Here is a 56,296-nt window from a genome sequence, read left to right as displayed (position 1 = left end):
GCATTACGGTGAACCCGTCAGTCCGCGGCAACGTAGTTACCTGGGACGTCACTGGACCGGTGCCCGTGGGACAGGAATTGATGCTGGTGGTATCGGCGCGTACGAACACGCCCGGCGTTTGTGAAGCGAACGAAGCTTCACTCACCCCGCGAGATGACGATCCGACTCCGCAGGGAGACGAACCCCGCGGGGAGGTTGATGAGTGCACGCCGCGTTTCGACGTTCGCAAGCAGGCGGTCTCCTCCTCCTATACGGCACCTACCGAAGACACCAACGGCAGTTTCACTGTCTCCTATGACATCGTGGTGGAAAACAACGGCACCGCTCCGTTGGAATTTGACCCGATTGTTGAAAAGCCGCAAGTTCCGGCAGGACTTACGGTGACCGGGTACTCCGTGACACGGACGGACGAATTCGGTATCCAAAACAGCACTACTCGGTGTTCTTGGAGCGGCGGGGGGGATGACCGTTATCCGGGCCTGCCCGCAGGGGCGGTCGAATTCCGCCTCGATGATTGTCGGAGCCCCGGGTCGGACTGGAGAGGGTACGCTGGACAGCTCCTTAATAATCCCGGCCGAGAGGACGCTGAAAAGGACCGAGCCATCTCCCCGCGAGGTACGCGCGGAGGCCTATTCGATCCAAAGTCCTATAGCACCGCAGGGGAGGTGAGCAACGGTCGCCACGTCTACAACGTCACCTTCAAATACTCAGTGAGCAACGGGTATACAGCACCAAGCTCCGATAAATGTGAGGCTAGTAACGGGTTCATCGTCAACAAGGTTGCGGTTAATGGCAGGGACGATACGGATTGCACTCCGGTGACAAAGGCGGAAGGTACACGTGTGCGAATCATCAAGATGGGACAAAATGGCGATTCGCCGCAGAACCTGTCCAACTTGGGTGTCGAATTCACCGTCTTTGAGGACCAAGCGCTAACCCAGACGGTGACCGGGTTCAAGCCCGCGGACGGTTACCTCCTTTCGGAAGCTTCGTTGGGACTGGGCAAAACCTACTACCTCGCTGAGACCAAGGCAGCGCCCGGATTCTCGTTGCTGCCGACGGCGATCCCGTTCGAGATCACGAACTCGGGTGACGGGCCGATATTTAAACTGCTCGCCGAAGGGGTGTCGGTTACATCAACAGGTGTTACGGACGGGCAGCCGACTATCACGGTTGCGAACATCCGGCAGGGTAATCTTCCGAGAACCGGAGGTGCCGGGCTCCTAGTGTCCACGCTGGTTGGGTTTGCGATCGTCGCTCTCGGTGTTGCGATGGGAACTCGCAGAAAGACCGCCTAAGCGGACACGCGGGTGAGCCCGCTCTGGTAGCGGCCTGCGCCCGCTGCTCCGCCACACCGGCGGCGCGGCGGGCGGTGTGCTTGGGCAATTGAGCGCCGGTAACAAACAGCCCCTTTTTCACCCATCGGTCGATGGCGGGGCGCCCGAGGCGGTCGTAGTGCTCACGGCGCGGAAACGGTAAATACAGAAACCCGATACCCCGGTCGCTGGAAAGCTCCCGCCGTTATCGCGGCGGGCCTCACCCTCATCGTTATGGGCGGCACGTTTGTCGGCGTCGCCTTGCCAACAACCACTGCCGCACTCGTCCTCAGTCTTACCGACGCGCATTGGGTCAACGCGAGTTGCAACGTCATCGTCGCGGCCTGGTTTTTGGTATGGGCCGACGCGGTGATCGCATCAGGCGCCGCACCACCTTCTCAGCCGGTATGATCCTCTTCGTCGGCGGCTCACTGCTCGCAGCGATTGCGACCAGCGCCGGCAGCCTCATCGGTGCCTGCGCGGTTCAAGGTGTTGGAGGCGCATTGGTACTACCGGCCGCACTGTCGTCGGCGAAACCCCTATTGCCCCGGGGCGCGGCAATGTCGCGCACCATCCCCGGCGCGCTGATTTCCGTCGAGGCAGTACCGGCAGATGCCCGCGACAGTCTGGCGCGGGCAACCGAGGCGTCAGCGGGTGCGCTCATCGGGCAGCTTCGCGGCGCGAACAGCGAGGTGGGCGCGCAGCTTGGTAGCGCCCGTGACACCGTCATCTCCAAACTCTCCGAAGCATTCGCCCACTCCGCAGCCTGGTCCATCGGCCTCGGCTCGGTAATGGTGATGCGGGAAATGAAAAGGGGCCGCTCGTTCGCGATAGCTCGACGATAGACGCTGGTTGACTAGGGCGTTCAACGAGATACCCTCGGTTGCTGCTCGGATAACCAGTTCACGGTGCAGTGATGGTGAAGTGCCAACGTTGAACTTTCCTGAGTAACGCCGCTCGCCCAATGGTTCCGGGGTCGCCCTATTATTGGACGACATTTCCTTGACGACCTAGAACAAGTGTTTAGACCAGGTATTTGGTAACGGTGTGGTGGGTTTTCAACTGGCCTCGTGATCAACCGCACCGCGACCCTACGTGCAGAGTGTGGTGTTTTGCGCTGCGAGAGCTTCACGGGCATTTTGAACAGTGAAGTGCGAACACCGCTGGCTCGATCAGATTTGGCGGACAGTCCAGCCTCCCCTCTTGGCGCTGGAGTTGAGGCCGCCCAACAGTCGATCACGACGGGCGTCTCTGACAATGTCGGCGCACTGACGGGGCGCGTCACCGGAATCCTGTTCCGGACTGTTACTGGATGCTCACCAAACCGTTACCCGATACCCACCACGGTGTTGATAGATGCGACCACGCAACAGTGAACGGCACCCCGCTGATCTCCATCAACACGGAGTACTACTCCGACATCGACCGCGAAGGTAAAGAGCCGTTCCAGCGCATCTCTGCTGAACAGCTCAAGTGGCTGGACGAGCGCCTCGCGCACTGGGACGCACAGGGCGTGACCGCGCTGGTGTTCACCCACCCGCTGCTGCCGGGGACCGTGTCCATGAGCCATTCCGCCTGGTACCAGAACGATTTCGAGGATGAGCAGGCCATCTCGGACGTGCTGTCCAAGTACAACGACATCGTCGCGTTTACCAGCCACTCGCACTCCTCGCTGAAGCAGAACAACTGGTGGGGCACCAGGCGTTACGACGGCACCCCGCAAGGCGCCATCGGCTTCCCCGTAGTGAACACGGGCGCGATCCTCAACGAGTACCTGCCGGACGGCGACCACGACGAGGAAATCGTGGACGACAAGGCCGCCACCGGCCTGCGCGTGAAGGTCTACGACGACCGCATCCGCGTCGAGGCCTGGGACTTCAAGGACGGGCACGGACCGGCCAATCCCCAGGGCGAGGCGAAAATGATCAAGTACCAGGACTTTGCAAAGCAGCACCGCCTATCGACGCCTCCGGTGTCATCGGAAACAGACCCCACACCGGAGGCTGATTCTGCTTCGGCAGAGGGTTCGTCTGCTCGCGCGAAGGCTGCCCTGGTCATCGGCATTCTTGCCGGGCTGGGCGGGGCCTTCGGGCTTATCGCCTCGCAGTTTGGCGATCAGCTGCGCGGGTTGCTGCCGGCCCCGTTTTTGGAGCTTGCGCAGCGCTGAGCGAGAAACCAGGCTGCGCGTTAGCGCCGCGTTTGTTAGTGTTTGACCCAACATCAAGGGGGAATGGTGGGGAAACGTAAACGGTTGAAATCGCGCGAAGTGTCTACTCCGCGGCTGTCGTCAGATGCATCGCACTCGGTCGAGTTCTTCATGCGTCCTGACGATGGTGCAGTTCCCTCTCTTGAAACCTTTGCCTCGTGGCCAAACAAAGCTGCGGGGAAGCTCCTACCTGTCCTCGCTGCTGTAGCAGAGGCTCCCCCGACAAAGTTCGCTGGTGGTGGCAAGTGGGAAGCAATGCATGGCACCTGCACTGGGATGTACGAGGTGAGGGCGAGGATCGACGGTGTGCACTACCGCCTGTTCTGCGTGCTCGATGTTTTTGCTGAGAACGGGGACCGGCCACTGCTAACTGTTATCGACGCAGATTCGAAGCCGAATGGCGAGGTATTCGCGGAGAGCCGTTATGTGCAATTAAGTGCACTTCGAGACGAATACTTCAGGCCCGACCAAAACGGTCGGCCAGTTCGGTCTCTTGCCCCGGCAAGACTGGTTGCGCGATATATCTCGCGGACTTAAATCTACGGATTTGTTTCCAAGCGTTCAGTATCTGGCTCGAGCGTGAGACGTAGATTGACAGACGCTGCCAAGTCCGCGAGCGTGCCAATAGTCGGATTCACTTCATGTCCAGACGAGGTAAGCAACCGACGAACGGAAGAGTAGGGGATGTCGGAAATCTGAGCCATGCGCTTCTTGGTGAGCCCGAGATTTTTGCGGTGCTCTTCAATCGCGTTGACGATCCGGTCATAGGTCTGGATTCGTTTCAGCTCACGTTCGTAGGCTTCAGCGAACGCTGGGTCCTTCTCTGCTTGTGCCTGCAGCAGTGTGTTGAATGCATCGCTCACAGGGCACCCCCTTCCTTGTCACAGTTTGTATCATTTATGATACAGAAGTTGAAGGCCTGCGGCAACGGCTTGTGATGCTGTGGACCGGCACTGTCTAGCCCTCGTCCGAACCGCCTGCCGCCGAAACCTTGCGCCGGACCCCCGATTCCGCTGTGAGCGCAGCAGCAGGGACTAGTAAGACGCAGATCAAGCGTTTAAGCTGAGCTCCAGTTGAGCCGAGTGATTCGTCCTCGAGGCCGGGAAGGAGGGTAATGGCGATGAGGGTTACGTTGGAGCAAGCTGCCGACTACTTTCGCGCTGATTTGGATGAGATCGCGCGTGTTGCTGAAAGCGCTTGCGTAGCACTGGATGAGCAGGGGACTGTCAATCTCATGCTCGCCCAAGCATTAGCGCGATACGTGTCCGACGAGTTTGTGGAAATTTTCGGGACGGATCAGGCTTTCGTTGCTCGGGATATTGGCTTTGTTGAAGCGGCGCACTTCAACAGCGCGGATCGGCTGCTCCCGGCTGAAATCGGTCTGCTAGATGCCCGTGCGATGGGGCTTGCCCCAGGGGGGCGGCGCTACGTTCAAGCAGCTGGTTTAGAAGACCTCGCTAACGCAGGAATCTTAGGGCTGAGCGATCGGACGTCGCGCGTAGGTGTCCTCGTCAGAGAACCAGATTGCTCAGAGAAACAAGCACTCGCAGACGCCTACATGCTTGGGGGTACACGTGTGCAGGCAGCGGTCCGGACATACGTCAGGAAGAACGCGGCGAGCGCTGCGTAAGCATGATGGGCGGCGTGTACCCCTGGCTACATCAGGTCGCATCTGCGTTGGATGGGGAGGACTGGTTGCTCGTAGGTGGGGCAATGACCCAGCTGCATTGCGCCTTAAGCCATGTTGGCTACGGAAGAACCACGGAAGACGTGGACATCGTCGTTGATCCAATTAACAATTCGACGCTGGTTGGCGTAGCGGAAGCACTGGAGAGGGCAGGGTACGAGCAAATCACGCCGCTGAGGAGAGAAGGGTTTCTTCACCAGTTCCGTCACGAAGAGGGATCCCAAGTGGACGTGATGGGAATCGACAGCGACCGCACGCCTGACCGATGGCGCGGGTACAACGTTGTGAAATGCCCTGGTTCCAAGTCAGCGCTCGGGAGACTTGCAAGCGGCACGCCGAAGGACGTGCTTGAGGTCCCGGTCAGCGAGGCGCACACGGTCAGATTGCCTAACGCCTGGTCAGCCCTTGCGATGAAGGGCCATGCCCTTCAGCTCCCTGATGCGAACCGGGAGCGCCACGTCTAAGATGCGCTCGCCTTACTCGCGCGCGCGCATCGAACTGAGGTGAAACGAGGGCTGACAAAATCTGAACACTCGGGGGTAAACAAGATCCTCTCGAGCTCGCACCTGTCTGAGGTTGAGAATTGGATGCCCCTTGATCAGACGCATTGGGGCGAGGCGCTGGAAGAGATCCGGAGACTACGACCCCAAGGGGAAATCGGAGTCCCTGAGCCCCTCAAGCCGATGCTCCCGCGGCCGAACCGCTAGAACGCCGAAGATTGTCCTGGCGCCCCGCAGGACTACTATCGCGTCATTGAACTGGGAAGGAGAGCGCCGTGGCATCACATTCTGGGCGGTCCGTGATAGGACCTTTGGTCGTCGTTACGCTGCTGGCCCTCGTCTACCTGTGGTGGACCGGCAACGACCAGCCCACCGACGAACCCGCGCCCGAGCCGCCCGCCGCCGAGGCCCCCGCGCCGGCGCCGCAGCAAGAGGCGCCGTACATCGCGGACAGTCGCCCGCTGGAGATGTACATTCCCGCGATTGGCCTGGTCGCGGACTTCGAGCCGAACGATTGCCGCGCGCACGACGGCACCATCGACCCGGCGACGCTGGACCTCGCGTGCGCGTACACCTCCCCGGACCGCCCGTACGCTCTGCCGGGCTCGCAGGCCGAGGACATTGTGGTCATCGCGGGGCATACGGGCTCCGGGGTGGAGGCAGTCTTCGACAAGCTTTACGACGGCTCCGCCGACCACCACACCGTCCGCGCCGGCGACGTGCTGTACCTGCGCACCGAGGCCTCCGGCGAGGCGTGGCTGAAGTACACGGCGACGGACTTCCACGACCCGGTGAAAGCGTCACTCAGCAGCGACACCTCCATCTGGGGTGACGGCCCCACCCCTGGAAGGTTGCTGACAATCAGTTGCATCCAGCCGCCGTTCTACCAGCAGTCGGTGCGAAATGCGGTTGTGGGCTGGCAGTTTGCAGGTGTCGCCGGGCCTATCGACGGCTCCGCCGAACCCGCCCCAGCCATCCCCCGGGGATAGCTCGCGGCACCCATTGTGCGTGTATTTCGTATCGAACTGACAGGGTGCGTGGAGGGTCCGGTTGTAACGTAACCGCGCCACCTGGCCGATGCATTAGGTGGGTGGGATAAACAACCGAAAGTGAAGGAGCAGACAATGCGTTTGAACAAGACTGCAATCGCACTGACGACCGCCGCCGCACTTGGTGCTGGCGTAATCCCGACTGCGGGTGCTCAGGAGAGCAACGCGCCGAAGCTCGACAACGGCGTGCAGCAGGCCACCGACAGCCCGAACGATGCGGACGCGAGCCTCTTCGGCGACGGCACCGGCGACGGTGCCGCGCAGGTGACCGGCAACGCCCCGGAAAACCCGAACGACCAGCTGCTTCCGGGCGCCCCGGAGGGCTCGGAGCCGGCCTCGTCGAACTCCCTGGGTTCCAATGAGCAGGCTGCGACCGAGACCGAAACCGCCACTGCTACCGCGACGGCCACGGAAACGGCAACGGCAACGGCGGGCGACTCGGGCGCTGCCGCGGGCACTGAGGGCACCGCCACCGGCACCGCGACGGCAACTGCGACGGAGACCGCGACCGGTACCGCCACTGCCACCGCCACGCCGACTACCAAGGACAACACTGCCGCGATCGTGCTCGGCTCCCTGGGTGCACTCGCCGGCCTGGGCCTGATCATCGCCGGTGTGCAGTACTTCGTGAACAAGGACGGCGACCTGGTCAAGGACCCGAACCGCGTCGACCAGCCGGCCTCCCCGGAGGAGAAGGCCGAGTCCGAGCAGGTGAAGAAGGACCACGGCGATGAGATCGCCCAGCAGGTCGAGGCCAACGGCGGCGTCCCGGGCACCGGCAACGCAGGCGCTGGCAACGCTGGCACCGCGGCGAACGGAACCGGCAACGCCGCCGCAGCGAACGGCGAGCGCGGCATGAACGCCTCCACCGGTGTGGCAGAACTGCCCGCCGGCCTGGTGGCGCTGCTGATCCTGTCCATCGTGGGCGCTGCGGGCTACGCCTTCAGCCGCCGCGAGACGGTCTAAGGCTCTATAGCGCCGAAGCGCTCTGAGATCGTCGGCCCCGCTTTGCGATTCGTCGCAAGGCGGGGCCGTCGCTTGCCCAACCAAGTAATCTGTTGCTCATTAGGTTGATTGACCTCGGTGGAAGGAGGTGTGGTTGTGGAACGGCACTATTCGTATCCCAAATTCGCGGACTGGTTGCGCAACGAAATTCAGACCGAGAACGACCCGTCTTTCGCGGTTCGTGTGCTCAAACGGGTGGTCTCTGACATCCGAGATATACCTGAAGACGAAGAGTTTTTGCTCGCGCACTCTGCTCCACAATCGACTGGAGACACCGATTGGGATCGATTAATTAGAGCTGCAGCTGAGATGACGTACTCCGACCGATTCGCGGGATCGAAACTGGAATGGTTTGAGGAGCAGGAGGAACCTCCGCTGCAGTGGTTTTACCCAACAAGCAGGCGTTCGAGGTTTGCTTTTAACCTTGAAAGGACGCCTGCGCCGTTCCGGGATAGGAAAGTATGTCTGGGGGAAGGCAACCTCCGCACAGCCAAGGACCATGACCGGCCATGGAACGTGTACAAACTGTCATACACAGGAGGCAGCGATGGAAGAGAAGCAGTTTCTCCTCTCCGAGGAGGACTTTCGCCAAGTGCAGCGGATTCTGGAGGGGTCAGCTGAGACAACGAAACTTCAGAAGTTGTTCGATGCAGAAAGCCCGTTCGGCAAACCGATGAGTTTCGGGAGCTGAGCGCGGACGAAACCGCGCCGTAAACCCCTACTGCGGCTCCACGGGGTTGCCCTGCCACACGGTCATGGCCGGCACCTCGTCGCCACGCATGACCAGCGAGCCCGGGCCGACCGTCGCGCCGGTGCCGATCGCGGACCCCGGCAGGGACACCGAGTGCGCGGCCAGCGTCGCGGATTCCAGGATCGAGACCGTGTCCAGGGACATCACGCGGTCCTGGAACAGGTGCGTCTGCACCACCGTGCCCGGGCCGACCGACGCGCCGCGGCCCACCACGCACAGGTCCGTCTCCGGGAACCAGTAGGATTCGATCCACGCGCCACGGCCCACGCGCACGCCCAGCGCGCGCAGCGCCAGGTTCATCTCGCCGGAACCGGAGGCCCAGTTGAAGAACCACGGCGCGGCCACGACCTCGACGAACTGGTCCTGCAGCTCGTTGAGCCAGACAAACCAGGAGTACAGCGGGTGCTCGGCAGCCTTATGCCGCCCAACCAACACCCACTTCGCCACCACGGCGGACAGCACGGCCAGCACGCCCACGGCCATCCACACCAGGCCGCCGAGGAGGTACGTCCAGAAGCCGAAGCGCTCCAGAAGCGTCACCACAAAAGCGGCGAACACCGCCGCCAGCACGGCTTGCGTCATGGGCGCGAGCAGGCGCAGCGTCTCCACAAACCCGCGCTTGCGCAACAGCGACGCGGACGGCTTGTAGGTCGCCTCGCCGGCGGCCTCCACCTCGACGCGGCGCATGCGCTCCGGCGGCGAGCCCCACCAGTTCGAGCCCGCCTTGGATTTCTTCGGCGACGCTGACAGCACCGCCACCAGCGACTGTTTCGCCAGCTTGCGGCCGGGCGCGACCATGCCGGAGTTGCCCACGAAGGAGCGTTTGCCCACCACGGTGTGGTCGGTGCGGATCCAGCCGTCGCCGAGTTCGTAGGTGCCGACCATCGTGTCGTCGGCAAGGAATGCCCCGTCGCGCACCTCGGTCAGCTTCGGCACCATCACGGCGGTGGACACCTCGGCGCGCTCGCCGATCTGCGCGCCCAGCGACCGCAGCCACACCGGGGTGGCCAGGCCTGCGTAGATGGGGAAGTAGCGGGTGCGGGCGTCGTCCATAAGCCTGGTCACGGTCCACAGCGCCCAGCCGTGCACGCTGCGCACCGGGAACACGCCGGGCTTTACGCCTATCGACGCCACCCTCACGGCCAGCCACGTCAACAGCAAACCGCAACCGATGTAGACGAGTCCGCCGACTGGGGCGAACACGAGCAGGCCCCACACCGACGAGGTGTGCGCAATGTGTGCCAGCCCCACCGTCGCGGCGGCGCCGGCGACACCGGCAGTAGCCGGCAGCAGCGCGAGGAACAGCGACGTCAGGCCGTAGCCCAGCGCCCACAGTGGGCGGCGCGGCGGGCGCTCGTCGGGGAAGCGGTGCTTGGAGCGGCCCACCTTGCGCGCGGGCGAGCCCGCCCAGCGCGAGCGCTTCTTCACGGGTTTGCGGCCGGTGACGGTGGAGCCCGGCTCCACGTGTGCGCCGTTGCGGATCTCGGTGCCGGGCATGAGCGTGGAACGCGCACCGACGCGCGCCTCCGCGCCAATGGACACCTCGCCGATGTGGAATTCGTCGCCGTCGAGCCACACACCCGACAGGTCCACTTCCGGCTCGATGGCGGAGCCCTCGCCGACCGTGAGCAGGCCCGTCACCGGTGCGAACGCGTGCATGTCCACACCCTTGCCGATTTTTGCGCCCAACATGCGGGCGGTGATTTTCGCGGCGTTGGCGCTGGAGATGTTCAGCGCGCCGGAGGCGACCAGCCAGCGCTCGGCCGCCCACAGCCGCACGTGCTGCGCGCCGCCGCGGTTGTACACGCCGGGCTTCACGCGCCCGCGGATCACCCGGGCGCCCAGCGCGCCGATCGGGATGCGCCCGAACGGGGTGCACAGCACCAAAAACGCCGCGGCCAGCCAGGACCAGCTCAGATCCGTCAGGCCCAGCAGGTTCGCCGCGATGGCCACCCAGGTCACCGCCGTGGCTGCCTTCAACGTCATCACCGGCACCAGGGCCAAACTCTGCGCCACGCGGGTGCCGGCGCCGACGGGCTCTACTTCGCGTTCGCGCTTGGCGGTGCGGTTGGAAAGCGTGAGCTCGTCGATAAGCGAAGCAAGCGTTTCTAGCCTGGGGTGGTCGTAGAGGTCGCGCACCGCGATGGTGGGCACGCGCTCGCGCAGGCGCGTGATTAGCGCGGCGGCCGCGAGCGACGAGCCGCCGAGCTCGAAGAAGTCCGCGTCGCGTCCCGGCACGTCCAGGCCGAGGACCTCGACCCACTGCTCGGCCACCCACGTTTCGGTTTCGGTCAGCCCAACCGCGTCGACGCTGGCGGGCAGCGGCCACGGCAGGGCCTTCTTGTCCACCTTGCCAGAGGTGCGGATCGGCAGCTCGTCCATCACGTGCAGGCGCGGCACCAGCGCCGCGGGCATGGTGTCGGCGAGGCGCTCGCGCATCTGCTGCACGTCCAGCTCGGTGCCGTCGTTGGGGGAGACGTAGCCCACCAGCACCTTGTCGCCCGACGGCAACTCCTGCACCGCCACGGCCGAGTTGTACACGCCCTCGAGCGCGGCGACGTTGGCCTCCACCTCGCCCAGCTCGATGCGGCGCCCGCCGATCTTCACCTGGTCGTCCGCGCGGCCGATAAAGGCAAGGCCGTTGTCCGTGAGCTTGACGTGGTCACCGGTGCGGTACGCGCGCTGCCAGTCGCCCATGGGCGCGTACTTCTCCGCGTCCTTTTCCGGGTCCAGGTAGCGGGCTAGGCCCACGCCGCCGATGATGAGTTCTCCGTCGTCGGCTACTGCCAAATCCCAGCCGTCGAGCGGCCAACCGATGGTCACCGCCTCACCTGGGAACAGCTGCTTCGCGCTGGCCACCACGGTCGCCTCGGTGGGGCCGTAGGTGTTCCACATCTCGCGGCCGTCCGCCAGGCGGTCGGTCAGCTCCTGCGAGCAGGCCTCGCCGCCCACGATGAGCAGGCGGATGTTGTCCAGCGCCTCCTTCGGCCACAGGCCGGCCAGCGTCGGCACCGTGGACACGACCGTGATGTCGCGGCGGATCAGCCACGGGCCTAAGTCCTGGCCGGAGCGCACCAGCGCGCGCGGGGCCGGCACCAGGCAGGCGCCGTGGCCCCACGCGAGCCACATCTCCTCGCACGACGCGTCGAACGCCACGGACAGGCCGGCCAGCACGCGGTCGTCCGGGCCGAGCGGGTTGTCCTGGCAAAACAGGCGTGCCTCCGCATCCACGAACGCGGCCGCCGAGCGGTGCGTCACCGCCACGCCCTTTGGTTTTCCTGTGGAGCCGGACGTGAAGATGATCCAGCAGTCGTGGTCCGGGGTGACCTCGCCCAACTCGCCCGGTTGCACAGGCTTGAGCACGCGCAGCCCGTCGTCGGTCCAGATCGCGTCCACGTCCGCCTCGCCGAAGACGGTTTCCGCGCGCTCGTCCGGGTCGTCCGCGTCCACCGGCACGTACGCGCAGCCCGCGCGCATCGTGGACAGGATCGCAAGGTAGAGCTCCCTGCTTCCCGACGTCATCCGGACCCCCACGCGGCCCCCATCACGCACGCCCATCTTGCGCATGTCGGCGGCGCGGCGCTCGATTTCTTCCACCAGTTCGGCGTAGGTGAGCACGCCGTCGTCGGCGGAGTTCGCGCCGCCGTCATCGATCGCGGCGGCATCGGGGTGCTCGGCGGCGGTGGCCGTGAGGACGTCGATGAGCGTCCGCTCCGGCGGGGCCAGGTGGCTGCGGAGGAGGGGGTTGTCGGGCTGAGACATGCGGATAAGGCTAATAGCGCAACGAAAATCCGCAAATTATGGGAAACGCCAACTATTTGCGCTCGCCCACGTTCTAATCGTCGCCGTCCAGTGCCTGGGAGAGCTTGCGCAGGCTCTTCAGCTGCTTGTTGGAAGACGCCTCCAGCGCGCGGTCCTCCGCTTCCGCCACGTCCGCGGCGAGTTTCGCCAGCACCTTGGTGCCTTTCTTGGTGGCGGCGACGATCTGGCGGCGGCGGTCCTTCGGGTCGCGCTCGCGGGTGACCCAGTTGTTGTTCTCCAGGTTGTCGATGAGGCGGACCATGTCGGACGCGTCGATGGTGAGCAGCTCCGACAGCTGGCGCTGGCTCATCGGCTCCCCGTCCACGCACGTGAGGATCCAGTACTCGCGCATGGTGGAGTCGTGCTTGGCCAGGGTGCGCTCGACCTCGTCTTTGGTGTGCCTGCGCACGCGTTCAACCTGGAAGTGGGGGGACTTGGCCAGTGTGGACGGCAGTTCGGGGAGGGCGGGCATGGCCTTCATCATAACTATGTTTAGGCGCCCAACAATTGGGAACGCCTAAGACTGCCTAATTCTGGTGTGGCAGGCCCTGCTCCACCCAGGCAGTGGTGCCGCCGGCGACGTTGATGACGTTGTCCCAGCCGCGGGCCTGCTCCAGGTATTCGCCGGCTTGCGCGCTGCGGCCGCCGGACTTGCAGATCAGGTAAATGTCGCGCTCCGGGTCGATCTCGTCGGTGCGTGCGACGAACTCGGACAGTGGGATGTTCACGGCGCCCTCGGCGCGGACGGCGGCGTACTCGTCGGGCTCGCGGACGTCGATAAGCTGCGCGCCTGCGGGGACTTTATCTACGGAAACTTCCTTCATGGCTCGTATGATAGCTGCCGTGAAGTACCACGTCCGCCGCATCGTCGCACTGCTGATTCTGTTCCTTCTGGTGCGCGCAGGTTTCAAGGCACTGCTTCACGACGAACCTTCGGACCCCCCAGCGGCAGCACCAGAGACGTCGGTGTCGGCGGAGCCCCGTCGGCAAGCTGCTGCCTCGATCGCGCAGGGGCGCCCGGTGGAGATGGTGGTGCCGGTGCTGGGGCTGCGCGCCGGGTTCGAGCAGGCGGATTGCCGCGTGGTGGACGGCAAGATCGACCCGAAAAGCATGGATAAGGCGTGCGCGCTGACGGGCGAGGGGTACCCGTACGAGCTGCCGGGCACGGACGCCGGCGACATTGTGGTCGTGGCGGGGCATACCGGCGCGGGCGTGGACGCGGTGTTTAACAAGCTTTACGACGGCAAAGCCGAACGCCACACCGTAGCCAAAGGCGACACGCTGTTCCTGCGCACGGAAACCTCGGGCGACGACTGGCTGAAGTACACCGCGACCGACCTGCACGATCCGGACAAGGGCGCGCTGGCGGGCAACGCGGAGATCTGGGGGACGGGGCCGATGCCGGGGCGGCTGCTGACCATTTCCTGCATCCAGCCGGCGAACCTGCTGGCGGACAGCGTGCGCAATGCCGTGGTGGGGTGGCAGCTGGCTGGAACGGCGACCGACGACGAGGTCGAGACGGCCTTCGAGCCGCGGTAGTCAAGATTTTTGCGTCTTTTTTGCGGGGTTTAACCTGCGGTTTTACAGGTGTTGTCCAAAAAGTCTGAAGTTTTAGTTGAGACTTGTGTGAAACGTGTTTACTGTTGTGGCGTAACCTTCGACCTGAGGTTTAGACTTTCCCGATAGGAGCCCCAATGAAGCGCACCATCCGCACGCTGGCCGCAGCCGCAATGGCCGGCGCGATCGCAATTTCCGTGACCCCCGCCGCCGACGCCCAGGCCAACATCAACCCGACCGAGATCGCCACGAAGGCTATCGAGGCTCGTTTCCCGGCCGTCATCGTTGCCCCGAACGGCACGTACTACGAGCTGGTCAACGGCGAATACAAGGAGGCCGCAACCACCCCGGCCGGCGCAGAGAACGCCGCGGAGGTTTCCCTGGCAGACAACGGTGACATTGTCGCCACCCTTGCGGACGGCTCCGGTGAGACGATCGTGCTGGGGAAGGCCGAGCCGGCCGCTGAGTCCACCACCACCACCACCACTCCCCAGGCCCCGGCGCCGAAGGCGACCGGCGCGGCTACCGCTACTGCAACCTCCACCTCCACCGCGACCACGCTTACGGTGCCGGCGGGTACGGACACCACCGTCTCCGCAACTGTGGATGCAAACCTGGGCGGCGCCGGCGCTGGCGCGGGCAGCTCCAACGGTGCAGCTGGCGAGGCCAACGCCGAGCTGTCCCCGGGCGCGATCGCGGGCATCGCTGCCGCTGCGATCGGCATCCCGGTCGTCATCGCTGGCGTGACCTACTTCCTCAACCAGGACGGCGAGACCCTGGTGGGCTCCTCCGAGCGCGTGAACCAGCAGCCGACTCCGGAGGAGAAAGAGAAGTCCGACCAGCTCCGCGCTGAGCATGCCGACGAGATCGCTGCGCAGCAGGTCGCTGCCGCCGCGAACCGTGGCGTCGAGGCTGAGACCGGCTCCAACACGCTCGTGCGCACCCTCTTCGCGCTGGTGATCGCTTCCGTGCTTGGTGCAGCCGCGTTCGTGGCTGGCCGCCGCTTCCTGGTCTAGGCCGACACCCTCTTCGCTTGAGGTCTGGTTACTTTCGCGTAACCAGACCTCAAGCGTTTTGCGTACCTAAAACCCCTGGTCGCGCCCGCCGCTGAGGTCTGGTTTCTTGCTGAGGTCTGGTTTGTCCCAAGCGGGAAGCAAACAGTTGTTACTGGAGTGAAAAATGGGGGCAAAGTGTGTAAACTCTCAACCAACGCTTGAGGTTTGACCCCTCGAGCTTCCCCGAACTTCCTAGGAGTCCGTCATGAACCGCACCACCCGCGCCGCCGCTGTCGCAACTGCTGCCGCCGCAGCTCTGCTCGCAGTGCCGGTCGCCGCAACCGCGCAGGATCTGCCGGCCGAGACCGCCGACGCACGCGGCGAGCAGTACTTCCTCAACGAGGAGGGCTCCCACTACGTGCGCACGCTCCAGGAGGCGGCGCAGCCGTACGCGCAGCTGGACAGCAGCCAGCAGGAGCGCGCGGTCGCTGTGGCGGATGCCGCTGTTGCCGGGCTGATCGGCTCCGGTGTGATCAGGGACCAGCCCTCCGACCAGCCAACGGGCGGGCCGGTGCCGACCGACCCGGAAGTTATGGAAGCCACCGAAACGCCCGCCGAAACGCCGGCCCCGTCCCCGGAAAACGCGCCGGAGGAGCCGCTCGGCGCCGAGGACGTGGATCCCGCCGACGACAACCCCGTCGCCCACGGCCTGGTGAAGTTCCCGCCGGTGCTCACGCTGGACGGCAAGACGTACTTCCTGAACAAGGACGGCCACACCTTCGTCGCCGATGTCACCCGCGTCAACGCGGACGTCACCCCGGAGGAGACTGCGGAATCCGAGGCGATGATCCAGGCCAACGCTGGCGAGATCGGTCGTCAGGGGCTTGAGGCCGCGCGTGCTGCAGGCGAGGCTGTAGAGGCTGCCGTCAACGACGAGATCGCATCCCCGTACGCCGCACCCGCCCGTGGCCTGGAAGCGGAGACTGGTTCCAACACCGTCGCCCGCGCGCTGTTCGCGCTTGCGCTGGCAAGCGCACTGGGCGCAGGCTTCTTCGCGTTCGCCCGCCGCCGCCTGATCTAGCCGCGCAGATTTGCGCCAGCTTGGAGAATGGTGTTCTCTGAGTTGGTGAATTATAGACATCTGCTCGCATCCTGCTGTGCCGCCGCCGTCGCGGCAGGCACGATCGCCACCCCGGCCCAGGCCGCCGTCGACCCGATTGGTCGGGAGTGCCGCGCCGCCACCGCAGCGGCGAACATGGGCCAGCCGATCCCGAACATCGGCAACTACCTACTCAGCGGCAACGAGAACGCCATCGACAACGGCGTCCTGCGCATCTTCGCGCCGACGAAGTACAAGCCGTACATCACCCAGGCCACGGACCAGTGGGTCAGCGCCACCGGCGGCCTGATGCGCTTCGAGTACGTGGACCAGCCCGGCTACAAGGTGGTCACCGTGCGGGAGGCCAACCTGGGCGGCTACGTCGTCGGCCGCGTGCAGGGCAACGTGAACAACATGGAGCTTTTGCTCAACCCGGACATTCTGCGCAGCGGCTACTACGAGAGCCTGGTCATGACCATCGCGCACGAGCTCGGCCACGCCATGGGCCTGGCGCACTCCTGCGACGGCGCGCTGATGAAGGACGGCACCAACCGCGGCAAGGTGGCCAAAACCCCGCAGCCGCTGGATACGCAGGTGCTCATCCAGGCGAACAACTTGCGGGCAGCTCGCCTATCGACGACTACCGCTACCCCCACCCCTAAGCCCACCCCGGCGAACAACGGCAACGTCTACGAATGGGTCGGCGAGCACAACTCCACCGTCGTCGAGGTCGCCCCGACACCGATCCGGACGACGGTGACGTGGGAGCCGAAGACGCAGCCCACGACTAGCGAAACGCCCACCGAGCGACGCACGACCGTCATCGAAACCACAGTCGCGCCGGAGCCCACCCCCGAGCAGCCGAAGCGCGTCTCGCCGCTGGCGATCATTCTGCCGGTGGCCGCGGCCGCGATCTCCGCGATCGGCCTCGGTCTCGCGTTCATGCGCAGCTGGTTCTAGCAGCGCAAAACAAAAGCCGGGCCGACGCGAGAATGCGGGCCCGGCTTTAGCCGTCGATAAGCAAGTTAGTTGACGGTCTTGGCTTCCTTGTCTTCCTCGAGGCTCTCGCGGGAGTTGTCGCCGACGCGCTTGAACTCGTCGAGCGCGGCCTGCAGGATCTTCTCCGCCTCGGCCTTGTCGCCCCAGCCAGAGCCGGTGACTTCCTTGTTCGGCTCGAGGTCCTTGTAGTGCACGAAGAAGTGCTCGATCTCGTCCTTGACAAAGTCGGAGACGTCGGAGATGTCCTGGTAGGACTCGTAGCGCACGTCGTCGATGACGCAGAGCAGCTTGTCGTCGCCGCCGGCCTCGTCGGTCATCTTGAACACGCCGATCGGGCGCGCGATCACGGTGACACCCGGGAAGACGGGCTCCGGGGTGATCACGAGTGCGTCGAGCGGGTCGCCGTCGTCGGCAAGGGTGTTGTCGATGAAGCCGTAGTCCGCCGGGTACGCCATCGGGGTGAACAGGTAGCGGTCGAGGAAGACGCGACCGGTCTCGTGGTCGACCTCGTACTTGTTGCGGGAGCCCTTGGGGATCTCGATGATGACCTCGATAGCCATTACTTCTCCTTTGTTCGGTGCCTGAGTTTGGTGAATGTCCGCACGCCATCATACTTCGGCTACCATTTTGGCCGATGAAGGTATGGACTTGGGTCGCAGGCGCCGTCGCGCTCGCTGCGGTCGGCGGTGTCGCAGGCTTCGGCATCGCGGCGCACGAGCAGCTCTCCGAGATCACGCACGCGCCGCCGTACCAGCTGCAGTCCGCCCCGTCTGTGTTGGAGCCTGCGGTGCCTTCGCCTATCGACGACACTTCGCTGCGAACGACCCTGGCATCGCTTGCCGACAACCCTGACCTGGGCGTGTTCCACGGCCACGTCACGCAGGCGGGCACCGGCGAGGCGGTGTTCGACCGCGCCTCCGACGAGGCGTTGAAGCCGGCGAGCGTGACGAAGGTGCTCACCGCGTCGGCGGCGCTGCTGAGCCTGGGCGCGCAGGACCGCATCACCACGGAGGTGGTGCGCGGTGCGAACCCGGGGGAAGTAGTGATCAAGGCGGCAGGCGACGTGTGGCTGAACAGTGAAGCTCTGGATGAGCTCGCGGCGCAGGTGGGGGAGGCCGGCACGGTGCTCATCGACACCTCCGCCTGGGACGGCATGCCGGAGCTCATGCCGGGCTGGGACCCGTTGGACATCGACGGCGGGTTCGTCGCGCCCCTGCAGCCCGCGATGCTGTCCGGCGGGCGGTTAAACGGCGAGACCTCCGGCGACGTGCCCCGCTCCCACACCCCGGCGCTCGAGGTGGCGCAGGCGCTGGCGGAGCGCGTCGGCGCGCAGAACGTCGGTGAAGGCCAGGGCGACGGCGAGGTTGTCGCCGCGGTGGAGTCGCCGACGCTGGTGGAGCGGCTCGAGCTGATGATGAAAAACTCCGACAACGTCTACGCCGAAGCCATCGGGCGCGAAGTGGCGCTGGCGCGCGGCACCACGGACGCGCCGGGCGCGACCCAGAGCGTGCTGGAGGAGCGCGGCTTCAACACCGCCGGGCTCGTCCTGCACGACAACTCCGGGCTGTCCGCGGACAACCGCATCGCGCCGAAGCTTTTGGACGCGCTGCTGTACGACGCCACCGCCCAGCCCGCGCTGCGTCCTCTGCTGTCCGCGCTGCCCGTGGCCGCCGGCGAGGGCACGCTCCTGGACCGCTACAGCGACCTCGCGGGCCGCGGCTGGGTGCGCGCGAAAACGGGCACACTCGACGGCACCGCGTCGCTGGCCGGCACCGTGACCAGTGTGAACGGCAACGTCTACACGTTCGCCCTGATCTGCAACGACGCCGACGTCCTCGCCGCGCGCCGCGCCATGGACGAGTTCACCTCCGCACTGCGCGAGTTCTGATGGACCCATTCTGGCCGCGCCGCTCGCCGCACTTCCTTGCCTGCCGACGAGCACTCCGCCCCTTCGACGCCCCCGCCATCATCGGCCTGTCCGGCGGGCCCGACTCGCTCGCCTTGGCCGCCGCGGCAGCGGCAGAGAAGAAGGACGTCCGCTGCGTGGTGGTGGACCACGGCCTCCAGGACGGTTCCAACGCGGTGGCGGAACGGGCGGTACAGACAGTCAAAGCTTTCGGCCTCGCAGCCGAAGTCGTCCGCGTCGAGGTGGGCGAGGGCAACCTGGAGGCGGCCGCGCGCAGCGCCAGGTACGAGGCCCTGCTGGCGTACGGGAGTGATGTCTGGGTCGGCCACACCGCCGACGACCAGGCGGAAACGCTCCTGCTTGGCGCGCTGCGCGGCAACCCGTCCGGCATGGCTCCGCGCAATGGGCGCATCGTCCGGCCGTTTCTGGGCATCCGCCGCGCGGACACCGTCGGCGCCTGCGGGGAGCTCGGCCTCGATCCGTGGCACGACCCGATGAACGCGGACCCGGCCTTCCGCCGCGTGGCGATGCGCAACCAGGTGTTGCCCCTGCTCAGCGAGCTTCTCGGCGGCGACGCCGTCCCCGCGCTCGCGGCCACCGCGGACCGGATCGCGGCGGACCAGGCCCTGATCGCGTCGCTGACCGACCTCGCGCCGACTACCTGCTGTGCGGAGTTGAAGGCGGATGCGGAGCCGGTCCGGAGGCGTCGATTAGCAGCATGGCTCTTGGGGGAAGGCGTGCCGGTGCAAGGGGACCAGCTCGACGCGGTGGAAGCCTTGGTCGTCGATTGGCACGGGCAAGGGCCCGTGGCTGTCGCGGGCGGGCGCGCGGTGGTGCGTCGGCAGGGAAAGTTGACCATTGTGGATTAAACCCGCTGTGTATATGGTCTGCATACAAACGGGAGGTGCTGATGGACAAGGAAACAACACGGGATTTTCAGAGTGCACATGTGGTGCGTCGCCTGCGGGAATTTCAAGCTGCGCATGGCATTGAGGGTGGCATCCTTGAAGACTGCGACGGGCTCTTCGATGACGCGGTGCTAAGCCGCGACGAGGCCGAGCTGAACTGATTGAAACGTCGCGGCTGGCCCGAACCCCGCAGATGGTTGTACCTACCGCCTGGCAGGTGGCAAGATGTGGAAGTTACGCGCACGTAAACGCAAACTGAAGCGCTAGAACCGCGAGAGGGAAGGGCCAGCCCATGACCGAGTTGCACGACAAGAAGGACTTCAATGTCCCAGCGAACCGCTACGGCGATGATGTCGAGGCGATCCTGATCCCGGAAGACGTGCTCCAGGAGCGCATCCAGGAGCTGGCGGACATGGTCTCGGAAAAGTACCGCGACTCGGAAGAAGACCTGATCTTGGTCTGCGTGCTCAAAGGGGCGGTGTTCTTCCTCACCGACTTCGCGCGCAAGCTGTCCATCCCGGCGGAGATGGAGTTCATGGCCGTGTCCTCGTATGGCAACTCCACCACCAGCTCCGGCGTGGTGCGCATCCTGAAAGACCTGGACAAGGAGATCGCCGGCCGCGACGTGCTCGTGGTGGAAGACATCATTGACTCCGGGCTGACCCTGTCCTGGCTGCTGCGAAATCTGCGTAACCGGAACCCGAAGAGCCTCGAAGTCGTTACTCTTCTGCGCAAGCCCGATGTGCAGACGGCGAAGATTGATCTGCTGGACATCGGTTTCGACATTCCCAACGAGTTTGTCATCGGCTACGGCCTGGATTACGCCGAGCGTTACAGGGACCTGCCGTATGTGGGCACGCTGCACCCGCGCGTGTACTCAGACGCTGACTAGAACAAAGGTTTATGAGCAAAAATAACAAGGTTTTGCGGTGGGGCATCATCGGCGCCATCGCGTTGATCGTCCTCTACCTGCTCACGCTGATCGGGGACGATTCCCGCGCCTACCAGCGCGTGGACACGTCTGTTGCCATTGAGCAGCTGCAGAACCACAACGCTGAAGAAGTGCAGATCGACGACCGCGAGCAGCGCGTGCGCATCGACCTGCGCGAGCCGATCACCGTGGACGAACGCGAGGGCGTCGAGGCAATCTCCGCGCAGTACCCGGCTCGCACCACCCCGGAGATCTTCGGCGCGGTGCGCGAATCCGGCGCGGACAAGTACGAGACGAACGTGACGCAGGAATCCTTCCTGATGTCCATGCTCGGCTTCATGCTGCCGATGGTCCTGGTGTTCGGCCTGATCTTCTACTTCATGTACCGCATGCAGGCGGGCGGCGGCGGGCCGTTCGGCATCGGCGGCTCGAAGGCGAAGCAGCTGACCAAGGACAACCCGACCAACACGTTCGCGGACGTCGCCGGCGCCGACGAGGCGGTGGACGAGCTGCACGAGGTGGTGGACTTCCTCACCGACCCGACCGTGTACGAGGAACTCGGCGCGAAGATCCCGCGCGGCGTGCTGCTCTACGGCCCGCCCGGCACCGGTAAAACGCTGCTCGCCCGTGCCGTCGCCGGCGAGGCTGGCGTGCCGTTTTACACCATCTCCGGCTCCGACTTCGTGGAAATGTTCGTCGGCGTGGGCGCCTCCCGCGTGCGCGACCTGTTCAAGCAGGCGCGCGAGAACAGCCCGTGCATCATCTTCGTCGACGAGATCGACGCGGTGGGCCGCCAACGTGGCTCCGGCATGGGCGGCGGCCACGACGAGCGCGAGCAGACCCTGAACCAGCTGCTGGTGGAGATGGACGGCTTCTCCGGCCGCGAGGGCGTCATCCTCATCGCGGCGACGAACCGCCCGGACATCCTGGACCCGGCGCTGCTGCGCCCCGGCCGCTTCGACCGCCAGATCCCGGTGACCAACCCGGACCTGGCCGGCCGCGCGCAGATTCTCAAGGTGCACGCCAAGAACAAGCCGCTTGCAGACGACGTCTCGCTCGATGCCCTGGCCAAGCGCACCGCCGGCATGTCCGGCGCCGATCTGGCCAACGTGCTCAACGAAGCCGCGCTGCTGACCGCCCGCATCGGCGGCAACGTCATTACCGCGGACGCGCTGGAGGAGGCGACGGACCGCGTCATCGGCGGCCCGCGCCGCTCCAGCAAGGTCATTTCCGAGCACGAGAAGAAGGTCACCGCCTACCACGAGGGCGGACACACCCTGGCCGCCTGGGCGCTGAAAGACATTGAGCGCGTGTACAAGGTGACTATCCTCGCCCGCGGCCGCACCGGCGGCTTTGCCATGACTGCCGACGAGGACGACAAGGGCATGTACACCCGCGACGAGCTGTTCGCCCGCATGGTCTTTGCCATGGGCGGCCGCTCCGCCGAGGAGCTGGTCTTCGGCGCGCCGACCACTGGCGCGTCGAACGACATCGAGCAGGCGACCAAGATCGCGCGTGCGATGGTCACCGAGTACGGCATGACCTCCGCGCTCGGCGCGGTGAAGTACGGCCAGGAGCAGGGCGATCCCTTCTCCGGCCGCGGCTCCGGAGGCTCGCTCGAGTACTCGCCGGCGGTTGCCGCGAAGATCGACGAGGAGATGCAGTTGCTTCTCGACGAAGCGCACAAGGTCGCCTACGCCACCCTCGAGCGCTACCGCGACGAGCTGGACACCCTGGCCTCGAAGCTCCTGGAGAAGGAGACGCTGCGCCGCGGCGATTTGGAGGCCATCTTCGACACCGTCGAGCCGACCCGCCCGGCCCTGCCCGCCCACGACGCCCGCTTCGGGCGCCAGGCGGACCGCGAGCCGGTGAAGACCCCGGTGGAGCTTGCCAAGGAGCGCGGCGAGGAGCCGCCGAAGCGCTTCTCCATCCTGGAGGCGTCCAAGGCCACCCGCGAGCGCCGCCGCAAGGAACGCGAGGCGGAGCAGAACCCGGCGCCGAAGAAGGGCTCCACCCGCTGGCAGCAGCCGAAACACAAAGAGCCGCAGTACGGCGGCCCGAAGCCGCCGGAAGGCTGGACGTACAAGGGAGCGCCGAAACAAGAGCAGACGCAGCAGCACCCGGGCACCCGCAACTACCCGGCGGAAAACACAGAGCAGATCGGCTTCCGCCTGCCGGAGAACGAGCGCCCGGACCACCCCGCACGCGGCCCGGAGCCGGAGACGACGCCGGATGCGGAGACCACGCAGCTGCCGCGCGAGGAGCGCGCGCCGAAGCACAGGAGGGACGATGACTAACCCGAAGTTCGACCGCGAGCGCGCTGAGGCCGCGGTGCGCGAGCTGCTCATCGCGGTCGGGGAGGACCCGGACCGTGAGGGCCTGGTGGAAACCCCGGCCCGCGTCGCGCGCGCCTACGAGGAGGTCTTCGCGGGCCTGCGCGAGGACCCGAAGGTGCACCTGGAGAAGTCGTTCTCCGAGAACCACCGCGAGCTGGTGCTGGTGCGCGACATCCCGATCTACTCCACCTGTGAGCACCACCTGGTGCCGTTCTACGGCGTGGCGCACATCGGTTACATCCCGGGCCCGGAGGGCAAGGTCACCGGCCTGTCCAAGCTCGCGCGCGTGGCGGACATGTACGCGAAGCGCCCGCAGGTGCAGGAGCGGTTGACGGCGCAGATTGCGGACGCGATCGTCGATAAGCTCAATGCTTCTGCGGTTATCGTGGTCATCGAGTGCGAGCACCTGTGCATGGCCATGCGCGGGATCCGCAAGCCGGGCGCGACCACCACCACCTCGGCGGTGCGCGGCGGCTTCCAGAACAATGCGGCCTCGCGCGCGGAAGTGCTGAGCCTGATTAGGGGATAGAAGATGACTACCGTTGCCGATCTGACCGTGCCGGGGCGCACGAGCGTGATGGGCATTGTCAACGTCACGGAGGATTCGTTTTCCGACGGCGGCAAGTGGCTGGCTACTGACGACGCCATCGCGCACGCCCACGAGCTGGTGCGCCTGGGCGCTGACATTATCGACGTCGGCGCGGAATCCACCCGCCCTGGCGCCACCCGCGTCCCCGCCGAGGTGGAGGTGCAGCGCATCCGGCCCGTGATCCGCGCGCTGCACGCGGACGGGATCCGCACCTCCGTCGACACCATGCGCGCCGCGACCGCGCTGGCCGCGGCCGAGGAGGGCGTGGATTTGATCAACGACGTCTCCGGCGGCCTGGCGGACGCTGATATGTACCGCGTGATAGCTGAGACGAAGCTCCCGGTGTGCCTGATGCATTGGCGCGCGGACGCATTCGTCAACGCCTCCGGCGCGGCGGACCACGGCGGTGACGTGGTGGGGGATGTACACGAGGTGCTGGCGGAGCTCGTCGATAAGGCGACCACTGCTGGCGTGGACGAAAGCCAGATCACCCTGGACCCGGGCCTCGGCTTTGCCAAGACGGCCGCGGACAACTGGGCGCTGCTCAACTCGCTGCCGGAGTTCATCGCCAGCGGGTTCCCCATCCTCGTCGGCGCGTCGCGCAAGCGCTTCCTCATGGAAATCCGCCAACAGCGCGGCCTGGAGCATTCGCCTATCGACGCCGACCCCGCCACCGCAGCAGTCACCGCCCTCGCAGCCCAGGCCGGAGCCTGGTGCGTGCGGGTGCACGAGGTGGCGGTCTCGCGCGACGCCGTTGACGTGGCGGAAAGGTGGAAAAATGGCTGACCGGATTGAGCTCAAAGGCCTCAAGTTCCACGCCAACCACGGCGTCCTCGAGCACGAAACCGAGTTCGGGCAGGCGTTTTCGCTGGACATCACTTGCTGGCTGGATTTCGCCGGCGCGGCGCGCGACGACGACCTCACGCAAACCGTCAACTACGCCGAGCTGGCGGACGCGGCTTTAAAGATCGCCACCGGCACCCCGCGCCAGCTGATTGAGACGGCGGCGGTGGAGATCGCAGAGACCGCGATGCGCAGCTACGACGCGCTGCACGCCGTGGAGGTCACCCTGCACAAGCCGCACGCACCGATCCCGGCGGTGTTCGACGACGTCGCGGTGGTGGCCCGCCGCTCCCGGAAGCGGATGTAGCCAATGCGTGCCGTGCTGTCTTCCGGGTCCAACATGGGCGACGCGCGCGCCCACCTGCAGACGGTGGCCGACGAGTTCGCTGGTGAAACCCTCGCCGCGAGCTCTATCTACGCCACCGCGCCGTGGGGAAACACCGACCAGCCGGACTTTCTCAACCAGTCCCTGCTGGTGGACGTGGACGACACCCCGCACGAACTTTTGGCTCGCTGCCAAGAGCTGGAGCAGCGCGCGCACCGCGTCCGCGAAGAACGCTGGGGTCCGCGCACGTTGGACGTGGACATCATCTGGGTCGAGGGCTACACCTCTGACAACCCGGAGCTGACCGTGCCGCACCCGCGGGCGCACCTGCGCCAGTTCGTGCTCGAGCCCTGGTTCGAGGTGGATCCGGGTGCGGTGCTCAACGGAGCGTCGATAAGCGAGCTGCTCGAAAACCTCGAGGACCAGGGGGTGCGGAAGCTATGAAGCGCACGCCGTACGAGGGGTTGATCGCGGTCGCCGGGTTCTTCGCCGCCGCAGCGGTGATTTTGGTGCGAAGGTTCTACAACCTGCTGGAATCCTTGAGCATGGTGGTGCCGCTGTCGCTGTGGGTGATGGCCGTGATCGCCGCGTGGCTCGCGCTCGTGGTGCGAAAGCGGCGCAAGGAAGGCAAGGTCGGGCTGGATCGCAGCCAGCTCAACCCCATGCAGGCGGCGAACTTCATGGTCTTTGGCAAGGCGAGCGCCTGGGCCGGCGCGGTGTTCGGCGGCATGTACGGCGGCACGCTGAGCTACGTGGTGACCAAACTCGGCGTGCTCGAGGCAGCGCCTGGCGACGTCCCGCCGCTGGTCGCCGGCACCCTGGGCGGACTAGCCCTGTGCGCGGCCGGAATCTGGCTGGAGAAAAACTGCGAGGTGTCGCCGCCCAACGAGGGCCAAGGCGTTAGCTAGAGTGTTGGGCATGAGTGCCCAGAATGCGTCCCCAGACCGCGCGAGCCTGTGGGTCATCGTGCCTTTTGTGGTCGCTGTCATCGGCACCGTGGTCATGCTGTTCACCAACTCCGCTAACGCGCTGAAGATCGCGCTGATCTTCGCGCTGTGGGCTGGCGCCGCCGGGATCCTGATCAACTCCAAGGTGCGCCGGGACCGCGACGCGGCCACCTCCGAGGCTGCGGCCGCCGAGCAGCGCATCCAGGAACAGGAGCGGCGCCACCAGGAAGAGCTGGAGGCCAAGACCGCGCCGTCCGTGGACGTGAAGACGCTGCGCGAGCTGCAGGAGCAGATCCAGGCGCTGCGTGCTCAGCTGGAGGAGCTCAACGGCCGAGTCTTCGAGTACGAGCCCGCCGCCGTGCAGGCTCGCGCCCGCCGCATCAGCGAGTTGGAGTCGAAGAAGGAGCCAGAACCAGAACCAACTCCGGAACCCGCCCCGGAGCCGAAGCCGCAGCCGGCGCAGAGCCCGTCCACGGACGACACCGTCGTGATCAGCCGCGTGCGCCCCTCCCGCCCGACGGGTGCGCCGAGCTCGGACGCGATCGCGGGCCGCATCGGCACCCAGCCGTCGGCCCGCCCGGCGCGCAACCCGCTGTCCGACCTGATCAGCGAGCGGGAGGCGGAAAAGGCGAAGGCGGAGCAAACCCCAGAGCCGAAGCCGGAACCAACCCCGGAACCAACCCCGGATCCGACCCCAGAGCCGCAGCCTGAGCGCCGTTCTGGCCGCCGCCGCGCCGATGAGCGGGGAGAGGGCGCGGTTTCCGTCGCCGAGCTGCTCGCTCGCCAGGGGAAGTAGATGCCGCCTCGCCTGTTGGTGGGGGCGGTGTTCGGCGTCTCGCCGCTTGCGGAGCGCTTCGAGCGCGCCGGCCACACGGTGCGCGCGCTGGACATCGACAATGACCCCGGTGCGGTCGCGCACGTGGATCTTGTGCTTCTCGACGGCCCGTCGGCCGACATCCGCACCGCCTGCGAAATCCTGGCCGACCACGCCCGCCCGCGGCAGATGTTCCTGCACACCGCGCTGGACGAAGGCCAGCAGCTGCTCGACGACGTGGAGGTCGCCCAGGCGATCACCATGTGCGCCCACAACATCTTCGACAACGTGTGGGTGACCTCGGCCGCCGACGAACTCGGCGAGACGGTGGTGGGGCTGCTCATTGCGGAGATCGGCGGGGTGAGCTTGCGCATTAACGACGACGCACGCCCCGCGATCGCCGCCGCCCAGGAGCTGCGGGCGATGGAGGCCGTCATCCGCGACGACGCACAGGCGATTCTCGCCGAGGCCGTGCCGGGGTTCGACGCGGTGGCGCAGCAGTTCCTTCTCGCTCCGCCGGCGCCACGGCACGCCCACGACACGCAGCAGCTGGAGAAGCTCGTCGACGCATTGCCGGATCCGGGCGTTCGCCGCCTGTTTGTGGATCTGGTGCGCAGGCGCGGCGAGGTGGACCAGGACACCGACACCGAGTTGTGGGTGATTCAGAAATACGAGGGAGGATAAATGGCTTTCGAACCAGGCCAGGCAGTGGTGGTCACCGAGGAGCGGATGCTGGCCACCTACGGCCGCGCGTTCCGCAAGATCGGCAAGTCTGTGGTTGTGGTGCCGCTGGGCACGGACATCCACGGCGGGCACGTGGAGCTCATCCGCGCGGCGAAGTCGCTGCTCGGCTCCTACGTGGTGGTCACGTTCTCGGGCGAGGAAGTCCCTGAGGTCTTCGCCCGGGAGAAGGTGGACGTGGTCTTCCACGGGGCGCTGGCAACGTCGGTGCGCGTGGACTCCGGCGTGGAGCCGCTGGAGGATCCACAACACACGCAGGAAACAGTCGCGCGGATCCTCGCCGCGATCAACGCCACCCACGCCACGGACGTGGTGCTTGGAGAGAAGGACTTCGAGGTGCTGGTGGCCACCCAGTACGCGGTGTCCGGCCTGCGCATGGAGTGCAAGCTCCACAGCGTGCCCACGGTGCGAACACCGGACGGTTTGGCGCTGTCGAACAGGAACGCGCTTGTCGCCGTCGATAAGCGGGATGCTGCTCTCGCGCTCTCGGCCGCGCTCACAGCCGGGGCGCACGCCGCGGAGCATGGAAAGGCCAAAGTCCTGGAGACCGCGCGCGGTGTCCTCGAGGCCGCCGGTGTGGCCCCGACGTACCTTGAGCTGCGCGACCTGGCCATGCGCGAGGCGCCCGAGGAGGGTGACGCGCGGCTTTTGGGCGCTGTGGATTTGGGCGGGGTGCACCTGACGGACAATGTGGGTCTGCCGCTGGGGGTCGGCTTCAAACACGTCGAAGCATGACACCCGGTAGACTCACGCGCATGTCCAACGCCACCATCGCCGGAATGCTCGCAGAACGCTTCGGGTTCACCTTCACCCCGGAGCAGGTTGAACAGACCGGGAGCACCGAGACGTCCACGCTCTACACCGCCACCGACGACACAGGCCACGGTGTGGAAGTAGAAGTCTTCGACACCGCCGTGGATTCCGCGATCGGCGATGAAGTCAACACCCTCAACTCGCGCCTTGCGCTGGCGGCGCACCCGGGCGCGTTCCAGCCGCGCAGCGTGGGCACCACCGAGGACGGCAAGCTGTTCGTCCTGCGCGAGGCACCCACCGGCACCCCGCTGTCGGACCTGATCGCGGAGAAGGGCGCGACGTTCACCCCGCAGGAGGTGCGCGACCTGCTCGCGCCGGTGGCGGAGGCGATCGACGACTACGACCTGAAGGGCCTGGCCGGCTTCGTCTCGCGCTCCATCACTCCGGAGCGCCTCTTGGTGCAGCCGCAGTGGTCCACCACCCCGGTCAAGCTCACCCTGGTAGGGCCGAGCACCGACCCGGCGCAAAGCGACGAGGCGGCGGCGAAGGGCAACGTGGAAAAGTTCGCCAACGTGGTCGCGCTGATGACTGGCGACGAACCGCGCTCCGGCGCGCGGACCTGCGCTGGCGTGCTGGAGACCGCCCCTGCCGAGCATGTGGCTATTGAATCCCCCGACCAGTCCGTGGCGCCGCGCCCGCAGGACGGCTACCGCAAGCCGCCGGAGCCCTACGCCTACGGCACCGACGGCAACTACGTGCGCACGGTCCCGACGAAGCAGAAGAAGACTGCGCCGTGGCCGTGGATCATCGCCATCCTCGCGCTGCTGCTCATCGCGCTGGCGGCGCTGTGGTACTGGAGCACCCACCGCGGCGAGGACTGGGCCGGCGCCGAGGCGCAGATCGCTGAGGACTACCCGAAGGTCGTCTCCGAGCGTTCGGGCCAGAAGGGCTGGAAGGACCTTGCCTGCGAGCCGGGCTCGCTGGACATCGACCAGGTGGGCAAGATCCGCTGCGCCAACGATGAGCTCGGCGTTTCCGTCGCCCAGTACGCCTCCGAGTCCGACCGCGACGATGCGGTGCCGGACCCGAGCGAAGCCGTGGTCCTCGGCTCCGGCGAGTGCACGATCTACTCCTACGAGCTGCCGGACGCGAACCCGCCGGCGTACGTGATGACGCCGCAGGACAAGCCGGAGTACCTGTTCATCGTCAACGGTTTCGACGCTGAGAACCAGCGACTGGACCTCCCGGTGTGCGAATAAGCTACGATTATTCGCCGTGACTACGCAGGACTTTTCAGAGCAGCAGCAAATCCGCAGGGAGAAGAGGCAGAGGCTTATCGACGAAGGGCGGGACGCCTACCCCGTCGAAGTCGATCGCACGACGTCTCTGAAAGACTTGCGCGCTAAGTACGACGGCACGCTGGAGCCCGGCGAGGAAACCCAGGACGAGGTCGCCGTCGCTGGCCGCATCATGTTCCAGCGCAACACCGGCAAGCTGTGCTTTGCCACCCTGCAGGAAGGCGACGGCACCCAGCTGCAGGTCATGCTCTCCCTGGCTGAGGTCGGCGAAGAAGCGCTGGCGCAGTGGAAGGCCGACACCGACCTGGGCGACATCGTTTCCGTGCGCGGCCGCGTCATCGCCTCCAAGCGCGGCGAGCTGTCCGTGATGGCGAAGTCCTGGCACATGGCCTCGAAGGCGCTCAACCCGCTGCCGGTGGCGTTCGCGGACATGAACGAGGAGCAGCGGGTGCGCCGCCGCTACACCGACCTGATCATGCGCGAGGACGCGCGCACTAACGCCATGACCCGCATCAAGGTCATCGCGGCGGTGCGCAAGTACCTCACGGGCCTGGACTTCGTGGAGATTGAGACGCCGATGCTGCAGACGCTGCACGGCGGCGCCGCGGCACGTCCGTTTGTCACCCGCTCCAACGCGCTGGACATTGACCTGTACCTGCGTATCGCGCCCGAGCTCTACCTGAAGAGGGCCGTGGTCGGCGGCATCGAGCGCGTCTTCGAGATCAACAGGAACTTCCGCAACGAGGGCGTGGATTCCTCCCACTCCCCGGAGTTCACCATGCTGGAGACCTACCAGGCGTGGGGCACCTACAAGGACGGCGCGGCCACCATGAAGGGGCTTGTGCAGTTCTGCGCCGAGGAAGTTTTCGGCTCTCAGAAGGTCACGCTCGCGGACGGCACGGAGTACGACTTCGGCGGCGAGTGGAAGGTTCTGGAGATGTACCCGAGCCTGAACGAGGCGCTGCAGCGTAAGTTCCCGGGCCAGCCGGAAGTGACCATCGACACCGACGTGGACACCCTTAAGGGCATCGCGGAAACCATCGGCCTGAAGGTGCCGGAGAACGCCGGCTGGCTGCACGGCAAGCTGGTGGAGGAGATCTGGGAGGAGCTGTGCTCCGACCAACTCTACGAGCCGACCTTCGTGGTCAACTTCCCGGTGGAGACCTCCCCGTTGACCCGCGACCACCGAAGCAAAAAGGGCGTGACCGAGAAGTTCGACCTGTACGTCCGCGGCTTCGAGCTGGCCACCGGCTACTCCGAGCTGGTTGACCCGGTGATCCAGCGCGAGCGCTTCGAGGACCAGGCCCGTCTGGCCAGCGCCGGCGACGACGAAGCGATGCAGCTTGACGAGGACTTCCTCGCCGCGATGGAGCAGGGCATGCCGCCGACAGCCGGCTGCGGCATGGGCGTGGACCGCCTGCTGATGGCCCTGACCGGCCTGGGTATCCGCGAGACGGTCCTCTTCCCGATGGTGAAGCCGGAAGCGTAAAGGGGCGCCCCGTGAGTGTGAGCCCGTACCCCAACTACCCGGGAGACCAGGGTGGGAAACCGCTCATCGAGCCGCACAAGAGCAAGACCACCGCGGCGCTGCTGTTTTTCTTCCTCGGAATCTTTGGGGCGGGCAATTTCTACCTCAAGCAGTACGCCCGCGGCGCGTGCAAGGTGTTCTTGCTCCTGCTTTCGGTGCCGCTCCTGTGGATGTTTCTCGGGCAACTCGTGTTCTTTGGTTTGAGCATGTGGGTGCTCGTGGAATTTATCTTCGTGCTTGTCGGCGCGGAAGGCTATGACAGAGACAGCCGGGGTATCCCGCTGAAGTAACAATTATCCGCAGTTGTGCGTGGTGGTTATAACCAACTAACGTTTGATGCGATCAATCGTTTGTGGTTGAAAGGAGCACCAGCATGGCAACCACCAAGGCAAGCCTGCAGGATCAGGCTGCCGACATCCTCGCCGGCGTCGGCGGGGCGGACAACATCGCGTCCATGACGCACTGCGCGACGCGTCTGCGCTTCGAGCTTTTCGACGCTTCCCTGGCCGACAAGGACCGACTAGAAGCAAACCCCAAGGTCATGGGTGCCGTCCCGCAGGGCGGCAGCCACTACCAGGTCATCGTCGGCGGCGACGTGGCCAGCGTTTACAACGCGATGAACAAGCTGCCGGAGCTGGCCGGGCGCGACGTGTCCAACGAGGACCTCAAAGCCCAGCAGCGCGACCGTGCCAAGGGCAAGGTGCCGTGGCTCGACGCGTTCTTCGAGTACCTCTCCGACTCCTTCCGCCCCATTTTGGGTGTGCTGCTCGGTGCGTCGCTGATCATCGCGTTCGCCGCGGTGCTGGACGCGTTCGAACTGGTGAACTTCCACGCGGAAGTGAAGAGCCCGGGCTGGCAGTTCGTGGATGCCATGTGGAACTCCGTGTTCTTCTTCCTGCCGGTGGCGGTGGCCTACAACGCGGGCAAGAAGCTGGACATCGACCCGTGGGTGCCGGCCGCGATCATGCTGGCGCTGTTCACCCCGAACTTCATGGAACTGGCCGACCACCCCGAAGCGCGCGTGGTGGAGCTCTTCGGCGAGCCGACCGATGTTGTCGACGTTTTCGGCATGCCCATGATCCAAAACGGCTACGACGGCAACGTCTTCGTGCCGCTGATCATGGCCGCGGTCGCTGCGTTGCTTTATAAGGGGCTGCAGAAAATCATCCCCTCCGCGGTGCACATGGTCTTCGTGCCGTTTTTGACGCTGCTGGTGATGATCCCGGTCACCGCGTTCCTCATCGGTCCGTTCGGCTACCTGCTCGGCGCCTGGATCGGCACCGGTCTGGCCTGGATGAACGGCAACGCGCCGTTCGTATTCGCCCTGCTGATTCCGATGCTGTACCCGTTCCTCGTGCCGCTGGGGCTGCACTGGCCGCTCAACGCGCTGATGCTGGTCAACATTGACACGCTCGGCTACGACTTCATCCAGGGTCCGATGGGTGCGTGGAACTTCGCCTGCTTCGGCGCCACCGCCGCGGTGCTCGCGCTGTCCATCCGCGACCACGACCCGCTCATGCGCCAGACGTCCGGTTCCGCGCTCGCGGCCGGCCTGCTCGGCGGAATCTCCGAGCCGTCGCTCTACGGCATCCACCTGCGTTACAAGAAGATCTACCCGCGCATGCTCGTGGGCTGCTTCGCCGGCGGCCTGACCATCGCGATCCTGGGTACCCCGTTCGGTGGCGTGAAGACGAACGCGTTCGTGTTCACTTCGCTGCCGACCATGTTTGTGTTCGACCCGAAGTGGGTCTACATGCTCGCCATCGCGGTGGCCTTCTTCACCGCGTTCTTCATCATCCTGATCACGGACTACCGCACCCCGGAGGAGAAGGCGGAGGCGCTCGCCCGCGCCGCTGCCGCTCGCAATGCCGACGAGGCCGAGGAGGCTGAGCTGGTCGAGGACGAGGTCACGGCCACGGATGACCCGGCGAAGCTGACGTCGGCAAGCGATGCGGATGCCACTGTGCTCGCGCCCGTTGCGGGCGAGGTTGTTGCGATGGAAGCGCTTTCGGACGCCGCGTTTGCCTCCGGCGCCCTCGGCCAGGCCGTCGGCATCACACCCGAAAATGCCAAGCTCACCGTGGTCGCTCCGGCGGCCGGCAAGGTGATTTCCGTGGCCAAGACGGGTCACGCCTACGGCATCAAGACCGATAACGGTGTGGAGCTGCTGGTCCACATCGGCGTGGACACCGTCAAGCTCGGCGGCGAGGGTTTCACCCCGCTGGCAGAGAAGAAGCAGATGGTCAATGCGGGCGACCCGCTGGCGGAGGTTGACTTCGCCGCAATCGCCGGCCACGGCGTGGACACGACGGTTATCACTACAGTGGTGAACTCGAAGAAGCTCGGTGGCGTCAATGACGTTGCGGACGGCACGGTCGCCGCCGGCGATCCTATTCTCGAGGTCACAACTGAGGTGAACACGAATGTCTAACCGCACCGTCCTGCACGGCATCGGCGTTTCGGCCGGCACCGCGTCCGGACCTATCGCCGTGGTCACGCCCGCAGTGGGCATCGACGAGCACGAGCCCGCCTCCACCGATCCGGAGGCCGACAGCGAGCGCATTCGCGCAGTGCTTCACGACGTCGCGGCGTCGCTTTCCGCACGCGCCGAGCACGCCAACTCGGACTCGGCAAAGGCCGTGTTGGATGCGACGGCTGCCTTGGCAACCGACAAGGGCTTAATCCGCGGCATCGACAAGGAGCTGAAGAAGGGCACCGGCCCGACGAAGGCGATCCACGACGCGGTGGAGCTCTACGCCAACAAGCTGCGCAAAATCGGTGGCTACATGGCCGAGCGCGTCACCGACCTCTACGACATCCGCGACCGCGCCACCGCGCGCCTGCGAGGCCTGCCGGAGCCGGGGATCCCGGATCTGACCGAGCCGTCCATCCTGATCGCGCACGACCTCGCGCCCGCGGAGACAGCGACGCTGGACAAGAACCTCGTCCTCGGCATCGTCACTGAGGCGGGCGGTGCGACGTCCCACACCGCCATCCTGGCGGCGCAGCTGGGCATCCCGTGCGCCGTGCAGGTCAAGGGCATCGCGGAGGCGACTGTGGACGCACCGCTGGTCGCCCTCGACGGCGGCGTCGGCGAAGTGATCGTCGCGCCGAACGCATCCGACGTGGACGAGCTCGAGGAACGCTCCCGCCGCCGCGCGGCTGCCCTGGCCGGTTCCTCCGGCGAGGGCGCGACCCGCGACGGCTATAAGGTGAAGCTGCTGGCCAATACCGGCACCGCCGAGGACGCGCAGAAGGCAGCCGGCTACGACCTCGAGGGCTCCGGCCTGTTCCGCTCCGAGTTCCTCTTCCTCGACCGCGACGCAGCGCCCAGCCTGGAGGAGCAGACCGAGACCTACACGAAGGTGCTCGAGGCCTTCGGCAACCGGCGCGTTGTGGTGCGCACCCTGGACGCCGGCGCGGACAAGCCGCTGTCGTTCGCGGACCTCGGCGAAGAAGAAAACCCCGCGCTGGGCCGCCGCGGCCTGCGCCTGTCGCAGGCGCGCGAAGACCTGCTGGACACCCAGCTGGAGGCGCTTGCAAGCGCAGCTCACAACGTCCCCAACTCCGAGCTGTGGGTCATGGCCCCGATGGTCGCCACCGTGGAAGAAGCCAAGTGGTTCGCCGAGCGCGCCCGCGGCGCCGGGCTGAAAAAGGTCGGCGTGATGGTGGAAACCCCGGCGGCCGCCATCCGCGCCGGGCAGGTGCTGGAAGAGGTGGACTTCGCCTCCATCGGCACCAACGACCTGTCGCAGTACACGATGGCCGCGGACCGCATGCAGGGCGAACTCGCTGAGCTGCTCTCGCCGTGGCAGCCCGCGGTGCTGTCCATGATCCGCGAGACCTGCCGCGGCGGCGAGGCCACCGGCAAGCCGGTCGGCGTGTGCGGCGAGGCAGGCGGCGACCCGCTCATGGCGCTCGTGCTGGTGGGCCTCGGCGTGAAGTCGCTGTCCATGGCGCCAGGCAAAGTCAACGCCGTGCGCGCGGCACTGCGCCTGCACGACTTCGACACCTGCCGTCAGATGGCCAACTTCGCCGTCGACGCCCGCACCGCCGCGGGTGCCCGCGAGGCCGTGCTGAACCTCGCCGATCCGGTGCTGAAGGATCTGCTCTGATCCACGGAGTCGACGTCGACGGGCAAGGGCGTTGCGCCCACTGGCACTCCGAGCGCGACGTCGTTGCGAACACGTGCGGCGAATGCGAAAAATTGTGGGCCTGTTCGCTGTGCCACGATGAGTTGGCCGATCACGGGTTCGTGCCCGTCGATAGGCAACTGCCCTCCGTGATGTGCGGCGCGTGCGGGCGCATGATGACGTATGCCGAATACGGCGCGTCCTGCCCCTCCTGCGGGCACCCTTTCAACCCTGGCTGCAAGGCCCACGAGGACGTGTATTTTCGGCCTGTTCGCTAAGGGTGAACATCGCCTCTCACCTGCGCTTATCGACGACCATGCGGGTATGCGCGAACAAACCAGGGAAGTGATGTCGGACCCCAGCGTTATGGTGGTGGACAACTGATTTAGGAAAGAAGGGGTCAGCCACATGTTCGAGCGGTTTACCGACCGGGCCCGTCGTGTCATCGTCCTTGCACAGGAGGAGGCGCGCGAGCTCAACCACAACTACATGGGCACCGAGCACATCCTGCTCGGCCTGATCAAGGAGGGCGAGGGCGTCGCAGCGAAGGCGCTCGAGTCCATGGGCATCAACCTTGACGACGTGCGCCGCGAGGTCATCGACATTATCGGCCACGGCACCCAGCCGGTGACCGGCCACATCCCGTTCACCCCGCGCGCGAAGAAGGTGCTGGAGCTTTCCCTGCGCGAGGGCCTGCAGATGGGCCACAAGTACATCGGCACCGAGTTCCTGCTGCTCGGCCTCATCCGTGAGGGCGACGGCGTGGCAGCACAGGTGCTGATCAAGCTTGGCGCGGATCTTCCGCGCGTGCGCCAGCAGGTTATCCAGCTGCTGTCCGGCTACGAGGGCGGCGAGGGCCAGAACCCGGAGTCCCCGCAGCAGAACCAGCCGGGCTTCGCGGGTGCGGGCGCGGGTCCGCGCGCTGGCGGCGGCCCGCAGGGCGGCGAGCGCTCCAACTCGCTGGTGCTGGACCAGTTCGGCCGCAACCTCACCGCAGCGGCGAAGGAAGGCAAGCTCGACCCGGTTGTCGGCCGCGAAAAGGAGATCGAGCGCGTCATGCAGGTGCTGTCGCGCCGCACCAAGAACAACCCGGTGCTCATCGGCGAGCCTGGTGTGGGTAAGACCGCCGTTGTGGAGGGTCTCGCCCTGGACATCGCCAACGGCAAGGTCCCGGAGACGCTGAAGGACAAGCAGGTCTACTCCCTGGATCTGGGCTCCCTGGTCGCCGGTTCCCGCTACCGCGGCGACTTCGAGGAGCGCCTGAAGAAGGTGCTCAAGGAGATTAACCAGCGCGGCGACATCATCCTGTTCATCGACGAGATCCACACCCTCGTCGGCGCGGGTGCCGCCGAGGGCGCCATCGACGCGGCTTCGCTTTTGAAGCCGAAGCTGGCGCGCGGCGAACTCCAGACCATCGGTGCGACCACGCTGGACGAGTACCGCAAGCACATCGAGAAGGACGCCGCTCTTGAGCGCCGCTTCCAGCCGGTGCAGGTGGACGAGCCGTCCGTGGAAGACACCGTGCAGATCCTCAAGGGCCTGCGCGACCGCTACGAGGCGCACCACCGCGTGTCCTACACCGACGACGCGCTCAAGGCGGCCGCGACGCTGTCGGACCGCTACATCAACGACCGTTTCCTGCCGGACAAGGCCGTCGACCTTCTCGACGAGGCCGGCGCCCGCATGCGCATCAAGCGCATGACCGCCCCGGAGGACCTGCGCGAGGTGGACGACCGCATCTCCGAGGTGCGCAAGGAAAAGGAAGCGGCGATCGACGCCCAGGACTTCGAGAAGGCCGCCGGCCTGCGCGACACCGAGCGCAAGCTGGGGGAGGAGCGCTCCGCCAAGGAGAAGAAGTGGCGCTCCGACGACCTGGAGGAAATCGCCGAGGTCGGCGAGGACCAGATCGCGGACGTGCTGGCCAATTGGACCGGCATCCCGGTGTTCAAGCTCACCGAAAGCGAGTCCAGCCGTCTCCTCCACATGGAAGACGAGCTGCACAAGCGCATCATCGGCCAGGACGAGGCAGTCAAGGCCGTCTCCCGCTCCATCCGCCGCACCCGCGCCGGCCTGAAGGACCCGAACCGTCCGTCCGGCTCCTTCATCTTCGCCGGCCCGTCCGGTGTGGGTAAGACGGAGCTGTCCAAGGCGCTCGCCGAGTTCCTCTTCGGCGACGACGACTCCCTGATCCAGGTGGACATGGGCGAGTTCCACGACCGCTTCACCGCCTCGCGCCTCTTCGGCGCCCCTCCGGGATACGTCGGCTACGAAGAGGGCGGCCAGCTCACCGAGAAGGTGCGCCGCAAGCCGTTTAGCGTGGTGCTTTTCGACGAGATCGAGAAGGCGCACAAGGAGATTTACAACACGCTGCTCCAGGTACTCGAAGAAGGCCACGTCACCGACGGCCAGGGCCGCAACGTGGACTTCAAGAACACGGTGCTGATCTTCACCTCGAACCTGGGCACGTCCGACATCTCCAAGCCGGTCGGCCTGGGCTTCACCGGCGACACCGCCGCGGATTCCGAGGCGCAGTACGAGCGGATGAAGGGCAAGGTCCACGACGAGCTGAAGAAGCACTTCCGCCCCGAGTTCCTGAACCGCATCGACGAAATCGTGGTGTTCAAGCAGCTCAGCCAGGACGAGATTGTCAAGATGGTGGACCTGCTTATCGGCCGCGTGGACAAGAACCTGGCCGCGCAGGACATGGGCATCGAGCTGACCGAGAACGCGAAGAACCTGCTCGCGGTCCGCGGCTTCGACCCGGTGCTGGGTGCGCGCCCGCTGCGCCGCACGATTCAGCGCGAGATCGAGGACATCCTGTCGGAGAAGATCCTGTTCGGCGAGATTGGTGCCGGCGAGATCATTACCGTGGACGTCGAGGGCTGGGACGGCGACGTCGAGGCTGCACGCAAGGAGCGCGGCAAGGCCGCGCCGGACGCGACGTTCACCTTCACCCCGCGTCCGCGCCCGCTGCCGGCAGAGGCCTTCGACGTGGAGCCGGAGGACGAAGTCCGCGACATCGAGCCGGAGCGCACCCAGCCGGAGTCCGAGGCCTCAGAGTTCCCGGATGAGCGCGAAGATCAGAAGGGCAGCGAGGGCAAGGAAGGCGACGACGGCAACGAGGGCAACGGCCCCGAGCCGGTGTAAGCGTAAGCCCACAAGCCCAGGGCGCCGAGGATTGCGACAACGATCGCAGTGATCTCCACGGCGTTGAGCCCCTCGACCACCTCATACTCGGGGTGGTCGGAGGGGCACACCTGTTTCATGGGCTTGCCCTTGAAGCGGTCGGACAGCCAGTCCGAGACGTTGCCCGTCTGCAGCACCAGCGGCAGCGCGTGGCCGGAGCCCGGCGCGCGCGGGGTGAGCTCGCGGCGGCCCGCGGAAAGCGGTTGCGTCGGCGAGCCCGGCACCACCACGCGCCGGTACTCCACATCGGCGCCGATCGCGCAGTAGTCCTCGGCCAACTGGGTGGCCTGCGGCTCCGGCACGAGGTCGTCGTCCGGGTTGGTCAGCACCATGATCGGCGCGTTCGGCTTCACCTTGCCCAACTTGTTGCGCTCGAGGTACTTGCCAATCCGCTCGTCTTCCTCCGCAATCTTCGCGAAGGTCTTGCCGTCGACGAAGATGTCGCCCGTGATCTTCGGGGCGCGCATCGACGCGTCCACCACGCACGACGTTTTCAGATCCTCCAACAGTTTCTTGCCGTCGTCGGTGAGGTACTCCTGGATGGCGTCGCGGAATTCGGGGTAGGTCTCCGAGTAGCTGGCGGCGGCGAAACCCGCCACGGCGGTGAGCATCGGCGCGGCTGCCTGCTGCAGCACGGCCAACGGGTCGGCCGGGGGAGCGCCGGCAAACGTCCCCACCACGTTGAGCTCCGGGGCGTAGTCGCCGACGAGCTCCGCGGCCGCCGCAGCCGCGCCGCCGCCCTGTGAGTAGCCCCAGAACGCCACCTTCTCACCGTCTTTGGACACGGCGCGGGCGGCATCAATCACTGCCCGGCCCTGGTCGACGCGGTTGAGGTAGGTGTGCAGACCGTCTGTGCCCAGCCCCATGTAGTCGGTGACGACCACGCGGTAGCCGTCGTCGAGAAGCATTTGCACCATCGGTGCCTCGTAGTTGATGTTCACCGTGCCGCCCGGGCCGAGCGAGGACAGCATCGACGACGCCGCCGACGGCGCGCACTGGTCGCCCAGGCCGCGCGTGCCCGGAGCGAGAACAACCAGGCCCTTCGCAAACGGACGGTCGTACAACGCGCCGGTGACCGGCACTTTCTCGCCGCGCTCGTTGACGGAGGTGTAGCGGATGCGCTTGCCGTTGGTGCCCGGCACCCGCTTCTTCGCGTCGAGCTCGCCTGCAGCGTCGCCCGCCGCGCCGCCCAGCGCATGCGAGGACAGCTCCGGGATGGACGACAGCGACGACGCGTCGCCGATCACCTCGAAAGTCGACGAGCCAACCGACGACAGGGACGACAACGATTCCGCGCTCAAATCCTCAGCGTGAGCAGAGGGGCAAATCAGGAGCGGGACAGCAAAAAGACACCACCGTTTACGCATGGGAAGCAGTGTAAGCTCCCCTCCATGGGAATTCAGTACCGCAAGCGCCAAAAGATCAGCGACGGCAGCTGGCTCAACTACTCCAAGTCCGGCGTGTCCGCATCACGGAAGATCGGGCCGGTCACCTTCAACTCCCGCGGTGGCGTGTACGTGAAGCTACCCGGTGGGCTGCACTACCGCGGCAGGTGGAAGTAGCCTCAGAGGCGGGACAGGACTTCGGCGTAAGGCTCGGTGGAACCCAAGTCCTCCCTCTCCGCAAACATGGAGAGGTGGCCTACGGTCTTTTCAACTAGATCAGGCGCTCCCAATTTGTGTGAGCGCTGGAGCAGCGACTCGAACACTAGCGCTGCATCGTCGCTGCGTCCCGCATTTCCCAGCGCCATCGCTTGCTCAAACATCACGTCGAGGCTTTCATGCGTCTCGCCCTTTCGGCTGAACAGGTTTTGGCACCACGCGGAGAGCTCGATCGATTCGTCGGAACGCTGGTTCCACGTCAAGTTACGGATCACAGGCCGGACGACGTGGACTAGCTCAGCCATTACGGGACCGTCATTGCTTTCATCGGCGAGCTCTACCAGCAGGCCCTTGAAGCGTTCTGAGGTAGTCGGCCACAGATCCGAGAAGAGGTCGTCCGTTAAACGGGTCACGAAACGGCACGCCGCCTGAGCACCTTCCACTCGTGCTAGCAGCCCAGTGTCTGCTTCGGGGTCGTCCAATTTGGCGTTGAGCTCGTCGAACAGGGTGGCCGCCTGTTGGAAACGGTCATAGTCCATGAGGATGTTCATGGCCGCCCCCAAATTGGCCAGGTCGGTTGTCTTATCGCCACGCTTCTCGGCTGCGGCTCCGGCCGCAAGGAGTTCGGTCGCGCCGCGTATCGGGCTGCCCAGGGCGCCCAGCCGGGTGCCTTTGATCGAGCCAAGCTTGCCGAGGTATTCAGCAACGTCTTCCACCAAATCGGGCTGGATAGCTATTGCCTCCTCGATGAGCGTGACCATCGCGATCACGTCCATGTTGCGCTCGGCATCCATCGCCCGCGCGGCGAGCGCGCCAAGCAAGGATGCGTCGAATGCGCCGGTACGCAGCATTCCGCCCACAAAGTCGAATACGCTGTGTGCCTCGGGGGAATCCAGATGTCCGTCGCGCTGCTGGAAATCATCCAAGATCCGCAGCGCTAAAACGCCTGCCTGTTCCGGCTGGACGCTAAACGCCAACGGCAGCGCCCGCATGCCGATCCGGCCGGGAAACACGTCGGGGAAACCTGCGTTTGCCATCGCGAAGACCTCAATCACCTGCCGGGTGACCTCATCGATGGCGGGGCTATCCGCGGCTTCAACGATGGAACGCAGGATGTCCGGCCTCATTTCTATGCCGTCTTCGGCGAGCTGCAGCCAGAGCTTGCTCACAACTGGGTCCTCGACCGCGCGTTTGGGCAACGCCTCGAGGCTGAAGCTCGTTTGCTGGTTCAGTGCGGCGTTGACAAAAGCGAGCAGCTCTGGGTCGTAGCTGGCGTCTAAGGGCTCGTAGCGCAGTTCGCCGGAGCCGAGCGTCTCAATGAGGCCAGCTACGGAGTTGGCGTACAACGCCGGATCGAGGTTAGGAACGCTAAAGCGCTGTTCAAAACGTTCGAGACTGTCGGTGGAGCCGGTGGTTTCTAGGACGCGTTGCGCCTGGGCGTGCTGTGCGCGGGCGAATCCGTCGGCAAGGTCGGCGCACCGGGGTGAGGCCGAGATTCCCTGCTCCATCTGCCAGCGGGGCGATGAGTAGCGTTCCAAAGAGACGTCGCCATAGCCGAGTTCGGTGGCGAAGCGGAAGAAACGGTACAAACCCTCAACAGCGTCATCTGTCCGCGAGATGAACGGTTCGGTGAAGTGCACCAGATTGAACGCCTCTTCTGTCAGACCGCCCAACAGAAGCGTGGTCGCCGTCTGCAGCGTGGTTTCGGTGAGGTTCGGGTCCGCGAAGCCGCGCTCCAAAACAAAACGGGTGCGCTGTTCCGTGGTTTCAACGGGTACGTGTTCTGCTAGCGGAAGGAGAGACTCGGCGACCATCACCTCCGGCTGCCTGGCGTCGGAAAATCCAGATGTGAGCGCGGCATCCACGACACCATCGAGCTCGTCCAACATGTGCTCCTGCAAATAGACCAGCGCCGCCAAATCGTGGCGGTGCAGCCAGCTGGATGGATCCATCTCCTCGTTGTGCACCGCATCCTCCGAGGGGAGGTAGCCGGGGAGCAGCTCGAGTGCCTGCTTGCTGTCGCCGAGGTTGTTGTAGGCGTGAATGCGAACGTGGCGTAGAGCTTCGGGGTCCTTAAAGACCCTGGGCGCAAGATCCAACAAACGCTCTACTGGGGCGCGCCCAACATTGGTTGCAAGCCAGTACATCATGTAGTCCGCCAGCAGTTGGAACCAGTTGGAGTCGCTGAACGGGTTGCTCGGGTAACGCTCCGGGTCGGATTCATGGATGTTGAGCAGTGCTTCAAATTCGTCCAGGGCAGCGACTGAGTCCAACTCGGTGCGATTCTGAACGGCATACATCCGGATCCGGTAGGCCAGCGGGTCATCGGCGTCGAGCTGGCTAAGGAGTTCGTCCGCCCTTACGAGGAAATCAACGTCGGGCATGCCTCGCCGCGCTTGGTCTAGGAGGCCCTCCCACTGAGCCTCGATGTCTTGGGGATTTGACTTTCCGGTGTGAGTCATGCCACCCACATATACCAAACGGGCATAAGCCACTTACCGCGGCAGGTGGAAGTAGCCCTTCTCGTCCTGCTCGGCCAGACCGTCTTCGAGCAGGGAAAATAGCGCGCGGGAGAGCTGTGCGGGGTCGTGCCAGAGGGCGTCGATAAGCTTTTGCTCAACGGGGCTTTCGGACTCGCGCAGCAGACGCATGATCTTGCCTCGCACGTGGCGGTCGGTGCCAACAAACTTCTGCGAGCGCTTCTTCACCTCGGCCTCAGGCTTTCCGGCCGCGAGCCAGGCGCATTCGTCACTCACCGGGCACTCCCCGCATTTCGGCGCCCGCGCCGTGCACACGAGCGCGCCGAGCTCCATTAGACCCACCGAGAACTCGGGTCCGTTTTCCGCAGGTAGCAGCGCCGCCACCTGCTCGATCTCCTTCTTGCCGGGCGACCCGAGCGCCTCGCCGCGCTCCACGCGCGCCACCACGCGCCGCACGTTCGTGTCCACAACCGGCACGTTTTTCCCGTACGCGAAGCACGCCACCGCCCGCGCGGTGTAGTCGCCGATGCCGGGAAGAGCCAGCAGCTTATCGACGTCCTCCGGCACCTCGCCGCCATGCTCATCCACGATGACCTGCGCACATTGCTTCAGGCGCAGCGCCCGGCGCGGGTAGCCCAGGCTGCCCCAGGCCCGCAGGATCTCGTCCGTGCCAGCCTGCGCGAACGCCGCCGGGGTGGGCCATCGTTCCATCCATTCCTGCCAGATGGGGGCGACCCGCTCGACCTGAGTTTGGTGGCTCATCACCTCACTGAGCAGCACGCCCCAGGGAGAAGTACCCGCCACACGCCACGGCAGCTCGCGGGCGTTGGCTCGGTACCAGTCGATGATCTTGTTTGGGCGCAGTTTCGTCACAATGCGTGCAACAATAGTGGGCATGACTGACGTAACCGATCTCCAGGCCGCCGCCACACCCCGCGAGGTGTGGGAGCTGCTGAAAGCCGGCAACGAGCGTTTCGCCACCGGCAACACCGCGGACCCGCGCCGCGACCCAGCCACCCGCCAGCAGCTCACCTCCGGCCAGAACCCGGCGGTGTGCGTGGTGGGCTGCTCGGACTCCCGCGTGCCCATTGAGCTGCTTTTCGACGCCGGCTTCGGCGACATCTTCGTCATCCGCACCGCCGGCGGCTGCGTGGACTCCGCCGTATCCGCGTCCGTGGAGTACGCCGTGGACGGCCTCGGGGTGGACCTCGTGCTCTTCCTCGCCCACGAGAAGTGCGGCGCTGTGGGCGCCGCGGTGTCCGCGCTCGAGTCCGGTGACATCCCTCCGGGGCTGACGCGCGTGTTCGTGGAGAAGATTTCGCCGGCCGTGGCGGAGGCGAAAACCCGCGGCGAACAGGTGGAGCAGGCGCACGCCCGCAACGGCGCAGAGCACCTGGTGGCGCGCATCCCAGCCGTCATTTCTGGGCTGGAGCACAAGACGGTCGGTGTGGTCGGTGCGCGTTACCGCCTGTCCGACGGCCGTGTCGAGACCACCTACGAAAACTTCGGCGATTAAGTTATAGGCATGTCGAACCAGCGCCCACTGCCTCCAGAGATTTACATGCGCCGCCGCGTGGCGGCACTCGTCATCCTGCTGGTGGTTGTGGCGCTTTTGGTGTGGGGCCTGTCCGCGTTCGCCCGCAGCGGAAAGACGGACGAGACGGAAACCACCCCCGAAACCGTGGCGGAAGCCCCGTCCACCACCCTGGCCACCGAGCCGACGGTGCAGCTTTCCGAGGAGAGCACGACACCGACATCCTCGGAGGCACCCACCCAACCGACCGAGGAAACCGCCGCCGCCCCGGTGAAGAAGGGCAGCTGCGAGCTGGCTGACCTGCAAATCCACGCGTCCAGCAACCAGCCCTCGTATGCGGTTGGGGTCCAGCCGGTGTTCTACATGGAGGTGGAAAACCCCACCGACACCGACTGCGTAATCAACCTGGACGACGACCTGCTGCGCTTCGAGGTCTACGACATGGCCACCAACGACCGCATCTGGTCCGACACCGACTGCTACCCGCCGGTGGCGGCAGGCAACGTCGAGTTCGCGCCGGGCGAGAAGCGCCGTTGGGAGGCCCGCTGGTCCGCCACTGCATCGCAGCCGGGACAGTGCGACAATCGCCCGGAAGTGAAGGCCGGCTCCTACTTCCTGCACGGCGTGATCGGGGACAATGCCTCCGACGCCAGCCCCTTCAACATCACCTAAGCCGCTCGAGCGCCTGCGAATACGCGGGCGATCCCGAGAACACCCCAAAGTCGCGCAGGTAGTTAACGGCCCACCCCATCGCCTCGGCATCGCAGGCTTCGCGCGCCCGCTGGTGCACGGACTCAAACACCATCGCGGATTCCTCGAAGCGCCCGCAGCAAAACAGGGACACTGCATTGTCGCAGAGCGTAAACAGGGTCTCTTTCGGGTTATTTGTTTTCGCCGCGACCGGCAGCGCCCACGACGACAGGTCCACCGCTTCCTCCGCCCGCTGCGTCTTCTGCAGCGCGGTGACCACGTTGCCGACGTACTGAGAACCCAGACCATCCGACGCGCCGCTTCCCACGTACTCAGAAAACGCGAGCTCAAGGCGCTTCCGTGCCGACGGCCAGAGCTGACCGAACCCGGGGTCCGCCGCGGATGCGACCCACTGCGCCACCGCCGACGCCCCTTGCAGACGCCACCACGGCGAACCCTCGCCAGCGTCCACGATGTCCTGGGTAGGGGAGACCAGGTACAGCGCTGCGTCGAACTCGTCGGTGCTCAGCAGCCTGCGCATCACCAGCGAATACCGGCGCAGGGCGGTGTCAGGCTCTTTGCCGGCCGTGTCCAGCAGCAGGCACGCCGCGGCGTCGCGCGTAGCACCCAGGTCCATGTAGTTCGCGGCCTTCACCAGTGCGAGATCTATCTCTTCCATGCCGGGGCACATCCGCTCCGGCAATCGTGACAGCGCGTCCAGGAACGCGAGGGCGTCCAGGGGCCGCCGCGCTTCGTCCGCAAGCAGGGCGAGCTGGAACACCACCACGTAGTCCAGCGACGGGTGGAACGCCACCGCGCCGGCCGCGTCGAAGATCTTGCGGGCCTGCTCCGTGCTCAGATCCAGGTCCTGCAGCACCATCACCTGCTCCACCAGCTGGTCCGGCTCCGGCAGGTGCGCCCCGACTGGAGCCGTCAACGAAAACACCACCGTGTCCGCGAAATCCGCCAGGTCGAGGCAATACCCATCCACGCGCCTGCTCGTTCCCCCGAACGCCTTCGCCAGCGCCGCCACCCGCGGGTCCGTGCCCGGCCACCGCGGGGAGGTGAACCGCACGAGCGGATGTTCCCCCAGGCCAGCGTCCAACGCGGCCGCGAAGAACTCCCCGAGGGCGCCCATCGCCTCCGCAGGATGCTCGATGAACGGCTCGGTGCCGGAGACCAGGCCCAACGCCTGGTGGTGCAGCCCTCCCCGCAGAAGAAACGTCGCCGTCTCAATCACTGCAACAACATGGTCTGAATCTGCCGTGTGTTCGCGGAGCACGTGAATAGCCCGCTGAATTTCCCCCGATTTCATGGCGCCTACTGTAGCAAGGACAGCGCCTCCGCGAGGGTGGAGACGGGGCGGACCGTCAGGCCGTCGATAGACAGCTTCTCTCCCGCAGGCACGATGGCGCCGGTGTAGCCCATGCGCGCCGCTTCCTGGAGGCGGCGGCCGAGGTTGGGCACGCGCCTGATCTCCCCGGCCAGCCCCACCTCGCCCACAACCACCGTTTTCGCAGGCAGCGGCTTCTCGTGCAGGCTCGACCACGTGGCAAGCGCGACCGCGAGGTCCGTGGCCGTTTCGGTGATCTTCACCCCGCCGACGGTGGCCACGTACGCGTCCTTGTCGTTGGTGCGCTCCCCGCAGCGCGCCTGCAGCACCGCCAGCACCATGGGCACCCGGTTGAAATCCAGGCCAGTGACCACGCGTCGCGGGCTCTTGTTCACCGGGTCCACGGTCAGCGCCTGCACCTCGGCGAGGATGGGGCGCACGCCGTCCATCGCCACCGTCACAGCGGAACCGTCCGGCGTTTGTCCACGGTGCGACAGGAACAGCCCCGACGGGTCCGGCACCTCCCGGATACCGCCGGAGGTCTGCTCGAAGCAGCCGACCTCATCAGTCGCGCCGAAGCGGTTCTTGATGCCCCGGAGCATTCTTAGCGACGACTGCCTGTCCCCCTCAAAGTTCAACACCACGTCCACCAGGTGCTCCAGCACGCGCGGGCCGGCGACGTTGCCGTCCTTGGTCACGTGCCCCACCAGCAGCACCGGGATATTCGTGGTCTTGGCCAGCGTGGTCAGCGCCGCCGTGACCGCGCGGGACTGGGCCACGCCGCCCGCCACACCTTCGACGCCGGCGGCGTGCATGGTCTGCACAGAATCCACGATCAGCAGCGAGGGCTTCAGCTGCTCAACGTGGCCGAACACCACGTCCAGGTTGGACTCGGCGGCAAGATACAACGTGTCCACAAGCGCCTCCGTGCGCTCGGCGCGGGCGCGGACCTGGCCCGCAGACTCCTCCGCCGTGACGTAGAGCGCCTTGCGCCCCTGCTTCGCCCACCGCGACGCCACCTCCAGCAGCAGGGTGGACTTGCCCACGCCGGGCTCGCCAGCCATCAGCACCACAGAGCCGGGCACCACGCCGGAGCCGAGCACGCGGTCCAGCTCCCGGATGCCGGACTTCACCGTCTTCGTCGCCGCGGCCTCGACCTTCGTGATCGGGCTTGCGGGGGCGGACGGCGTCAGCGAGGACGTCTTCACCGGGCCCGAAGCAACCGGCGCCTCCTCTTGGAGCGTGCCCCAAGACCCGCACTCGGGGCAGCGGCCGAGCCACTTGGGGGAGGAGTAGCCGCACTCGGTGCAGGTGTGGATCACGCGGGGTTTCTTTGCCATGCGCCACACCGTATAACACGGCCCCGACACGGCGTTCGAACACGAAAAAACCGCTGGTCAAACCAGCGGCAAATTCTGAAAGAGGAACTAAACCTCGCGGTCCACCTGGCCGGAAGCCAGCGTCGGGGCGGACACGGTCGCGTCCACGTCCACGGAGCCGGTATCGAACTTGAAGGTGACCGGGACGTTGCCGCCGTAGGCGAAGCCGTCGTTCACCAGGGAGGTGGCGGTGTACTCGATGCAGTTGTCGTTCTTGTCCTGCGGCATGCGCTCCAGGCCGTCCTTGGAATCAGCGACGAGCGCGCAGTTGTAGGAGATAGCGGAGGTGCTGGACACGGTCGCCGGCTTGCCGTCCACCTCGACGGACTTCAGGGTGTGGTCCTTCATGGAGGTGTCCTGGTTGGTGGCGGTGAACTTCAGGGCGGCCTGGCCGTCCTCTGCCAGCACCACGGTCACGTCGTGAACGGCGACGGAGCCGTCCTCGGTGGAGGCGCTAGCGCCGTCAACGGCCGCCACCTGGTTCGAGGTCTGGGTGATCTGGCCGGCGGAGCAGCCGACGAGGGCCAGGGTTGCGCAGCCAGCGACGGCGGCGGCAGCGACGCGCTTCAGGGACTTCACGGGGGTGTCCTCCATCATCAAACTCATTCGAGGGTTTTCTCCGCCTTACTCTAGCGTCTGCACAGTAAGTTTTCCCACTTGCTCCCCCTATTGGGCGAGCCGACCTTTGGTCGTCGATAAGCAAAATGCTCGGTGGTAGGGTGTTGGGGTCTGAACTTCGCCTAACGACGCAAGGAGCCGCAATGGAATTCAAGGTCGGAGAAGTGGTCGTGTACCCGCACCACGGAGCGGCCCGCATCGCCGACATCGAGCAGCGCGAGATGCGCGGGGAGACGCTCGATTACCTGGTGCTGCAGATTCTCCACTCGGACCTTGAAGTGCGCGTTCCGGTGAAGAACTCCGAGCTCGTCGGTGTGCGCGACGTGGTCAACGAGGAAGGCCTGCAGAAGGTGTTCTCCGTGCTGCGCGAGACCGACGTGGAGGAGGCGGGCAACTGGTCCCGCCGCTACAAGGCCAACCAGGAGCGCCTCGCGTCCGGTGACATCAATAAGGTGGCCGAGGTGGTCCGCGACCTCTGGCGCCGCGACCAGGGCAAGGGTCTTTCCGCAGGTGAGAAGCGCATGCTAGGCAAGGCGCGCCAGATTCTCGTCGGCGAGCTCGCGCTTGCGGAGCCGGTGGACGAGAAGAAGGTCGAGGAGATGGAAAAGCAGATCCAGGCCATCATCGACGCGCAGGTCAAGGCCGGTATTTCCGAGGATCCGGGCCAGGTCGACGACGATGACGAGGTGGATCTGGACGACCTCTCCTTCGACGACGAGGACGACGACAAGTAAATTGCGCCGCGAAACAGTGGCGGTCGTCGCCGCCGCCGGCCAGGGAACCCGGTTGGGCGCCGAGGTGCCCAAGGCGTACGTGGAGCTCGGCGGCCGCACGCTGCTCGAGCGCTCCGTGGCCACGATGTCCGAGGTAGTCGACCATGTCGTCGTGGTAGTCAGCCCGTCGATGGAAGCGCGCGCCCGCGAACTTCTCGCGGACTATACGGTCCAATTCGTGCACGGGGGCGCGGAGCGCGCGGACTCCATCTTCGCTGCGCTCAAAGCAATTACGCTTGACGACGCCTGCGTGGTCGTCCACGACGCCGCCCGCGCGTTAACCCCCGCCGCGATGGTCTCGCGCGTGGTCGACGCGGTGCTGGGTGGCGCTCCCGCCGTTGTGCCCGTGGTGCCGGTGGCGGATACGGTGAAACGGGTGTCGGGGGAGATCGTCGACGCAACCCTGGACCGGTGCGCGTTGCGTGCCGCGCAGACGCCGCAGGGCTTTGACCTGGGGATGCTGCGCGAGGCGAACGAAAAGTACCTCGCCGAAAAGCCTGCGTTTGTCGCCACCGACGACGCCTCGTTGATGGAGTGGTTCGGCGTTCCGGTCGCGACCGTGGAGGGGGATCCCATGGCGTTCAAAATCACCACCCCGCTGGACCTGAAGCTCGCGGAAAGCGTGGTTGGCGCAGCCTAAGCCCCGTGTCGGGGTCGTTTGCTATAAGTATGCGTGGGGGACTCTTACCTTCTTGTGTGTTCGAAAAAGAGTCCGAAAAAAGTTCTAGAAAACTCTTGACATGAAATATGTGTCGGCATTATGTTCGATAGTAGTTTCGGGAAGGAGGGTGAGACATGAGCGGAACTTTTATCACTGAGAAGGAAGGTTGCCCAGTCGCTGCTGCTGGCCAGGCGATGCGGGAAGCGGAGTTTGCAGTCTTCCACAGTTACGCCAAGCCGTTGGTGGAAGTGGAGGACTTCGAACTAGAGGCCCATTCGATCGCGATGGCGGTAGGGGAGAGCCAGAGTTGGGCTGAAAGCGGGATTCTTGGGTATTCGGTGCTGGCGGATCTGCCGAAGCTGCGTGCGTTGCAAGAAGCGACCCGAAGGCTAGATGTTCGGCGGTTGTCGGCCATCGAGTCCACGCTGAACCGCCTCAACGATCTGGCTACGCCAGACATTCTCGCGGACATGGATGAGTATCTGGTCAAGGTATTCACGCCGAGGCGGGTGGGGGCGGAGTTGCCGTCGCCAAGCTCGCTGCGTCGCCGTCTGCGCGAGCGGATCCAGCGCATCGATTCCGACCTCGCGCCGAACCAAAAGAAGATCAAGGAGCGGAAGAAAGAGAAAGACCTGCCGTTCGGCACCTGCCGGAGCATCTTCTACGGCCAGGACGACGGCGATGCCGGGCTGAATGTGGAGGGCGACCCCGTCACGGTCGGCCTGATGGAGCGTTTCGCCGAACAGGTGGCGCGCGAGCACAAGCTCTCAAGGGACGACGCGATCAAGGCAATCCTCACCGGCGAGATTCGTGCGACGCCGAAGGTCGTGCTCTACATGTTCACCTCGAAGACGCCGGGCAGCTCGTACTACATCCCGAACTTCGGGTGGACCGACGCCGACGGCACCGCCGCGGTAGAGCAGATGCTGGAGGACAACCCGCCTCACATCGTGGACCTTGACGAAGCGGAACATGCCGAGACTGAGGCATACGTGCCCACCGCCGCCATCCGTGCGCTGGTGCAGGCCCGCGACGGGGTGTGCCTCTGGCCCGGCTGCAACGTGAAAGCCGAAAACTGCCAGCTGGACCACCGCATCCCGTACGACGAGGGCGGCAAGACCACCGCGTCCAACCTGTTCAGCCTGTGTGCCCACCACCACAACGTCAAGACCGATCGCCGCGTCTACTACGCGCCTGACCCGGTCACCGGCGAAATCGTGTGGCTGCACGCGGACGGTACCTTCCAGGTCTCCGCCCCGGAAGGGTTCATCACCGACTACCTGCAGCCGGTGAACCCGAGATGGAAGACGACGCTGGAGCAACGCCGCCAGAAACGCAAGGACCGTGCCGAGTTTTACAACCGCTGCCACTCTGCGGTGGAGAAGTACGAAAACGACTTCGACTACGACGCATGCATGGCCACGATCCGCGCGATGGAGGACAGGTTCGGCATGACATTCGAGTATCCGCCGAGTAAGGAGCCGGAGGACACCCTAGATACCCTCGCCGCGCTGGAAAAGCAATGGAAGGAGATTGAGCTCGAGGAGATGCAGGGGTACTACGCCGTCCACGACTTCGGCGAGCCTGAAGTAGCGTCGTACCTATGACAAATCTTCGAGTAGGCACGGCGTTCGACGCCCACCAGATCCAACCCGGGAAAGAATGCTGGATCGCCGGCATCCTCCACGAAGGCCAGGACGGCTGCGAGGGCCACTCGGACGGCGACGTGATCAGCCACGTCATCGTCGACGCCGTATTGTCCGCCTCCGGCCTCGGCGACCTCGGCTCCTTCGTCGGCGTCGGCCGCCCGGAGTACGACGGGGTTCGCGGAATACAGCTGCTGCAGGAGCTCAAAGAGCTTCTCGACGCCCACGGCCACAGCGTCGTCAACGTCTCCGCCCAACTCATCGGCCAGAGCCCGAAGATGTCGCCGGTGCGGGAGGAAGCGGAACGGGTGCTCTCGGAGGCCCTTGGCGCACCGGTGTCTGTCTCGGCGACGACCACGGACCACATGGGGTTCACAGGCAGCGGCGAGGGCCGCGCGGCCATTGCGACGGCTTTGGTGGAACGAAAGTTCCCTATTCCGTAACTAAAGTTCCCTACCTGCGGTTTTAGCTTCCGTCCAGGAAGTTGGAGGGTTATCGTGACCGCATGCGAAAAATACGTACAGCGCTCGCTGCGGTGCTCGGAACGGTCGCGGTGGCCCACGCCCCCATCGCGGCGGCGGTCCCGGCGATGCCGCAGGGGTACCCCATTGAGAACCTGGACACGGAGTGCAGCGCCGGTGTCACGCCCGAGTGGCGCTACGGCGAGACTGCCCGCCGCTACCTCGCGGACGGCACCCTCCAGTTCACCAACCGCACCGACCAAACCGTGCCCTACACGGCAACGGTGGAGACGGGCACAAACCGCAAGATCGAGGCCAACTCGAAGGCGGCTCTGCCCAGTGGCTGGGACACCACCGCGAAGACCGATATCGGTCTGAAGGAGTCCAACGGCTGGATCGAGGGCGAGACCTTCGGCCCGATCGAGCTCGGCCCGGGTGAGTCGTTCCGCGTGGATTACGGCGTGCTGGAGAAGGACTTCATCTCCATGTTCGTCACCTGCGACAACGGCGTGCTGCGCAACGCCCCTGGTGCCAACGTCATCCGCGGCACCGGCCCGGCGGAGCGCTACGCCTTCGCGTACATCATCAAGGCGGACGGCTCCGTGTCCAACCTGGCCATGGAGATCCCGGCCCGTGCTGAAGGCGCGAATTCGAAGCCTGCCGGCGACACGTACACCGCCACCTCTGGGCCGAGCTTGGAGAAGGTGGCGGGGGAACGGGACGCCGTCGTGAAGCCTGATGCGAGCTTCCGCCGCGACGAAGAGTGGCCGCAGCTGAACGAGCCCGCACGCGAGGGCGACAAGTCCTGGTACCCGCACGACATCGAGGCGGTCGCGCCGACCTTCCGCAAGCCGGGGTACTCGCAGGACTTCCTCAACTGGTCCAAGGGTGACTACACCTTCCGCCCCGTGACGGATTACGTCGTCGGCGCGGAGAACAACCAGTACCTCAACTGGATGGGCGAGGATGGCAGGCTGCCGGAAGGCTGGCTCAGCTCCGTCGGGGCGGTCAAGCGCGCCTACATGCCGGTGAACACCCCGCTGAAACCCATCGACCTGAAGCCGGGCGACCGCGTCCGCGTCGAGTACGGCACCACGATGACGCGCATCAACTACAGCGAAATCTCCGCCGGCCGCGACGGCAAGTACTCCCGCGTGGTGACGCACCCGCAGTCGGCGGCGCCGTCCGGTTTCTGGGCGGAAGCCACCGTGACCAGCAAGGACGGAACCAAGCAGGTCATCGACGTCACCCCGGACGAGTACCGCAACCTCCCCGTACCCACCCAAACCTACCTCTAAGGAACAAACATGAAACGCACCATCGCTCTGCTCACCACCGCCGCTGTTATCGCTCTCGCCCCGGCCGCGAACGCCCTGCCGCAGCGCACCTACGACGAGACGAACCCGACCACCATCGGCGACAAGTGCGCCAACCCGGGCGACCGCGGCCAGACCGTGGAGGTCGTCCGCAGCTACTTCGACGGCTCTGCCGGCACCTGGACCGTGGCCAACTACAACGACGAGCCGCTGCCCGTGACCCGCTCGATCACCGAGACCAAGACCAAGACCTGGAACGTCACCGCGGGGTTGAGCTTCGACGTGGCCAAGCTGATCCAGTTCACCTTCTCCACCAGCTACACCGACGAGCAGTCCTACGAGGTCGGCGAAAAGGTCGGCCCGTACAACATCGCCCCAGGCAAGACCGCCGTGCTGCAGGCCGGCTGGATCGTCTCCGACTTCAAGGGCCAGGAGACCGTGTGCGGTGCAAACGGCACCTGGGAAGCGGCCGGCAACACGTTCACCGCGACGATGCCGAAGGAGCGCCACGTCCGCGTGAGCACCCGCGAGAACACTGACTGGGGTGCGTAAATGAAGCGGGTGATCCCTGCGCTGGTGGCAGCGTTGCTGTTTGCTGCTCCCGCCAACGCGCAGCCTTACGACTTCGAGCTCCCGCAGCGCTGGAACGAGGACCTCGCCCCGGGTAGCTACTGCGCCACCCCGGGCATGACCGACACCTACGTCGACGCCACCCGCCGCTGGTTCAAGCAGACCGACGCCGCGAGCGTGGGCAACGACACCGAAGGCCCGGTGCCGGTGGAGCAGACCGTGAAGCAGAAGCGTGTGCAGACCCTGGAGGTTTCCGGCACCTTCACACCGAAGGGTGACCTGGTGAAGAACGTCTCCCGCGCGTACGGCTGGAACTACGTGCACCAGGCCACCTGGTCGCTGAACCAGGTGGTCGGCCCGTACACCCTCGATGCCGGAAAGCAGGGACGGCTGGTGTGGGGCTTCACCATGCTCGACGGCGACGCGCAGGACGTGAAGTGCAGCGCGGACCAGGTCTGGGAGCCGGTGGGTAAGCCGTACGAGTTCAGCGTTCCGGAGGCGCGCTACTCGGAGCTCAAGGTGGACGAGTCGTCTCTGTAGACTGCGGTGTTGTGAAGCAACGCATTTTCGACACCAAGACCCGCACACTGCGCGACTTCGAGCCGATTAGGCCCGGCCACGTCTCGATTTACCTGTGCGGCGCCACCCCGCAGGCCAAACCGCACATCGGGCACCTGCGCTCGGGTGTCGCGTTCGACATCGTCCGCCGCTGGTTTTTGGCCAACGACTACGATGTCGCGTTTGCGCGCAACGTCACGGACATCGACGACAAAATCCTGACCAAGGCGCGCGAACACGACCGCCCCTGGTGGGAGTGGGTCTCCACGTATGAGCGCGAGTTCACCCGCGCGTACGACACCCTCGGGGTGCTACCGCCGTCCGTGGAGCCGCGCGCGACCGGGCACGTCACCCAGATGGTCGACTACATGCAGCGGCTTATCGACGCAGGCTTCGCCTACACCCGCGAAGGCTCCGTCTACTTCGACGTGAACGCCTGGGTGAAAGCCGGCGGAGACTACGGCTCGATCTCCGGCAACAAGCTGGAGGACATGACAGGCGACGACCCGGACTTCGCCCTGTGGAAGGCCGCCAAACCGGGCGAGCCGAGCTGGCCCACCCCGTGGGGGCCGGGCCGCCCCGGCTGGCACCTCGAGTGCTCCGCGATGTCCACCTGGTACCTCGGCTCCGAGTTCGACATCCACGGCGGCGGGCTGGACCTGCAGTTCCCGCACCACGAAAACGAGCAGGCGCAGTCGCATGCGGCCGGCGATGGGTTTGCCCGCTTCTGGATGCACAACCACTGGGTGACCATGGCGGGCGAGAAGATGTCGAAGAGCTTGGGCAACGTGCTGTCCATCGACGCGATGCTCGAGCAGGTTCGCCCGGTGGAGCTGCGCTACTACCTGGGCTCCGCGCACTACCGCAGCGTGCTCGAGTACTCGCCGGAGGCGCTGCAGGAGGCGGCGGCCGGCTACCGGCGCATCGAGGAATTCGTCAAACGCGCCGGCATGCCCGAGCCCACAACCTGGACCGACGGGTTCGCCGAGGCACTCAACGACGACTTCTCGGTGCCCAAGGCGCTCGCCGAGATCCACAACATGGTGCGCGAGGGGAACAAGGCGAAAGATCCAGCGCCTATCGCAGCCCAGGTGCGTGCGATGGCGGTGGTGTTGGGTGTGGATCCGGGGGCGTGGCCTTCGTCGACAAGCAATAGCAACGCGCTCGATGTGCTGGTGCGCGCCGAGCTGGAGCGGCGCGCGGTCGCCCGCGCGGAGAAGGACTGGGCGACTGCCGACGAGGTGCGCGACCGGCTGGCCGCGGCCGGCATCGAGGTGACCGACACGGCCGACGGGCCGCAGTGGCAGGTGAAGGAGTAGATCATGGCGAAACCGTACGAGCGGCCCGACAAGCAAAAGAAGAACAAGAAGGGCCCCACGAAGGGCTCCGGCGGACAGCGCCGCCGCGGGCTGCGCGGCAAGGGTGCGACCCCGAAGGCGGAGGACCGCGTCTACCACGCCGCGCACAAGCGCAAGCTGGACCGCCAGCGCCGCGCGCAGGGACGCCACGACCGCGAGGTCGCCGACATGGTGGTCGGCCGCAACCCGGTGGTGGAATGCCTGAAGGCGAAGGTGCCGGCGGAGGCGCTGTACGTGGTGGCAGGCACCGGCCACGACGAGCGGCTGAGCGAGGCCGTCGGGATGGCCAACTCCAAGGGCATCCCGGTGCACGAGGTGCCGCGCCAGCAGCTCGACGCGATGACCGGCAACGGCATGCACCAGGGCATCGGCCTGAAGATCCAGCCGTACAAGTACGCGGACTTTGACGATCTGCTCGAGTCCGTGGACGGACCCGGCATGTTCGTGGTGCTGGACAACATCACGGATCCGCGCAACCTTGGCGCCGTGATTCGCTCGACCGCGGCCTTTGGGGGCAATGGCGTGATCATCCCGGAGCGCCGCTCGGCGCAGGTCACCGGCGTGGCGTGGAGGACCTCCGCAGGCACCGCGGCGCGCCTGCCCGTGGCGCGCGTGACCAACGTGACCCGCACCGTCAAGCAGTTCCAGGACAACGGCTACACCGTCGTCGGCCTCGACGCGGGCGGCGAGCACACCCTGGACACCTTCGACCAGGCCACCGACAACGTGGTCATCGTCGTCGGCTCCGAAGGCAAGGGGATTTCGCGCCTGGTGCGCGAGAACTGCGACGTGATCATGTCCGTGCCCATGGAGGACTGGGTGGAATCCCTCAACGCCTCCGTCGCGGCGGGCGTGGTGCTAAGCGAGTTCGCTAGGCAAAGAAGAACTCGCGGATAAGCTCCCCGCCGGTAGGGGACTTCGGGTTGTGGCCCAGGCGCGGGTCGAGGTCCTTGTCTACTGGCACCATGTGCCCAGCGCCTTCGAGGGAGACGAGGCGCACCGGGTGCTCGCCGGTCCAATCGTCGACGCGGAGCTTTTCGCTTGTCGACGTTACGTGGCCGGTGCAGGCGTTTAAGTCCGCAAAGAACTCGGCGGAATCGAGGGCGGATCTTGTG

Annotated in this window: 57 protein-coding genes and 1 pseudogene (2 of these 58 running past the window's edge); 45 read left to right on the top strand and 13 right to left on the bottom strand. The window is 65.7% G+C overall.

From position 1 onward, the window contains the following. The 3 genes from ACX1NL_RS10160 to ACX1NL_RS10150 form a co-directional block, all read left to right on the top strand. Window positions 1–1,298, top strand: partial view of a DUF6923 family protein gene (locus ACX1NL_RS10160; RefSeq protein ID WP_458898079.1) — the 3' end only. It extends 3,859 nt beyond the left edge of the window; 1,298 of the gene's 5,157 nt are visible here — the last part of the coding sequence; the start codon falls outside the window, past its left edge; its stop codon occupies window positions 1,296–1,298. Between the two features lie 252 nt (window positions 1,299–1,550). Then, window positions 1,551–1,727 (top strand): hypothetical protein, encoded by a 177-nt coding sequence (locus ACX1NL_RS10155; protein ID WP_458898078.1) that lies wholly within the window; start codon window positions 1,551–1,553, stop codon window positions 1,725–1,727. Window positions 1,728–1,876: 149 nt separating this feature from the next. Beyond that, window positions 1,877–2,161, top strand: coding sequence for a hypothetical protein (locus tag ACX1NL_RS10150; RefSeq protein ID WP_448230726.1), 285 nt, complete (start codon window positions 1,877–1,879; stop codon window positions 2,159–2,161). Here the strand turns inward: ACX1NL_RS10150 and ACX1NL_RS10145 are convergent. Continuing rightward, window positions 2,153–2,293: pseudogene (locus tag ACX1NL_RS10145) on the bottom strand (toxin-antitoxin system HicB family antitoxin); the annotation flags it as partial. The gene ACX1NL_RS10150 and the pseudogene ACX1NL_RS10145 sit on opposite strands and share 9 nt — an antisense overlap. Window positions 2,294–2,628: 335 nt before the next feature. On the opposite strand from ACX1NL_RS10145, the gene ACX1NL_RS10140 reads away from it, so the two are divergent. Further along, on the top strand, window positions 2,629–3,483 hold the full coding sequence (locus ACX1NL_RS10140; RefSeq protein WP_458898077.1) for a hypothetical protein: 855 nt from the start codon (window positions 2,629–2,631) through the stop codon (window positions 3,481–3,483). A gap of 578 nt (window positions 3,484–4,061) precedes the next feature. Here ACX1NL_RS10140 and ACX1NL_RS10135 read toward each other — a convergent pair. After that, entirely contained in the window at window positions 4,062–4,385 is a 324-nt protein-coding gene (locus ACX1NL_RS10135) for a helix-turn-helix domain-containing protein (RefSeq protein ID WP_458898076.1), read from the bottom strand. Window positions 4,386–4,636: 251 nt separating this feature from the next. Between ACX1NL_RS10135 and ACX1NL_RS10130 the strand changes: the two genes are divergently transcribed. The 5 genes from ACX1NL_RS10130 to ACX1NL_RS10110 all read left to right on the top strand — a co-directional run bounded on the left by ACX1NL_RS10130 (window position 4,637) and on the right by ACX1NL_RS10110 (window position 8,454). Continuing rightward, window positions 4,637–5,152 (top strand): hypothetical protein, encoded by a 516-nt coding sequence (locus ACX1NL_RS10130; RefSeq protein WP_458898075.1) that lies wholly within the window; start codon window positions 4,637–4,639, stop codon window positions 5,150–5,152. 83 nt (window positions 5,153–5,235) lie between these two features. Further along, window positions 5,236–5,673, top strand: a complete 438-nt coding sequence (locus tag ACX1NL_RS10125; protein ID WP_458898074.1) for a hypothetical protein — start codon at window positions 5,236–5,238, stop codon at window positions 5,671–5,673. A 311-nt stretch (window positions 5,674–5,984) separates the two neighbouring features. Next, entirely contained in the window at window positions 5,985–6,698 is a 714-nt protein-coding gene (locus tag ACX1NL_RS10120) for a hypothetical protein (RefSeq protein ID WP_458898073.1), read from the top strand. A 135-nt stretch (window positions 6,699–6,833) separates the two neighbouring features. Next, a complete protein-coding gene (locus tag ACX1NL_RS10115; RefSeq protein ID WP_269027992.1) occupies window positions 6,834–7,724 on the top strand; it encodes a hypothetical protein in 891 nt (296 codons plus the stop codon). 586 nt (window positions 7,725–8,310) lie between these two features. Next, the gene (locus ACX1NL_RS10110) at window positions 8,311–8,454 is read left to right on the top strand and encodes a hypothetical protein (protein WP_458898072.1); all 144 of its coding nucleotides are present in this window, start codon (window positions 8,311–8,313) and stop codon (window positions 8,452–8,454) included. 27 nt (window positions 8,455–8,481) lie between these two features. Here the strand turns inward: ACX1NL_RS10110 and ACX1NL_RS10105 are convergent, their stop codons facing one another. The 3 genes from ACX1NL_RS10105 to ACX1NL_RS10095 form a co-directional block, all read right to left on the bottom strand. Next, window positions 8,482–12,276 carry a Pls/PosA family non-ribosomal peptide synthetase gene (locus ACX1NL_RS10105; protein WP_458898071.1) on the bottom strand — a complete coding sequence of 1,265 codons (3,795 nt, stop codon included), beginning with the start codon at window positions 12,274–12,276 and terminating at the stop codon, window positions 8,482–8,484. A gap of 73 nt (window positions 12,277–12,349) precedes the next feature. Beyond that, window positions 12,350–12,787 (bottom strand): MarR family winged helix-turn-helix transcriptional regulator, encoded by a 438-nt coding sequence (locus tag ACX1NL_RS10100; protein WP_458898070.1) that lies wholly within the window; start codon window positions 12,785–12,787, stop codon window positions 12,350–12,352. A gap of 55 nt (window positions 12,788–12,842) precedes the next feature. Then, window positions 12,843–13,139, bottom strand: coding sequence for a rhodanese-like domain-containing protein (locus tag ACX1NL_RS10095; RefSeq protein ID WP_181889094.1), 297 nt, complete (start codon window positions 13,137–13,139; stop codon window positions 12,843–12,845). 19 nt (window positions 13,140–13,158) lie between these two features. On the opposite strand from ACX1NL_RS10095, the gene ACX1NL_RS10090 reads away from it, so the two are divergent. The 4 genes from ACX1NL_RS10090 (at window position 13,159) to ACX1NL_RS10075 (ending at window position 16,926) form a co-directional block, all read left to right on the top strand. Next, window positions 13,159–13,854: a hypothetical protein gene (locus ACX1NL_RS10090; RefSeq protein ID WP_338026615.1), complete on the top strand. Its 696-nt coding sequence runs from the start codon at window positions 13,159–13,161 to the stop codon at window positions 13,852–13,854. 155 nt (window positions 13,855–14,009) lie between these two features. After that, complete coding sequence (locus ACX1NL_RS10085) at window positions 14,010–14,888, top strand: hypothetical protein (RefSeq protein ID WP_458898069.1); 879 nt, start codon at window positions 14,010–14,012, stop codon at window positions 14,886–14,888. A gap of 244 nt (window positions 14,889–15,132) precedes the next feature. Beyond that, window positions 15,133–15,948 (top strand): hypothetical protein, encoded by an 816-nt coding sequence (locus ACX1NL_RS10080; RefSeq protein WP_458898068.1) that lies wholly within the window; start codon window positions 15,133–15,135, stop codon window positions 15,946–15,948. A gap of 45 nt (window positions 15,949–15,993) precedes the next feature. Next, entirely contained in the window at window positions 15,994–16,926 is a 933-nt protein-coding gene (locus ACX1NL_RS10075; RefSeq protein ID WP_239306348.1) for a zinc metalloprotease, read from the top strand. Window positions 16,927–16,991: 65 nt separating this feature from the next. Here the strand turns inward: ACX1NL_RS10075 and ACX1NL_RS10070 are convergent, their stop codons facing one another. After that, complete coding sequence (locus ACX1NL_RS10070) at window positions 16,992–17,525, bottom strand: inorganic diphosphatase (protein ID WP_239306349.1); 534 nt, start codon at window positions 17,523–17,525, stop codon at window positions 16,992–16,994. A gap of 74 nt (window positions 17,526–17,599) precedes the next feature. Here ACX1NL_RS10070 and dacB point away from each other — a divergent pair, with 74 nt between their 5' ends. The 20 genes from dacB (at window position 17,600) to ACX1NL_RS09970 (ending at window position 38,164) form a co-directional block, all read left to right on the top strand. After that, a complete protein-coding gene (dacB, locus tag ACX1NL_RS10065; RefSeq protein ID WP_239357117.1) occupies window positions 17,600–18,853 on the top strand; it encodes a D-alanyl-D-alanine carboxypeptidase/D-alanyl-D-alanine endopeptidase in 1,254 nt (417 codons plus the stop codon). Continuing rightward, the gene (gene tilS / locus ACX1NL_RS10060; protein WP_181889088.1) at window positions 18,853–19,740 is read left to right on the top strand and encodes a tRNA lysidine(34) synthetase TilS; all 888 of its coding nucleotides are present in this window, start codon (window positions 18,853–18,855) and stop codon (window positions 19,738–19,740) included. The genes dacB and tilS overlap by 1 nt, the downstream gene beginning before the upstream one ends. A 35-nt stretch (window positions 19,741–19,775) precedes the next feature. Beyond that, window positions 19,776–19,940, top strand: a complete 165-nt coding sequence (locus ACX1NL_RS10055) for a hypothetical protein (RefSeq protein WP_458898067.1) — start codon at window positions 19,776–19,778, stop codon at window positions 19,938–19,940. Window positions 19,941–20,071: 131 nt separating this feature from the next. Next, window positions 20,072–20,671 (top strand): hypoxanthine phosphoribosyltransferase, encoded by a 600-nt coding sequence (gene hpt, locus ACX1NL_RS10050; RefSeq protein WP_239306353.1) that lies wholly within the window; start codon window positions 20,072–20,074, stop codon window positions 20,669–20,671. Between the two features lie 11 nt (window positions 20,672–20,682). After that, window positions 20,683–23,007 (top strand): ATP-dependent zinc metalloprotease FtsH, encoded by a 2,325-nt coding sequence (gene ftsH, locus ACX1NL_RS10045; RefSeq protein WP_458898066.1) that lies wholly within the window; start codon window positions 20,683–20,685, stop codon window positions 23,005–23,007. Next, window positions 23,000–23,575 carry a GTP cyclohydrolase I FolE gene (folE, locus tag ACX1NL_RS10040; RefSeq protein ID WP_458898065.1) on the top strand — a complete coding sequence of 192 codons (576 nt, stop codon included), beginning with the start codon at window positions 23,000–23,002 and terminating at the stop codon, window positions 23,573–23,575. Before ftsH ends, folE begins: the two co-directional genes overlap by 8 nt. Window positions 23,576–23,578: 3 nt before the next feature. Then, window positions 23,579–24,421, top strand: a complete 843-nt coding sequence (folP, locus tag ACX1NL_RS10035; RefSeq protein WP_458898064.1) for a dihydropteroate synthase — start codon at window positions 23,579–23,581, stop codon at window positions 24,419–24,421. After that, window positions 24,414–24,785, top strand: a complete 372-nt coding sequence (gene folB, locus ACX1NL_RS10030) for a dihydroneopterin aldolase (protein WP_458898063.1) — start codon at window positions 24,414–24,416, stop codon at window positions 24,783–24,785. Before folP ends, folB begins: the two co-directional genes overlap by 8 nt. A 3-nt stretch (window positions 24,786–24,788) precedes the next feature. After that, a complete protein-coding gene (folK, locus tag ACX1NL_RS10025; RefSeq protein WP_458898062.1) occupies window positions 24,789–25,247 on the top strand; it encodes a 2-amino-4-hydroxy-6-hydroxymethyldihydropteridine diphosphokinase in 459 nt (152 codons plus the stop codon). Next, on the top strand, window positions 25,244–25,711 hold the full coding sequence (locus ACX1NL_RS10020) for a DUF3180 domain-containing protein (protein WP_181889081.1): 468 nt from the start codon (window positions 25,244–25,246) through the stop codon (window positions 25,709–25,711). Before folK ends, ACX1NL_RS10020 begins: the two co-directional genes overlap by 4 nt. 10 nt (window positions 25,712–25,721) lie before the next feature. Then, entirely contained in the window at window positions 25,722–26,546 is an 825-nt protein-coding gene (locus ACX1NL_RS10015) for a DUF6779 domain-containing protein (protein WP_458898061.1), read from the top strand. Further along, window positions 26,547–27,248: a 6PGD fold domain-containing protein gene (locus tag ACX1NL_RS10010; RefSeq protein ID WP_181889079.1), complete on the top strand. Its 702-nt coding sequence runs from the start codon at window positions 26,547–26,549 to the stop codon at window positions 27,246–27,248. Further along, window positions 27,249–28,040, top strand: coding sequence for a pantoate--beta-alanine ligase (locus ACX1NL_RS10005; RefSeq protein ID WP_181889078.1), 792 nt, complete (start codon window positions 27,249–27,251; stop codon window positions 28,038–28,040). A gap of 20 nt (window positions 28,041–28,060) precedes the next feature. Continuing rightward, a complete protein-coding gene (locus ACX1NL_RS10000; RefSeq protein WP_181889077.1) occupies window positions 28,061–29,317 on the top strand; it encodes a protein kinase family protein in 1,257 nt (418 codons plus the stop codon). 16 nt (window positions 29,318–29,333) lie between these two features. Continuing rightward, window positions 29,334–30,845 carry a lysine--tRNA ligase gene (lysS, locus tag ACX1NL_RS09995; protein WP_181889076.1) on the top strand — a complete coding sequence of 504 codons (1,512 nt, stop codon included), beginning with the start codon at window positions 29,334–29,336 and terminating at the stop codon, window positions 30,843–30,845. 17 nt (window positions 30,846–30,862) lie between these two features. Next, entirely contained in the window at window positions 30,863–31,174 is a 312-nt protein-coding gene (locus tag ACX1NL_RS09990; RefSeq protein ID WP_311390046.1) for a TM2 domain-containing protein, read from the top strand. Between the two features lie 83 nt (window positions 31,175–31,257). Further along, window positions 31,258–33,315 (top strand): glucose PTS transporter subunit IIA, encoded by a 2,058-nt coding sequence (locus tag ACX1NL_RS09985; RefSeq protein ID WP_458898060.1) that lies wholly within the window; start codon window positions 31,258–31,260, stop codon window positions 33,313–33,315. After that, entirely contained in the window at window positions 33,308–34,999 is a 1,692-nt protein-coding gene (ptsP, locus tag ACX1NL_RS09980) for a phosphoenolpyruvate--protein phosphotransferase (RefSeq protein WP_458898059.1), read from the top strand. Before ACX1NL_RS09985 ends, ptsP begins: the two co-directional genes overlap by 8 nt. A gap of 92 nt (window positions 35,000–35,091) precedes the next feature. Further along, window positions 35,092–35,295: a hypothetical protein gene (locus tag ACX1NL_RS09975; RefSeq protein WP_458898058.1), complete on the top strand. Its 204-nt coding sequence runs from the start codon at window positions 35,092–35,094 to the stop codon at window positions 35,293–35,295. Between the two features lie 130 nt (window positions 35,296–35,425). Then, the gene (locus tag ACX1NL_RS09970) at window positions 35,426–38,164 is read left to right on the top strand and encodes an ATP-dependent Clp protease ATP-binding subunit (RefSeq protein WP_458898057.1); all 2,739 of its coding nucleotides are present in this window, start codon (window positions 35,426–35,428) and stop codon (window positions 38,162–38,164) included. Here ACX1NL_RS09970 and ACX1NL_RS09965 read toward each other — a convergent pair. After that, the gene (locus ACX1NL_RS09965; protein ID WP_458898056.1) at window positions 38,098–39,504 is read right to left on the bottom strand and encodes an alpha/beta fold hydrolase; all 1,407 of its coding nucleotides are present in this window, start codon (window positions 39,502–39,504) and stop codon (window positions 38,098–38,100) included. The genes ACX1NL_RS09970 and ACX1NL_RS09965 overlap by 67 nt on opposite strands. 90 nt (window positions 39,505–39,594) lie before the next feature. Here ACX1NL_RS09965 and ACX1NL_RS09960 point away from each other — a divergent pair, with 90 nt between their 5' ends. Further along, window positions 39,595–39,765, top strand: a complete 171-nt coding sequence (locus tag ACX1NL_RS09960; protein WP_141764919.1) for a DUF4236 domain-containing protein — start codon at window positions 39,595–39,597, stop codon at window positions 39,763–39,765. Window positions 39,766–39,767: 2 nt separating this feature from the next. Here ACX1NL_RS09960 and ACX1NL_RS09955 read toward each other — a convergent pair whose 3' ends face one another. Together ACX1NL_RS09955 and ACX1NL_RS09950 are read right to left on the bottom strand one after the other, a co-directional pair. Continuing rightward, window positions 39,768–42,188, bottom strand: a complete 2,421-nt coding sequence (locus ACX1NL_RS09955; RefSeq protein ID WP_458898055.1) for a hypothetical protein — start codon at window positions 42,186–42,188, stop codon at window positions 39,768–39,770. Window positions 42,189–42,299: 111 nt separating this feature from the next. Then, a complete protein-coding gene (locus tag ACX1NL_RS09950; protein WP_458898054.1) occupies window positions 42,300–43,181 on the bottom strand; it encodes an HhH-GPD family protein in 882 nt (293 codons plus the stop codon). On the opposite strand from ACX1NL_RS09950, the gene ACX1NL_RS09945 reads away from it, so the two are divergent. Next, window positions 43,180–43,800 (top strand): carbonic anhydrase, encoded by a 621-nt coding sequence (locus tag ACX1NL_RS09945; RefSeq protein WP_239357136.1) that lies wholly within the window; start codon window positions 43,180–43,182, stop codon window positions 43,798–43,800. The genes ACX1NL_RS09950 and ACX1NL_RS09945 overlap by 2 nt on opposite strands. 9 nt (window positions 43,801–43,809) lie before the next feature. After that, window positions 43,810–44,490, top strand: a complete 681-nt coding sequence (locus tag ACX1NL_RS09940; RefSeq protein WP_239357139.1) for a hypothetical protein — start codon at window positions 43,810–43,812, stop codon at window positions 44,488–44,490. Here the strand turns inward: ACX1NL_RS09940 and ACX1NL_RS09935 are convergent. The 3 genes from ACX1NL_RS09935 to ACX1NL_RS09925 form a co-directional block, all read right to left on the bottom strand. Further along, complete coding sequence (locus tag ACX1NL_RS09935) at window positions 44,483–45,823, bottom strand: hypothetical protein (protein ID WP_458898053.1); 1,341 nt, start codon at window positions 45,821–45,823, stop codon at window positions 44,483–44,485. The two genes, ACX1NL_RS09940 and ACX1NL_RS09935, sit on opposite strands and share 8 nt — an antisense overlap. Window positions 45,824–45,828: 5 nt before the next feature. Next, window positions 45,829–47,181, bottom strand: a complete 1,353-nt coding sequence (gene radA, locus ACX1NL_RS09930) for a DNA repair protein RadA (protein ID WP_070844591.1) — start codon at window positions 47,179–47,181, stop codon at window positions 45,829–45,831. Between the two features lie 87 nt (window positions 47,182–47,268). Continuing rightward, entirely contained in the window at window positions 47,269–47,814 is a 546-nt protein-coding gene (locus ACX1NL_RS09925) for a hypothetical protein (RefSeq protein ID WP_269951831.1), read from the bottom strand. A gap of 167 nt (window positions 47,815–47,981) precedes the next feature. On the opposite strand from ACX1NL_RS09925, the gene ACX1NL_RS09920 reads away from it, so the two are divergent. The 9 genes from ACX1NL_RS09920 (at window position 47,982) to rlmB (ending at window position 56,078) form a co-directional block, all read left to right on the top strand. Further along, entirely contained in the window at window positions 47,982–48,572 is a 591-nt protein-coding gene (locus ACX1NL_RS09920; RefSeq protein WP_181889064.1) for a CarD family transcriptional regulator, read from the top strand. Window position 48,573: 1 nt separating this feature from the next. Then, window positions 48,574–49,251: a 2-C-methyl-D-erythritol 4-phosphate cytidylyltransferase gene (ispD, locus tag ACX1NL_RS09915; RefSeq protein ID WP_458898052.1), complete on the top strand. Its 678-nt coding sequence runs from the start codon at window positions 48,574–48,576 to the stop codon at window positions 49,249–49,251. Window positions 49,252–49,406: 155 nt separating this feature from the next. Then, window positions 49,407–50,879: an HNH endonuclease signature motif containing protein gene (locus tag ACX1NL_RS09910; RefSeq protein ID WP_141764918.1), complete on the top strand. Its 1,473-nt coding sequence runs from the start codon at window positions 49,407–49,409 to the stop codon at window positions 50,877–50,879. Beyond that, window positions 50,876–51,361: a 2-C-methyl-D-erythritol 2,4-cyclodiphosphate synthase gene (gene ispF, locus ACX1NL_RS09905; protein ID WP_311389865.1), complete on the top strand. Its 486-nt coding sequence runs from the start codon at window positions 50,876–50,878 to the stop codon at window positions 51,359–51,361. Before ACX1NL_RS09910 ends, ispF begins: the two co-directional genes overlap by 4 nt. A gap of 62 nt (window positions 51,362–51,423) precedes the next feature. Beyond that, on the top strand, window positions 51,424–52,677 hold the full coding sequence (locus tag ACX1NL_RS09900) for a hypothetical protein (protein ID WP_301612953.1): 1,254 nt from the start codon (window positions 51,424–51,426) through the stop codon (window positions 52,675–52,677). 9 nt (window positions 52,678–52,686) lie between these two features. Next, complete coding sequence (locus ACX1NL_RS09895; protein ID WP_458898051.1) at window positions 52,687–53,247, top strand: hypothetical protein; 561 nt, start codon at window positions 52,687–52,689, stop codon at window positions 53,245–53,247. Beyond that, a complete protein-coding gene (locus ACX1NL_RS09890; protein ID WP_458898050.1) occupies window positions 53,248–53,805 on the top strand; it encodes a hypothetical protein in 558 nt (185 codons plus the stop codon). It begins immediately after the preceding gene. Between the two features lie 11 nt (window positions 53,806–53,816). Continuing rightward, window positions 53,817–55,142: a cysteine--tRNA ligase gene (cysS, locus tag ACX1NL_RS09885; protein WP_458898049.1), complete on the top strand. Its 1,326-nt coding sequence runs from the start codon at window positions 53,817–53,819 to the stop codon at window positions 55,140–55,142. 3 nt (window positions 55,143–55,145) lie between these two features. Next, window positions 55,146–56,078 (top strand): 23S rRNA (guanosine(2251)-2'-O)-methyltransferase RlmB, encoded by a 933-nt coding sequence (gene rlmB, locus ACX1NL_RS09880; protein ID WP_269951763.1) that lies wholly within the window; start codon window positions 55,146–55,148, stop codon window positions 56,076–56,078. On the opposite strand, the gene ACX1NL_RS09875 is transcribed toward rlmB, so the two are convergent. After that, window positions 56,053–56,296, bottom strand: partial view of a CE1 family esterase gene (locus ACX1NL_RS09875; RefSeq protein ID WP_458898048.1) — the end only. It continues 527 nt past the right edge of the window; the window shows 244 of its 771 coding nt (coding positions 528–771); its start codon lies beyond the right edge, outside the window — the gene reads right to left on this strand; it ends in the stop codon at window positions 56,053–56,055. The two genes, rlmB and ACX1NL_RS09875, sit on opposite strands and share 26 nt — an antisense overlap.

This window comes from Corynebacterium sp. CQ3829_602738, from assembly GCF_054478435.1.
Note: the sequence above shows the minus strand (reverse complement) of the source record. Positions and strands in the feature narration are given on the sequence as shown.

Coding starts and splice junctions, on each gene's coding strand:
- ACX1NL_RS10000 (WP_181889077.1), top strand. CDS start 28,061: ATGTCCAACGCCACCATCGCCGGAATGCTCGCAGAACGCTTCGGGTTC.
- ACX1NL_RS09955 (WP_458898055.1), bottom strand. CDS start 42,188: ATGCCCGACGTTGATTTCCTCGTAAGGGCGGACGAACTCCTTAGCCAG.
- ACX1NL_RS09985 (WP_458898060.1), top strand. CDS start 31,258: ATGGCAACCACCAAGGCAAGCCTGCAGGATCAGGCTGCCGACATCCTC.
- ACX1NL_RS09970 (WP_458898057.1), top strand. CDS start 35,426: ATGTTCGAGCGGTTTACCGACCGGGCCCGTCGTGTCATCGTCCTTGCA.
- ACX1NL_RS09925 (WP_269951831.1), bottom strand. CDS start 47,814: ATGGAGGACACCCCCGTGAAGTCCCTGAAGCGCGTCGCTGCCGCCGCC.
- ACX1NL_RS10095 (WP_181889094.1), bottom strand. CDS start 13,139: ATGAAGGAAGTTTCCGTAGATAAAGTCCCCGCAGGCGCGCAGCTTATC.
- ACX1NL_RS10100 (WP_458898070.1), bottom strand. CDS start 12,787: ATGCCCGCCCTCCCCGAACTGCCGTCCACACTGGCCAAGTCCCCCCAC.
- ACX1NL_RS10110 (WP_458898072.1), top strand. CDS start 8,311: ATGGAAGAGAAGCAGTTTCTCCTCTCCGAGGAGGACTTTCGCCAAGTG.
- ACX1NL_RS09960 (WP_141764919.1), top strand. CDS start 39,595: ATGGGAATTCAGTACCGCAAGCGCCAAAAGATCAGCGACGGCAGCTGG.
- ACX1NL_RS10150 (WP_448230726.1), top strand. CDS start 1,877: ATGTCGCGCACCATCCCCGGCGCGCTGATTTCCGTCGAGGCAGTACCG.
- ACX1NL_RS10115 (WP_269027992.1), top strand. CDS start 6,834: ATGCGTTTGAACAAGACTGCAATCGCACTGACGACCGCCGCCGCACTT.
- ACX1NL_RS10010 (WP_181889079.1), top strand. CDS start 26,547: ATGCCGCCTCGCCTGTTGGTGGGGGCGGTGTTCGGCGTCTCGCCGCTT.
- ptsP (WP_458898059.1), top strand. CDS start 33,308: ATGTCTAACCGCACCGTCCTGCACGGCATCGGCGTTTCGGCCGGCACC.
- ACX1NL_RS10140 (WP_458898077.1), top strand. CDS start 2,629: ATGCTCACCAAACCGTTACCCGATACCCACCACGGTGTTGATAGATGC.
- ACX1NL_RS09950 (WP_458898054.1), bottom strand. CDS start 43,181: ATGCCCACTATTGTTGCACGCATTGTGACGAAACTGCGCCCAAACAAG.
- tilS (WP_181889088.1), top strand. CDS start 18,853: ATGGACCCATTCTGGCCGCGCCGCTCGCCGCACTTCCTTGCCTGCCGA.
- ACX1NL_RS09910 (WP_141764918.1), top strand. CDS start 49,407: ATGAGCGGAACTTTTATCACTGAGAAGGAAGGTTGCCCAGTCGCTGCT.
- ACX1NL_RS10125 (WP_458898074.1), top strand. CDS start 5,236: ATGACCCAGCTGCATTGCGCCTTAAGCCATGTTGGCTACGGAAGAACC.
- folE (WP_458898065.1), top strand. CDS start 23,000: ATGACTAACCCGAAGTTCGACCGCGAGCGCGCTGAGGCCGCGGTGCGC.
- ACX1NL_RS09890 (WP_458898050.1), top strand. CDS start 53,248: ATGAAGCGGGTGATCCCTGCGCTGGTGGCAGCGTTGCTGTTTGCTGCT.
- rlmB (WP_269951763.1), top strand. CDS start 55,146: ATGGCGAAACCGTACGAGCGGCCCGACAAGCAAAAGAAGAACAAGAAG.
- ACX1NL_RS10080 (WP_458898068.1), top strand. CDS start 15,133: ATGAACCGCACCACCCGCGCCGCCGCTGTCGCAACTGCTGCCGCCGCA.
- ACX1NL_RS09895 (WP_458898051.1), top strand. CDS start 52,687: ATGAAACGCACCATCGCTCTGCTCACCACCGCCGCTGTTATCGCTCTC.
- folB (WP_458898063.1), top strand. CDS start 24,414: ATGGCTGACCGGATTGAGCTCAAAGGCCTCAAGTTCCACGCCAACCAC.
- ispF (WP_311389865.1), top strand. CDS start 50,876: ATGACAAATCTTCGAGTAGGCACGGCGTTCGACGCCCACCAGATCCAA.
- ACX1NL_RS09920 (WP_181889064.1), top strand. CDS start 47,982: ATGGAATTCAAGGTCGGAGAAGTGGTCGTGTACCCGCACCACGGAGCG.
- ACX1NL_RS10155 (WP_458898078.1), top strand. CDS start 1,551: ATGGGCGGCACGTTTGTCGGCGTCGCCTTGCCAACAACCACTGCCGCA.
- folP (WP_458898064.1), top strand. CDS start 23,579: ATGACTACCGTTGCCGATCTGACCGTGCCGGGGCGCACGAGCGTGATG.
- ACX1NL_RS09940 (WP_239357139.1), top strand. CDS start 43,810: ATGTCGAACCAGCGCCCACTGCCTCCAGAGATTTACATGCGCCGCCGC.
- ACX1NL_RS10015 (WP_458898061.1), top strand. CDS start 25,722: ATGAGTGCCCAGAATGCGTCCCCAGACCGCGCGAGCCTGTGGGTCATC.
- hpt (WP_239306353.1), top strand. CDS start 20,072: ATGACCGAGTTGCACGACAAGAAGGACTTCAATGTCCCAGCGAACCGC.
- ACX1NL_RS10020 (WP_181889081.1), top strand. CDS start 25,244: ATGAAGCGCACGCCGTACGAGGGGTTGATCGCGGTCGCCGGGTTCTTC.
- ACX1NL_RS10005 (WP_181889078.1), top strand. CDS start 27,249: ATGGCTTTCGAACCAGGCCAGGCAGTGGTGGTCACCGAGGAGCGGATG.
- ftsH (WP_458898066.1), top strand. CDS start 20,683: ATGAGCAAAAATAACAAGGTTTTGCGGTGGGGCATCATCGGCGCCATC.
- ACX1NL_RS10105 (WP_458898071.1), bottom strand. CDS start 12,276: ATGTCTCAGCCCGACAACCCCCTCCTCCGCAGCCACCTGGCCCCGCCG.
- ACX1NL_RS09945 (WP_239357136.1), top strand. CDS start 43,180: ATGACTGACGTAACCGATCTCCAGGCCGCCGCCACACCCCGCGAGGTG.
- ACX1NL_RS10130 (WP_458898075.1), top strand. CDS start 4,637: ATGGCGATGAGGGTTACGTTGGAGCAAGCTGCCGACTACTTTCGCGCT.
- radA (WP_070844591.1), bottom strand. CDS start 47,181: ATGGCAAAGAAACCCCGCGTGATCCACACCTGCACCGAGTGCGGCTAC.
- folK (WP_458898062.1), top strand. CDS start 24,789: ATGCGTGCCGTGCTGTCTTCCGGGTCCAACATGGGCGACGCGCGCGCC.
- ACX1NL_RS10085 (WP_458898069.1), top strand. CDS start 14,010: ATGAAGCGCACCATCCGCACGCTGGCCGCAGCCGCAATGGCCGGCGCG.
- ACX1NL_RS09900 (WP_301612953.1), top strand. CDS start 51,424: ATGCGAAAAATACGTACAGCGCTCGCTGCGGTGCTCGGAACGGTCGCG.
- ACX1NL_RS09935 (WP_458898053.1), bottom strand. CDS start 45,823: ATGAAATCGGGGGAAATTCAGCGGGCTATTCACGTGCTCCGCGAACAC.
- ACX1NL_RS10070 (WP_239306349.1), bottom strand. CDS start 17,525: ATGGCTATCGAGGTCATCATCGAGATCCCCAAGGGCTCCCGCAACAAG.
- dacB (WP_239357117.1), top strand. CDS start 17,600: ATGAAGGTATGGACTTGGGTCGCAGGCGCCGTCGCGCTCGCTGCGGTC.